Here is a 55,413-nt window from a genome sequence, read left to right on the forward strand (position 1 = left end):
AATAATAAGTTTAGTCATTCTAAGCGCTTATTTTTAACGATGAAGCGGCAAAAAAGAGTCCTGTCCCTGCGGGCTGATGCTAAAATTGCCCCATACTGCGTTGCAAATCTCGCTAAGGCATCTGCATTATCGTCGCTTTGTGCCTTGTCTGGAACAATTTTAGCGATCAGCAGTGCCTATTTGCGAATGTCCAACATGCCCTACTTATTTTTCATCATAACAGGAGTGCGGCAGATGCCCAGCACACAACAACGTCTTTGGCAGCGCAGTTTATTGGTGGTGGGTATGAGCGGTCTGTTGCTAACGGGCTGTGATTCCTCTGAGCCGACCAGCGACACGGCAACACCCGTTACAGAGACTAAAGAGAACACCGCGTCTGCGCCAGAAGCCAGCGTAACAATGGATACAAATACAGTGGCTCAAAATACCGAGGCCAATCAAGCATTGCCTGAAAACAACAGCCCGCCAACCGATACCGCGCCTACAAATACGGCTGACAATGCCACTACAGACGCGCCTGCCGAAACCCTCGCGGGCACACAAATCACTGACATGCGCTATCAAAATGCGGCAGGCGAAGTCATCAGTGTGGTCTTTACTACCTCGCCATCTGGTATTTTAAGCGCGCGCCTTACTATGCCTAATCAAGCGCCGATGACCTTAGATGCGCCTGAGGGTCAAGGTAACAATCCTACCTACCGCAGTAGCGATGGCAAAACCCAACTCGTCAGTCATGGCGGCGGCAATAGCATTGATGTGATTATCAATGACACCGTGACCAGTTTTGATGCGACCAGTGCCGATGCGCGTGTGGTGACCACGTCATAAATCAATAAATCTAAATCAATAAATCATAGACGCAAACACCAAGCCCATAAAAAAGCGCTGCCTGATGTTAAGCAGCGCTTTTCTTATTTAGGATTGAGCGCTTATTTTATAAACCGAGCTTTTGCCGTAGTTTGGATAAAAATCCTGATTTGGCAGGCTGCGGCGCACGTGCTGGCTCAGGTTCAGAAGCTACTGACTGGCTACTGCCTGTCAGATTGACATCCACACTGCTGCTCGTCGGCGCGCTGGTTTGCTCACCACGAGCGCGACGCGCCAAGAGTTCATCCATCGTCATTTGCACAGGCGCGGCTGGACGCTCTACGGGACTCGGCATGTCATTATTGGCGCTTGGCGCTGTAGGGTCGACGCTACGTTGGATACGGGTATCAATATCAATATAATTGTCCGCCTGCAAACTGCCTGCAAACAGCAAACTTGCAATAATTTTTTTGCTGCTACCGACTGAGATTTCCGCACGCTGCGCCATTTGACTGACATTACGCGGGGCATGCTCTATTGCAGTCATCACGCGCATCATCTCGCGGCGCTCTTTGGCGTTCATAACACGTCCTTGATTGTCGAGTGCAGGCTTGACCCAATAGCGCAAACGGTAAGTAGCATCATCATTAATCAGTGGCGTAAGTAGCGTGCTTTGTCGCCACGCTGCCTGCCACAGCCACTGTGTTAAGTCTGTTGCGTCTTTATCATCGGGGCGCTCATCGATATAGTCTTCTACCGCCCACGACAGATCCAAAGGTACAGGCATTGTCGTATCTTGCCACAATCTGCCTGTGCTTGGCTCCAAGATAGCGACACGGCGGCGTGCTCCATTGTGCTCAGCTGTGACTTGATTTAACCCTATTGGTCGACTTTGTAAGGTTTTAATACAGCGTACCAGTCCGTAATAGTTCTGACTGCTGTGTTCTACAGCTCTAGATTCGGCAGGGTTGACTTGTGGCTGGGCTTGAGCCGATGTGCTTGGCGCAGGCGGTGTGTCAGGCTCTTGCGGACGCGCCTCAGACTGACCTGTCGTCACTGTCTCATGGATATTATTTTCTGCCTGACGCGCGGCTTCTAGCGTAACAGGTGTTTCGCCCTCGTCTTCAGGCGCATAGGCTTGCTGTTTCATAATATTGGTAACGCTGCCCGAGCCTTTTTGCAAGACCGCAACATAGCGCATCAGCCAATCGCTTAGATTATCGAGTTTTTTTAGCGGCAATACGACATGATTATCTGCCATATAACCTGTCTCATCATCGTTACGACTGACGTATAACACAGGCTTACCAACTTGCGTAGATAACAGTTTTAAAACGCTCGCGGCATCACGAAACTCATGGCTGATAAGATATAAATCCACTTGGCTATGACTGGCAGAAACCCATTCAAGATCAGCCTCTAGACGCAACAGGATACGTAGATAGCCCTTTAGCAGTACCTGATCAGCAGGACGGATACCCACTAAAGCAGTGCGCAACACCTTTTTTAGGTTCTGCTGATGATTGTCTGCCAAATAGGTCATGTAATCCCTCCAAGTTGTACGTCAAGATACCGCTCAAATAATGGTTCATCGTAAACTGCTTTATGGTACAGGCTTTATTTTTTAGTCACACAACATATTACGCTGTTTTTCATTGTAAAACATTGTTCAATCAAGTACGAGACCTGCCAAGCCATTTATTACGCCACCTGTGCCATGGGTTGATATGGTCATTATGGTTTGGCGCGTCAAGATCAATCTAAGCAAAAAGCGTACCGATTCATAAAGTATGAAACAAACCATAGGGGTCGCTTACGATGGCAGGATGTTTTCATGCTGTAACCGCATTATTTATTTTTTTAATGGCGGCTTTATATCATATTCGCTCGATTGCCATGTATAACCAAAAAATAAGCGCCAAATGCTTAAATATTGACATGAAAATGGTAAAAAGTAGAAAAATTATTGCGTCTGCGGTCAAGTTTACCTAACATAGCTTGATTGTACCGAGAATGTTTTATTGCCTCTGCACAACTCGCGTAACGCGTTTGGTATGTCAGATGCCTCTATTGGTTCGGAGAAGGTGTCTTTATCCTGCTGGTCGATACGATTGCGCCCAGCCTAGCGGTCATTTTTACCCTGTCCGACCTCTTATTTATTTTACCCAAGATAAGGTGACGCTTTATTTATGAAAGCCAGTCAATGTTTATTTGCCACGCTAAAAGAAACCCCAAACGACGCTGATATTGCTTCTAGCCAGTTGATGGTACGTGCAGGCTTGATTCGTAAAATCGCATCAGGGCTGTATATTTGGCTACCAATGGGGCTAAAGATTTTAAAGCAAGTTGAGCGCGTTGTACGTGAAGAGATGGAGAGTATCGGCGCACAAGAGCTTTTGATGCCGATGACGCAGCCTGCTGAGCTGTGGCAAACCAGTGGCCGCTATACAGATTATGGCCCTGAATTGTTACGTTTCGTTGACCGCCACGAGCGCGGGTTTGTGCTTGGCCCAACGCACGAAGAAGTCATTACCAATCTTGCTAAAGGCGAGCTGCGCAGCTACAAGCAGCTGCCCATAACGTTTTTCCAAATCCAAGGCAAGTTCCGCGACGAGATTCGTCCACGCTTTGGCGTGATGCGTGCGCGTGAATTTACAATGAAAGACGCCTATTCGTTCCATATCGACCAAGCCTCACTTGCCAATACATATCAAGACATGTACGACGCTTATACGCGTATCTTTACCCGTTTGGGCTTAGATTTCCGCGCAGTACAGGCCGATTCAGGCTCGATTGGTGGCTTCGCGTCACATGAGTTTCACGTCCTTGCGGACAGCGGCGAAGACGACATCGTGTTCTCTGATGTGTCGGATTACGCAGCCAATATTGAGCTGGCTGAAGCCATCAGTATCGGCGAGCGTCAAGCGCCAACCATGACCCGTCAAGATATCGACACCGTCGAGATGCCGACCTGCGAAGCAGTCGCGGACTATCTGAACTTGCCACTGGCTAAAACGGTCAAAACTTTGATTGTTAATGGGCAAACCGCTGAGGGTGAGCCGCAGCTGGTCGCGCTGGTCTTACGTGGTGACCACACGTTAAACGACATCAAAGCTGAAAAATTGGACGAAGTGGCAACGCCATTGACTCTTGCTAGCGATGCTGACTTAAAAGCAGCAGGCTTGTATAAAGGCTATATCGGTGTGGACTTGGACATGCCTGTACTGGTCGACCGTGCCGCCGCTGAATTGTCCGATTTTGTGGCAGGCGCAAACGTCGTCAACAAACACAGCATCGGTGTCAACTGGGAGCGCGACGCACACATCACACGCACGGTCGATATCCGCAATGTGCAAGAAGGCGATGCCTCTCCAGATGGTCAAGGCACGCTACAAATCAAACGCGGTATCGAAGTCGGTCACATCTTCCAATTGGGTGACAAATACTCGCAAGCGCTCGGCTGCACCGTTTCAGGTGAAGAAGGCAAGCCTGTCACGCTCATGATGGGCTGCTACGGTATCGGGGTCAGTCGTATCATCGCAGCGGCTATCGAACAAAATAACGATGCCAATGGTATCTTATGGCCGACCACCCCTGACGTTAAGGATTCACTCGCACCGTTTGAAGTCGCTATCGTGCCGATGAAATCAAAAGAAGATACGGTCATTGAGACAGCCACTGCATTGTATGAAACCCTAAAAGCGCGTGGCGTGAATGTGCTACTAGATGACCGCAACGAGCGTCCTGGCGTCAAATTTGCTGACCTTGAGCTGATTGGCGTACCGCATCGCATCATCGTCTCTGACCGCAATCTTGCTGAAGACAAATACGAGCATGTTAACCGCCGCACAGGTGAAAAGCAGCTCTTAAGCCATGACGAATTGCTTGCCGCGCTTGGCTGTGAATAATCGCTGCTCGCAATCGTTAATAAAAAAGCGCCCATCGTGGCGCTTTTTTTTGTGCATATCATTAAGGCCAAACGGCGTGCTTTACTGACGAATCAAACGGCTGGGCGCAGGCAATAGGCGGCTATCACTGACGCGGCATGGGTTGATATCAATACCACCGCGGCGCGTGTACCATGCGCGCACCATCAGCTCCGTCGGCGCGTAAAAGGCGCTTAAATCAGCAAAGATTTGCTCCACGCACTGCTCATGAAAGCCATTGTGCTGACGAAAGCTCAAAACATAACGCAATAGCGCGGCGGTATCGACCTTTTTTGCACTGACAATATGCACTTGTAGCGTGCCCCAATCGGGCTGATTGGTCACAGGACAGTTACTGCGCAGCAAATTGCAATACAGCAGCTGCGCCTCATTGGCGTCCGTCATCTCGCCTGCTGCCTGTAGCAAGCTGGCATCAGGATGCGCGCATAGCGCCACCTTATCAGTGCTCTCTGCCAGTGCTTCATCAATACAGCTGCCTGCTGGCTGACTGATTTGTAGGCTCTCAGGCATCTCACCTAAAGCAAACAAACTGACCTCAACCGCCGCTTGCAAACACGCAGATAAGTCCTCGGTGATTTGCGCGCTGACCGCGTCCCAGCTTTCAAATACCGTGAAGTTCAGGCTGTTAAAATATAACTTTAAAGACTTAGACTCGATGATAGATGGGCTGTCCGCAGGAATAGCAAGGCGTGCCATCGCCACTTGTGAGATACCGCGTGCATCAAGCCACGACAGCTCAAATGCGTGCCACCAGTCTACCCCTTGTGCCAAGCGCGTGGCATCACCGCCGATCACATCACGCCCGAGCGAGCGCGCAATCGGATACAGCAGACTTGGGTCATACTGCGTTGGATAGTCGGTGGTGTGCTCGCCCAAAATGCCGTGAATACTCATAAACTGCCCTAACTGCTAAATACATGATAATAAGTGGCCGTATTTTACCGCAATCAACCCTTGCTGTGCGCCTTTTGTGTGGTTGCATCTGTCACGTTAGCGAATCGGTACAACCTGCCATTCATCACTGCCTTCAGGCTTAACGTAATTAAAGCGCACGCGGTAAGCGGCATTGTCATCATAGTTGATGGTGTAGTAATAATCGACCAGCAGACTGCTGTCCGTCACCCACTCTAGCTTGACACTTGAGGGATTTTTATACGCATCCTCGCCGTTATAGTAGGCGATATGCGCCTCAATGACGTCTGTGCTGTTTTCGTCTTCACTTTCAAGGTCGTAATAGCCACTGGTTTGTTTGTTTGCAATATTTATATAAGTATCACCGGGATAAGCAGAAACGGTTGCCACATAATCACGACTGGGCGAAAAAGCAGGCTGTACCCCTATAAGTTCTTGATTGAGACCTGTCTTTAAATCAACGAGAATAGCATTGGCACTTTCTGACAAATCCTCTCTGATGACAAGCTCCTGAGTCTCGGCATCATAAGTTTGTAGCCGAAGCTCTGTACTAATGTCTTCGTAGCGTGAGTGATGCTCACGAAACGTCAGTGGCAAACGGCGATTGGGTACTTTAATGAAAATAGTGTCTTTTTCACGCGCTAGTGTTTCAGACAGTCCCCATTCCTTGCTCAGTCCATTGTCCCGTGCTTCGGCAATGTCATACATACAAAGATCATAGGCAGATTCGCCCGCCGCATTGTAGTCGGTGTCCAGCTCATAGCACTCGGTAAATGCCTCATAAGGATACGCCTCTTGCGGCAGTACTTCCCACACATAGTCACTCATCGCGGCACGCGGCGCACTCTCTGCCTGCGCTGCCCCTGCACATAGTGTCAGCAGCAAACCACTTATTTTTACCAGCTTAGTCATTTTTCGCATAAAAAAAGCCCAACAAATTTTTGGGCTATATAGTAAGCAAATGGGTGCCAGAACTCAAGCACCGCTTTTCCGCTATTGTTAATTCACTATACAATCGATGCAAAGTGATTAGACGGTATTTTTCGTAGCCTCTGGAGACGCAGTCACAGCAAGCAAGAAAAATACCGTCTAATCGCAGAAAGTTGTTATGCTATATCAGTTTTATTGAAATTTAACTGCATTAACTACAAACGAATCCGTGAACCATTGCTTAGCAGGCGATAAGCGATCACATAAAATATCACGCAAAAGGCAAAAATCGCGCCCATCGAGTACCAGACATTCACGTCAGAGTAGCCCAAGATACCGTAGCGGAACGAGTTCACCATATAGACAATAGGATTTAATAGCGAGATGTTTTGCCAAAATGGCGACAGATTTTCCATAGAATAAAACACACCGCCCAAATAGGTCAGCGGCGTCAAGACAAAGCTTGGGACGATAGAGATATCATCAAATGAGCGTGCAAACACGGCATTAATAAAACCGCCAAGTGAAAACAAAATCGACGTGCCCAATACCGTGAACATGGTCACAAATAAATGCTCAATACCCAAATGCGTAAAAAACAGCGCCACAATAGAGACGATTAAGGCAATCGCCAGCCCGCGAAAGATACCGCCGCTGACATAGCCCATTAATATCGCGTGCTTTGAGACGGGCGATACCAAAAGCTCCTCGATACTGGCGGTAAATTTGGCACTAAAAAAGCTCGACACCACGTTGGAATAGCTGTTGGTGATAATCGACATCATGATAAGACCGGGTACGATAAACTGCATGTACGGCACGCCGCCCATCTCGCCCACACGTGAGCCAATCATCTTACCGAAGATGACAAAATATAAGCTCATGGTAATCACAGGCGGCAATAGCGTCTGGGGCCAAATGCGTAAAATACGGCGCACTTCTTTGAGCAAAATGGTCCAAAATGAAATCCACTTTTTGTTCCATGACATGGATTTTTTGGTGTCTAGTGCTGGCGTTTGGCTCATAATCCTGCCTCCTTCATGCTGTCTTTACTGTCGATATTTTTGTCCACTAGGCGCATAAACAGCTCCTCTAAGCGGTTGGCTTTGTTACGCATACTGGCGACTACCAGCCCTTGCGCTGACAGCTGCTCAAAGACGTTATTAAGCGACTCACCTTCTGTCAAAGTCACCTCGACCGTCTGACTGTCGGGCTGTGTCACTTCGGTCACGCCATCAAGCTGCACCGTATGATTGGCGGGAACTTCCAAATCAAAGACAAACGTCTCAACCGACAACTGCGCAAGTAAATTTTTCATCTCGGTGTTAATACGAATCTCGCCATGATCCAAAATGGCAATGCGTTTGCACAGCTGCTCCGCTTCTTCAAGATAATGGGTGGTTAAGATAATGGTGGTGTTTTCTTCGATATTAATCTGCTGCATAAAATCCCACATCGAGCGGCGCAGCTCGATATCTACCCCTGCGGTAGGCTCATCAAGGATCAGCAGTTTGGGCTTATGGATGAGCGCACGCGCAATCATTAAGCGGCGCTTCATACCGCCTGACAGCTCACGCGCTTTGTTACCGCGTTTATCCCACAGACCAAGCGCCGTCAGCAAACGCTTTGCCCGTGGCCGCGCTTCTTTTGCCGAAATACCAAAATAACCCGCTTGGGTGATTAAAATATCTTCAACTTTTTCAAACATATTAAAGTTAAATTCTTGCGGCACCACGCCAAGATATTGTTTGGCTAGCGACGGATTGGCCAATAGGTCTGTGCCAAATATCTCAACACTGCCTGTGGTCGGCTGAAACAACGAGCTGATGATACCAATCATCGTGGACTTGCCCGCGCCGTTCGGCCCCAATAATGCAAAAAAACCGCCTTGCGGTACGGTTAAAGAGACACCTTTGAGTGCCGAAAAGCCATTTTTGTAGGTTTTGGACAGATTGTTTATCGATAACGCAGGTACGTCAGACATAAAGACCTCTACAGTTTGAGATACGAGTGTTGCGCCTCGCTATCTTGTCAAATGAAAAAAAATACGATAGTTATTATAAAAAATGCTAAAGCTCTAATCTGAGGCTACCCATGCTAAATTTCAACCGACAATCACGGACGATAACCAATTTACCTAATAAGTAAAAATCATCATAAAGCCTTGCTCTATAGGCTCTTTATCCATACTAATGATTATAATGAAATGGCGGATGTAAAACGCCACCCCATAAAAAAACACCCATCTTTTGCAAGATGAGTGTCTTTGTAGACTTGGAAACAAGGTCTTCGTCATGCCAGTTAGCTGACAGCGGCAACCATGTAATCCACAGCGTTTTGAACTTCTTCGTCTGGAATGTCTGCACCGCCTTTGGCTGGCATGCTGTTAAAGCCTTCGATAGCGTGCTTATATAGAGTGTCTTTACCCTTACCAATACGAGCGCCCCATGCGCCAGCGTCACCAAAGGTCGGCGAGCCGAGCAAACCTGTGGCGTGACAAGTATGACATACCGCATCGTAGACCGCTTTGCCGTCACGTGGCTCGCCATCGGCCGAAGCGCCTGAGCTACGCGCTGTGACGTCACAATCTTCACCTTCAAAACAAACCGTGCCGACAGGCTGAATACGCGCAATCAATGTCGGATATAGGCTGATTAACTTTTGAACTTGCGGTGTGTCTGTCGGAATTGGCTCTTCGTCTTCGGCAGGTGCAGCAGCGGCAGTTTCTTCGCCTTCAGCAGCGGCATCGCCTTCTGCCGTCATTTCACCTTCAGCAGGTGCAGCATCTGTTGTATCTGCCGCAGCTTGTGGCGCATCGCCCAATACCTCAGGTGCAGCTTCTTGTACGTCTTGCCCTTCTGCAACATCGCTGACGCTTACGGGGGTGTCTACGACTTCCTCAGCTTGGCTCACCGCGATACTAGCGATTCCTAGAATGGCAGCCGCCGATAACATAACTACTTTTCTCATTCGTCACGTTCTCTTATTACATATACAAGTGGTGATAGATGATGTCTGCTACGGTCATTGGCATTCATATCGCCTACGTTGCAATGTTACCCAACCCTATCAACTTGTAATCGGTGATTATCAGTGTAAATACTCCACAGCATTATAAGGGAAAAGGCGGGTAAATTGCCATGTTTGTTTACAAGCAATCGGCGTTTTTTCACAAAAAGCTTTGATTGCCCGCTTTGTCGATTGGCAATTTCCCTTTTATTTGCTAGACTAAGCGGTCTTTAACCGTGCCGCTGAGCGCGGTTAATTCTAGCAGTATCTTGGCAATACCCTGCATTTGCGCCCGTAGCTCAGTTGGATAGAGTATCGGTTTCCGAAGCCGAGGGTCGTGGGTTCGACTCCCGCCGGGCGCACCATTTGTGCTGTAGCGTCAACTCTTTTGTATTTACACTATAGCCATCACACGCCACTGCTCACCCCTTTTTACTTATCAAATCACCCAAACTGCCACGCCGATATCTGGGTTTTTAGCACTTGCTCGGAGTAGATTTTGTGCGCAGTGTCCTCCCCTGCCGCACCTACAGCGACCATAAGCGGTAGCAAATGCTCTGCTTCGCCCGCAGGATGGACGATGTGCGCATCGGGCGCGCGTTCCCAGTTATTCAGGGCGGCAAAGCGTGCATCTCTCGGCTGCTGCATCGTCTCACTCAGCCATGCATCAAAGCGTTCAGATGGCGCAGTAAAGTTTTCGTTGCCATAGCCGCGCATGTTGTGAAAGCTCATGCCACTGGCAATAATCAATACCCCTTCTTGACGCAAATCGGCAAGCGCCTGACCTGCCAGCAAATGCGCCTCAGGGTCAAGATCGTGACGTAGTGACAACTGGACGATAGGAATATCGGCATTTGGAAACATTACCTTGAGCGGTATAAATACGCCATGATCCAATCCGCGTGTGGGGTTTAGCGTATTGTCCAAACCTGCCCGGCTCAATCTATCACTGATGCGTGCAGCCAAGTTTGGCGCGCCTTTGACAGGATACGTCAGCGCATAGGTATGCTGCGGAAAGCCATAATAATCATAAATCAGCTCGGGCTGAGCACTCGTTGTCACGCTAAAGTTTGTATCTTGCCAATGCGCGCTAATAACGACGATTGCTTTCGGCGGTGCGGGCAAGCGACTGTCAATACTGCGTAAAAAGTCGGCCATCCCCTGCCATGTGTCGGCAGGTTGCCAGTCCATAAAAAAGCACGGCCCACCACCATGCGGAATAAAAAAGACAGGTTGCGTCATGGTATGACTGACAGACTTCATAAGTCTACTCCTTGTGTTATGGATAATGGGTGCGGCGATTTACATTAGGCTGATCGGGTACTGAGCAGTTTGTCCACGCTCAAATGACCGCCGCCTTGTATCATCAGTGCAAGCGTCGCCACCATTAAGGTCAATGCATATTCGTAGCCATTGTTTGACATAAATAAGCCATTACTGATGTGGACTGAGAATATCGCTATCAGCATCGTAAACGCGGTCGCCAGTGCCGCAGGACGTGTCAGCAGACCGATGATGAGTGCCAACCCACCAAAAAACTCCGAGCCACCTGCCAATATCGCCATCAAATAGCCAGGCTCGATACCGATACTGGCAAGCCATCCTGCCGTACCTGCCAAGCCATTACCACCAAACCAGCCGAACAGCTTTTGTGCGCCGTGCGCCATCAAAATCAAACCGACAGGCACACGAAGTACGAGGGCGGCATAGCCTGCATGCGTTGCCAATAACTTATTAAAAAATGAATGTTGCATAGCCAATACCTTAGTATGAATGTTAAAAATGAGATTCTTGTTTAGATGGTCTCATTTTACTATCAACACTTTTAAAGAATAAGGCGCACATTATTGAATAATTAACAACACATCATTGATAATGACTATAAAATAAGCACCTGATATATGACGGTTATAAAAGGAAGGGAGTATGGACAGTATTGATGCAATGCGCGCCTTTGTCGCGGTCGTGAATGAAGGCAGCTTTAGCAAAGCAGCAAACACGCTTAATTTGTCACCGCAGCTGGTCAGTAAATATGTCTCTAAGTTAGAAGAAAAGCTCGGCACAAGGCTATTACAGCGCACCACACGCCAAGTCAGTGTCACCGAAGCGGGCAGTCAATACTTTGTCCACGCGCAGCAGATTTTGCTCAGTATCGATGATATGACGGCACAGCTGCACGGCCTACAACAAAAGCCAAAAGGTACGTTGCGTATCAGTGCCCCTGTGTCCTTTGCACTCAAGCACATGGCCAAGCTGACCACCGACTTTCAAAAGCGCTACCCTGATGTGACGATTGACTTACAGTTAAATGACAGAAAGGTAGACATTGTCGAAGAAGGCTTTGATATTGCGCTACGTATTGGCGAGCTTAAAAGCTCTTCGCTGGTGGCAAAACAGATTGCGCCGATTCGTGTCGTACTGTGCGCGTCGCCTGAGTATTTACAAAAGCATGGCACGCCAAGTACCTTAGCAGAGCTGGACAACCATCGCTATCTGCATTACAGCTACATTAATATGGAAGCGACTGGAGAGATTTACGAGTACCTAAGGACACGCTATTTTAAACAAAGCAGCACCTTTTATAGTAATAATGGCGACGTGCTCGTGGCGTCCGCCGTCGCGGGTGCAGGCTTTGTGTTGCAGCCTACCTTTATTGCCAGTGAGGCGCTGAGCACAGGCAAACTCGTTCCGATATTGCCGCAATACGAGCCAAAGCCCATTCATCTATACGCCGTCTACGCGCACAAAAAATTGCTGCCGCATAAGGTGCGCTGCTTTATTGATTTTCTTAGCAGCTATTATGGCTCGCCGCCATATTGGGATGCGCGCATCGCGGCGAATCAGTATTGACCAAAGCAAACGCTTGATGGTCTGTTACGAGGCTGATGACAAAGCCTCTTTTAGTATTGCCACATTTGGCACACGGTGATAATTGAGCACCCGTACATCACCCAAAAGACGCTCACCAACGGGGATTTTTTTATCCATCGTTATCATAGCGATTTTGAGGGCGTGCTTGGTGACCAGCAGGTGATTGCTACGCCGCGTCACACGGTAATGGCTAAAGGTCTTTTCAATCAGCGCGGCTGTCTTTTGTAGCGCGTCATTATTTGGCTTTTTAGCTTTACTGTTTGCTACTGACGTGTCCCCGCGCTTAGACGCAATCAACCACAATACGGCAATTACCGCGATAATAATCAGTAGCCACCACATTCCATGCATCATGATGAGTTCTCTGTTTTATGTGAATAAAAGGCCATAAAAAAAGGCACGATATAGTATCGCACCTCTTTTTATATAAACCAAAAGTTTATGCCGCTGCCGCATCAACTTGCGCCAGATACTGCGCTTTTGCCGCATCGTCAATAAACGCAGAGCGAAAGCCATTTTTCACCAGCGTAATCACTTCTTCTTCGGTCATCGGTAAATGCTCGCAAAGGTTAAAGAAGTTTTGATTCATATAGCCTTTGAAATACGCAGGGTCGTCCGAATGGACGCTGACATTGAGACCATAGCTTAGCAACTCTTTGATATTGTGCTCGCTATAATGGTCAAACACGCACAGCTCGATATTTGAGTTTGGGCACACGGTCAGCGGCATTTGGTTATCTTTGAGGCGCAGCATCAGCGCATCGCTATGAATTGACTGAACGCCGTGGTCGATACGGTGGATGTTAAGTAAATCCAGCGCTTCATTAATATAAGAAAAGTCCGCCTCTTCACCCGCATGCGCGACCAGCTTAAAACCATGCGCCGCTGCTGCTTTAAACACACCTGCAAACTTCGATGGCGGATTGCCCACTTCTGAAGAGTCAAGACCCACACCGATAATGTCGTCTTTATACGGCAGCGCTTCTTCAAGGGTGGCAAAAGCATCGGCTTCGGACAAGTGACGCAAAAAGCACATGATAATGCACGAGGTAATACCGTGCTGGCTGCGCGCATCGTCTAATGCGGCTTTGATACCACCAATCACCGCCGAAAATGGCACGCCGCGCTCAGTATGCGTCTGCGGGTCAAAGAATATCTCAGTGTGGACGATGTTGTTTTCGCGGCACTTTTCGATATATGCCCACGTTAGGTCATAAAAGTCATCTTGGGTTTGCAGGACATTTGCGCCTGCATAATAGATGTCCAAAAAGCTTTGTAAATTATTAAAATTATAAGCACGGCGCACGTCTTCGATGGTGTCATAAGGAATCGCCACGTTGTTCTTTTTGGCCAAGCGAAACATCAATTCAGGCTCCAGCGAGCCTTCAATATGCAGATGCAATTCGGCTTTGGGTAAGGCTTGAATCAGTTGACGCATAGAAGGAGTGATAGACATAAATAAGCACCGCGATACAAATAAAGCCGCGTATTATGCCACACTTTGTCTGTTTATGCTGCGTGTAAGAAAGTACTTATCAGTCTTTATTCATCAGCATTATTGCTTATAAAAACAACAGGTTACTTTTAATTTAGCTACTACTTTAAATGCACCACGGTGTTGGACAGCTCATTACCCATTGGATTGTCTTCTAATTGATAGTATTGGCGCAAGAGGTGACCGATTTCGGTAAGTAGCTCACCAAGACTTTCTTCGATTTTTTGATTACTGATACCTGATAGCGCTTTGTCACACATCGCCTGCCAAACGGTGGGACTGACGTGCGCATTGATACCACGGTCAGCGACAATGTTCAGGCTTTTTTCGCAAATATTGACGTATACCAAAATACCTGTGTTTTCTTCGGTATCCCACACGCGATACTCACTGAATAGATCAATGGCACGCTCATAGGTGTCAATATGGTATGCCTGCTCAATCGGTAAATGGTTTTCGATAATCAAAAACACTTCACCGCGATGCCCTTTTTCAGCAGCCGCTACTTTTTCGCTCAAATGCGCTTTGACAGTTGGGGTCAGCCAGCGACTGTGCAACATGGGTACAAACAGCACTTGCCGCCACCAGCGAGACAAGCTGTCTTTAGCGGTAGATGCCTTTGGTTGTGTCATGGTTGTGTCCTTCAAATATCAATAAGCAAAGCGCCGTTGCATGCTAAAAATAGCCATTTGGTTGGTTATTATCGTTATATCATTCATTACCACGAGCCGCCAGCACCGCCGCCACCGAAACCGCCGCCACCGCCACCAAAACCACCACCGCCGAAGCCGCCGCCCCCGCTACCACCACCAAAGCCGCCGCCAAAACCTGGTACGATGACCATACCGCCACCGCGTCCCCCTTTGCCACCCTTACCGCCTTTACCACCGCCGCCTGAGCGTCTTGAAATAAGAAATACCCATAAGAATATGGCCAGTATCAAGGTCATAATAAAGCCGCCCCCGATCGCCAGCGAGCCTGCAAAAAAGCTGCCTGTCGTCACTAATGAGCCGACAACCCGACCTAACAGCTGCGTTAAAAACGTGCCAAAGATAAAAGCAATAATAAACAAAGCAATGGTTGAGGGTTGGTCGCTCTCATTTGCCGCTTCAGCAGCCGCGGCTTCATCTGCACGCGCCAGCGCCTCAGGGTCAGCAGTCAGGCGCGACTCGACACGGTTTAGCGCTGCGCTTAAACCGCCTGCATAGTCGTTTTGTTTAAAATAAGGGGTCATATCCTCGCGGATAATGCGATTGGCAACGGCATCAGGTATCACGCCTTCTAATCCATAGCCTGTCAGCATATAGACTTCGCGGTCATTGACTGCCACAACAATCAATAAGCCATCATCGACATCTTCGCGTCCCAACTGCCATTTTTCTGCTATTTGCAGGGCATAATCAAAAATCGGCTGACCATTGGTCGTCGGCACAATCACAACTGCTGCTTGAGCCAAACCTTGTTGATAGATGTTTTTTAGCTGCGCTGTCAGTTGTAGCTTTTCGTTGGGATTAAGGATATTGGCTTGATCGACGACTGGCTCATTTAAAATCAGCTTATCCGCGTCCACATTTTGAGCATTTGAAGTACGCGGTGCGGGTGCAGCCTCTGTACTGTCGGTATTGTCAGCACTGGCAACAGCAATATCATCACCACCCTCAGCGCGCGGATTGATGGCCTCATTATTTAAAATACCATCATTAATCGCCTCGTTACCGAGTACCGCATCATTGATGGCTTCATTGTCTTGAGCGGCTCTGCTGATAGCGACAATATCATCTGCAGTTTGGTCAGACGCGCTCGTATCATTCGGTGCAGCATGTAATAAGGACGCGGTACTGGTGACAGAGACCAGCACACTGATTGTCGCAATTTTTTTAAACACGTCCATAGACCTTATTCCACCTTACCCACATACGAAAATCATTGACTGCAAGGGCAACAACGGTATGTAAAATCTACTATTGCTACCGCTTGCGTCTGTTTTTATTTTTATTATCGATTTAGCTTTATTGTCTGCTCATTTTAAGCCTCGCCATCTAAATGATGACACGCCCTAGTCAATAACTGGCTTGGTATGCCTTCTACCTTATTGCGCGCTGGCCTCGTCGCCGTCGTTACCAAAGTCCACACTCGGCGCAGTGGATATTTCTGCTTCATTAGCCACCGTAAAGTTTGGCTTTGCTTGCATACCAAACACTTTGGCCGTGATATTGGTCGGGAACTGACGCACCGTCGTATTATAGCCTTGGACTTCTTGAATATAGCGGTTGCGAGCGACTGCAATACGGTTCTCTGTCCCTTCTAACTGCGCTTGCAGATCTTGGAACAGGGCGTCAGATTTTAGCTCAGGATACCGCTCTGATACGGCCATCAAACGTGATAGTGCGCTGCCCATTTGCGCTTGCGCTTGTGAATACTGCTCAATCGCTTGCGGATCGTTTAGTACCTCTGGCGTCACTGTAATACTGCCTGCACGCGAGCGCGCTTCAGCGACTTGCGTGAAGACTTCTTGCTCTTGGTCAGCGTATTGCTTAACGACTTTGACCAAGTTTGGCACAAGGTCACTACGGCGCTGGTATTGGTTGACCACCTCTGACCATGCCGCGGTGACTTGCTCGTCTTGCGCTTGCAAGTTGTTATAGCCACAACCTGTCAAACCAACGCTAGAGGTCGCTAATACGGCAGATAACAACAGCGGTTTAAAGATTGACCGTCGAGTCATATATGTGTCTCCTAAAAATGTTTTGTATTTTTCTATTGTCTGCTCGGCATATTCTGCCTGTTATGTTGTCAATGATGACGCTATCACTTTGGTTTTACAATCAGTCGTTACCAAAAACCAACCGCCAAAGTACCAAGGATTAACTGTCAAAAATCCTATAAATAATCAATATTATCAATATTTAAGCATCAATATTTTATAAAAATAAAACAGCTGTCTTGCTTGTTTTTTTAACGCTTTACATACTCGTTTTGTTATTTACTATGGCAATCTTCAAATGGATAAAAATATTTAGTTATACCCGATTTTGGTAACAATTTAGTAACATTAATGTATATATCTATTTTGGCTGTTTTAAGCCAGTAAACAGAAATATACGCGATGGTACTGTAAAAATCGCTAGCAATTACTGCTAATTTGTGGCAAATTGCAGTTACTTGGTAACACTGTTTACGTTCATTTGGTATTAGATTTGTAATGTATTATTAGTATATGATACAGGTTTCTAACAATCTAGCACCAAGCGCATACACTCATGCAGCCAGTTACCTATAGAAGATGCGGTAAACAGGCTAACGGCTTGATACCCATCATGTGATATCTGTTTTATCCGTAGGACCTAGGTTGGGTCACCACTTCGATGACAGACACAAAAAAGCAAATGGAATTGTGACCGCTACTTAGTGGATAAGACAGATGAATTGTCCTTGTTATCAGTAAGACAGCAGCCTTTGGCTACTGAACACATTATTAATATTACTGTTGATATCTGGGGTTCATGTAAGGAACACATCTATGGAAAGTTTAGTCAATGCTTTAAACGGAATTATTTGGAGCAATGCGCTCATCTATCTGTGTCTAGGCGCAGGTTTGTTCTACTCTATCATGACGCGCTTCGTTCAAGTGCGTTTGTTCAAAGAAATGATTCGCCTACTATTCCAAGGCAAGTCCAGTGAAGACGGTATTTCATCCTTTCAGGCACTTGCGGTATCGCTCGCAGGTCGTGTGGGTATGGGTAACATCGCTGGTGTCGCAGCAGCTATCGGTTTCGGTGGTCCTGGTGCGGTATTTTGGATGTGGATTGTCGCATTCTTGGGCGCATCAACGGCTTACGCCGAATCAACCCTCGCGCAGATTTATAAAGAAAAAGACACAGTAACAGGTCAATATCGTGGTGGCCCTGCGTATTACTTTGAGCGCGCATTGGGTCAGCGCTGGTATGGTGTGGTCTTTGCTATTGCGTCTATCCTAGCGTGTGGTATCTTCCTGCCAGGCGTGCAAGCAAATGGTGTTATCAATGCATTCACTCAGGTCATGGGTGAAGGCAGCGCTGTTAGTTTTATGGGCAGTGACATTGGCTCTATGCGTTTTGTAGCGCTAGGCATCATCCTTGTGGTGTTGGGTATTATCATCTTTGGTGGTATCAAACGTATCGCTACCTTTACTGAATTCGCTGTCCCTTTTATGGCGATTGGCTATATCGTATTAGCACTTATCATTATGGTTGCCAACTTCGATATGATTCCTACTGTTTTCGGTAGTATTATCGGCGACGCATTCACTGCACAAGCTGGCTTTGGTGCAGCGATTGGTTGGGGTGTAAAACGCGGTATCTACTCAAACGAAGCAGGTCAAGGTACTGGCCCTCACGCGGCAGGTGCTGCAGAAGTTGACCATCCAGCACAACAAGGTTTGGTACAAGCATTCTCTGTGTACGTTGATACCCTACTCGTCTGTTCTGCAACTGCGTTTATGATTTTGACCATGGGCACGTACAACATCCAAGGTACGCTACCAGAAGGTCAGTTCATCGTACAAAACATCGCAGCGACTACTGAAATCAACTCACCTGCGTTTACACAGATGGCTATGGAGTCAGTCTACGGCGGCTTTGGTGATACCTTTATCGCTGTTGCTGTATTCTTCTTCGCCTTCACTACTATCTTAGCGTACTACTACATTGCTGAAGTTAACGTGGCCTATTTAACCCGTTTTGTCAGTCAAAAAGCCAATAAAATTGGTTTGTTATTGGTCAAAATCCTTATCATGGCGATGGTTGCTTATGGTGGTCTAAACTCAGCAGGCTATATCTGGGGCATCGGTGATATCGGTGTGGGCTTGATGGCTTGGCTTAACATCTTGGGTATTTTGGTTATCTTCTTTGTGGCACGTCCAACCATGGACATTCTCAAAGACTACGAAGCACAGCGTAAAGCAGGCGTAAGCAGATATACCTTTGACCCAGCGAAGTTCGGTATCAAAAACGCGCCTTACTGGGAAGCACGTCGTGAAGCGCGTGACGCTAGCGATTGGGATAAGAAATAAGTCTTTAATTAAATACCATTTATTCTCCTGACTCAATAACCAATAGCCCAAGCATGACTTGGGCTGTTTTTTTATAAAAAAACCCAACCAAAATTTTGGTTGGGTTTGTCATTTGCTATGAGCTGTTGTTAGCCATATGTCATGGATAAGACAATGGCGTTATCTACAGATTACTTAGGCATCAATACCGTATCGATAGTATGTACCACACCATTGGTTGCCATCATATCTGTACCAACGATTTTGGCTTTGTTACCACTAGCATCAGTGATGGTATTGTCTTCACCGATAGTAAACGTGCCACCATTTTCAGTTTCAATAGGCTGACCGTATGGGATGTCTGCTGCTTTTACTACCTTACCTACCACGTGATATGGCAGTACTTTTTTAAGGGTTTCAGTATCTGCTAGCAGTTCTTCTTTGGTTTTACCCATATCGGTCAATAGCTTGTTAAAGGCTTCGTCTGTTGGTGCAAATACGGTGTACTCACCATTTTCCATCAGCATACTGTCTAGATCTGCTGCTTTTAGTGCCGCAGTCAGTACGGTTAGGTTTTCATTGGCAGCGGCCATTTCACCGATGCTTTGGGTTGCCATACCATCTGCTTCGGCGGTCGCCATATCGTCAGCTGACATCGTTGCATCTGTCTCTGCCATTGGCTCTGTGGTCGCCATATCTGTATCAGCAGCCATGTCTTGATCTTCTGTCATTGGTGCTTCAACTTCAGCAGTGTCTGTCTCTGCGGTTTCGTTGTTGCTACAAGCTGCTAATGGCAAAGTCATCGCAACGGCTAGCGGCAATAATGTCGTTTTTAAATTTAGCATGATATATCCTTATTGTGTCGTTATCGATAAAATGCACAAAACAAAAAATCACAATCTAAAATGGTTTTCAGGGTATCTTTAAACCTAAAGAAAGTGGCGAAACCTTAGACTAAAACACGGATTTGGTAGTGCGCTTTTATTGTTGGTTTTATAGCGGGGCAAATCTACCGCTTAAAATTAGATTGCCAATCACTAATTATTGGCAATCCAAAAACAATGTAACATCAGTGATTAATCTATTATGTGGTCAATTCTTTTACTTGCGTTTATTTTGGTAGCAATACTTTATCAATTACGTGTACAACGCCGTTATTTGCTTTGATATCAGTCTTCACAATGTTAGCAGTACGACCATTTTCATCTTTTAGCTTACCATCAGCAGTGATAACAAGGGTGTCTTTGCTTGCGGTCATGACACTACCTGGCTTCACATCTTTAGCATAGACTGGCATGGTGCCGTTTAGCACATGGTAGCCCAGTACTTTGGTTAGTAGTGGTTTGTTTGCGAACAGTTGTTCTTTGGTCATGCCTGTTTCTTTTAGCACACCCGTAAACGCTTCATTGGTTGGTGCAAATACAGTGAAATGCGCGTCTGGGTTTGATAGGGCATTGCCTAAACCTGCTGCTTGTACGGCTTCGACCAACAATGAGAAGTCCTCGTTGCCCTGTGCCACTTGTACGATATTCATATTATCTGTGGCTTTGTCATGCATCGGCGTGTCATTTGACATATCGTCATGCGTCATCATGCTGTTACAAGCGCTCAGACCTGCGACTGAGACAGCGAGTGCACCGATAGTAGCCAATTTAGTAAGTTTCATAGTCGTGTCCTTAATTGTCAAAATTATTAAATAATTTTAAATGTGTTATAAAATAGGTAATCGTAAAACTACCCAGTATTGCAGCGAATTTGCTAAAGATAAACTAACATAATTGATTTATCACGCCGCTTTCTGTCACCTGTATTTTTGTAATACTGATGTAACGTTAGCTTGTTTACTTAACACAGTTGTTCGTATCTGTTTATCAATTTTTGTTCCTTTTTTAATATTCCTTGTAAGACTTTCATTTATCTGTGTGCGTTTTTTAATCCAAAAAACACTCAGTGTGCTCTAATGATTCGCCCTAAAAACAGCCATTTTCATGCTAAGATAAAGACCGTTTGCGCCTTTTTTATGCTTAATTCTTCCTCTATCTATTCATTTATACAGTTGCCTTTATGACTTCGATGACCGCTTCACACACCGATACCAAGCCTGCTCCGCTGACCCAAATGTCTGCTGATGATTTTGTTTTGACCCCACCTGATGTGTTCCCCTTTAAAGCGGCGCAGCTAACGGCGCGTGCGCGTATGGAGGCGGCGCTTAGCGCGCGCATTTTGATGCTTGATGGCGCGATGGGCACACAGATTCAGACCTATAAGCTAGAAGAAGCGGACTATCGCGGTGCGCGCTTTGCAGACATTACCCAAGAGGTGAAAGGCAATAATGATTTGCTGGTGCTGAGCAAGCCTGAGCTGATTCAAAATATCCACGGCGACCATCTGGCAGCGGGTGCGGACATCATCGAAACCAACAGCTTTAACGGTACGCGGCTGTCGATGGCAGATTATGATATGGAGTATCTGGTGCCTGAGATTAACCGCGTAGCGGCGCAACTCGCGCGCGCGGCAGCGGATGAGTACAGCGCCAAAACGCCTGACAAGCCGCGCTTTGTGGCAGGGGTGCTGGGGCCAACCTCGCGCACTTGCTCGATATCACCTGATGTCAATGACCCCGCCTACCGCAACGTGACCTTTGACCAGCTGGTACTCAATTACCGCGAGGCAACGCTGGCCTTGATTGAAGGTGGCGTGGACATCATTTTGATTGAGACCATCTTTGATACGCTAAATGCCAAGGCAGCGATTTTTGCGGTGCTTGAGGTGTTTGACGATATTGGCTTTGAGTTGCCGATTATGATTTCAGGCACGATTACCGATGCCTCAGGACGCACGCTGTCAGGACAGACAGCGGAGGCGTTTTATAACTCAATTCGCCATGCCAAGCCCATCTCGGTCGGCTTTAACTGTGCGCTCGGTGCAGACGCGCTAAAGCCGCACATTCAGACACTCTCTGACATTGCCGATTGCTACGTGTCTGCGCACCCGAACGCAGGCTTGCCCAATGAGTTTGGCGAGTATGACGAGACCGCCGAAGAAACTGCAGCACTGCTCGAGAGCTTTGCCAAATCGGGTATTTTAAACATCGTCGGCGGCTGCTGTGGTACGACGCCTGCGCACATTCGCAGCATCGCCGATATGGTGGCAAACTACCCACCGCGCAGCATTCCTACCATTGCGCCCGCCTGCCGATTGTCGGGGCTAGAGCCATTTAACATCACCAAAGACAGCCTGTTTGTGAACGTCGGTGAGCGTACCAACGTCACAGGCTCCAAAAAGTTTTTGCGCTTGATTAAAACCGAAGCCTATACCGAGGCGCTGGATGTGGCGCGCGACCAAGTCGAGGGCGGCGCGCAAATCGTCGATATCAATATGGACGAAGGGATGCTCGACTCCAAGCAGGCGATGATTCACTTTGTCAATCTCGTCTCAGGCGAGCCTGATATCAGCCGCGTGCCCTTGATGATTGACTCGTCAAAGTGGGACATTATTGAGGAAGGTCTGAAGCGCACGCAAGGCAAAGCGGTGGTCAACTCCATCTCCTTAAAAGAAGGCTATGAGGAGTTTGTGGACAAGGCGCGTCTGTGTATGCGCTACGGCGCGGCGGTCATCGTCATGGCGTTCGATGAAGACGGGCAAGCGGACACCGAGCAGCGCAAGATTGATATCTGTAAGCGCAGCTATGACATTTTGGTCGATGAAGTGGGCTTTCCGAGCGAAGACATTATCTTTGACCCCAATATCTTTGCGGTCGCCACAGGCATCACCGAGCACAACAACTACGGCGCGGACTTTATCAACGCCACCAAATGGATCACTGACAATCTGCCCAATGCCATGGTGTCAGGCGGTGTGTCAAACGTGTCGTTCAGCTTCCGTGGTAACCCCATTCGTGAAGCGATTAACGCGGTATTCCTGTATCACGCCATCAAAAATGGGCTGACCATGGGTATCGTCAACCCATCGATGCTCGAGGTGTATGACGAAATTCCGCTGGACGCGCGCAACGCCATCGAAGATGTGATGCTCAACCAAAACCAAGGCGACAGCGGTCAAGACGCTACCGAGCGCCTGATGACCATTGCCGAGCATTATCAATCGGGCGGCAAGAAAAAAGACAGCGGCGCAGACCTCGCTTGGCGCGAAGAAACGGTCGAAAAACGCATCGCGCACGCACTGATCAAAGGCATCACCACCTATATCGACGTCGATACCGAAGAGGCACGCCTTAAATACGACCGCCCGCTGGAAGTCATCGAAGGACCCTTGATGGATGGCATGAACATCGTCGGTGACCTGTTTGGCGCGGGCAAAATGTTTTTACCTCAGGTGGTTAAGTCCGCGCGCGTCATGAAGCAATCGGTCGCGTGGCTAAACCCCTATATCGAAGCCGAAAAAGTCGAGGGCGAAACCAAAGGTAAAATCCTGATGGCGACCGTCAAAGGCGACGTGCACGATATTGGCAAAAATATCGTCGGCGTGGTACTCGGCTGTAATGGCTACGAAATCATTGACCTCGGCGTCATGGTGCCGTGTGAAAAAATTCTCGATACTGCCATCAAAGAGAACGTCGATGTTATCGGGCTCTCAGGGCTCATCACCCCAAGCCTCGATGAAATGGTCTATGTCGCCAAGCAAATGCAAGAGCGCGGTATGCATCTGCCGTTGATGATTGGCGGCGCGACCACCTCAAAAGCGCATACCGCCGTCAAAATCGAGCCGCAATACCAAAACGATGCCGTCATCTATGTCGCCGATGCCTCGCGCTCGGTCGGTGTGGTGACCAAGCTACTATCTAAAGAAAATCGCGTCGCCCTCATCGAAGACACACGCGCAGAATATGTCGCGGTGCGTGAGCGCCTTGCTAAGCGCCAACCCAAAGCCGCCAAGCTGTCCTATGCCGAATCGGTGGAGATGGGCTTTGGATTTGATTGGGACAATTACGCGCCTCCTGTGCCGAATAAACTTGGACAAACGGTGCTGGATGACTATCCGCTAGACAATCTGCTCCCCTACATCGACTGGACACCGTTCTTTATCTCGTGGGGACTGGCGGGCAAATATCCCAAAATCCTAAACGACGACGTAGTTGGCGAAGAAGCGACCGACCTCTATAACAACGCACAAACCTTGTTACGACAACTGATTGATGAGCGCCTCATCAGCGCAAAAGGCGTGTTCAGCCTGATGCCTGCTCGCCGCACAGGCGCGGACACCGTGACTGTCTATGACGCCGATCCTAGCCAAGGCGGACAGCCCACGCATCAGTTTGAGCACCTGCGCCAGCAAAGCGACAAAGCATCTGGCAAGCCCAACTTTAGCCTTGCCGACTTTATCTCGCCATCAGACACGCACACCGACTACTTGGGCGGCTTTACCGTCTCCATCATCGGTGCCGAAGCGCTGGCTGAGGACTACAAAGCACGCGGCGATGACTATAACGCCATCATGGTACAAGCGCTGTGTGACCGCCTCGCCGAAGCCTTTGCCGAGCATCTGCACGAGCTGATCCGTAAAGATTACTGGGGCTATCAGCCCAGCGAAGCGCTGAGCAATGACGAGCTGATTAAAGAAAAATACGTCGGCATCCGCCCCGCCCCTGGCTACCCCGCCTGCCCTGAGCATACCGAAAAAGGCAAGCTCTTTGACTGGCTGGGCACGGTCGATGCCATCGGCACGACGCTCACCGAAAGCTACGCCATGTGGCCTGCCTCCTCGGTCAGTGGTTTTTATTATTCGCACCCTGACAGCGAATACTTTAACGTCGGTAAAATCAGCCGCGACCAGCTCGAGAGCTACGCCGAGCGTAAAGGCTGGGATATCAAGACGGCAGAAAAATGGCTCAACCCAAACCTATAACCCCTTAACCACATAAAAACACAGGCTTATTCATGGACGCATGGATAAGCTTTTTTTGTGTCTGACTTATTATTCTAAACTTACTGCTTACCCAACCCAGTCGCCGCGCTACCGAGTGCGATATTTAGTGTGTGGCATAACTTTAGCGGCGCGCTGGTGGCGAATATTTTTGCGAAGCGGGATGAAGTAGGTAGGGGTTTATTGCTTCTCTCTTAGTATGAGTGCTTTAATGTTGGTAAAATAAGCCGTGATCGGTTAAAGAGTTATACTGAGTCTAAAGGCTGGGATATAAAAACAGCTAAGAAGTGGTTAAGTTCGAATTTATAGGAGTTACGTGAAGCGAGATTAGTTTTTATAGCTAATCCCGCTCTTGCTTCTATCTGACAAAATATTCTTGATAATCGGGACTAGCTGTAATATTAGATTCTTCTTAACATCTATAGTATTTATTTTTATTCATCAAAAAATTAGTAAATTTCTCAGACAAAAACTTCAATTTAAGTAATTGTCTTTTAATAGTTCTCGAGAAATATTCGGAGCACCCTGTCTTGCAAAATACCTTGAATACCTCTCTATCAAATCTTTTAAAAAAGGTTGTGATATGGTTGCAATCCTTTTAGCCTTTTTACTTTTAATTACACTTATGCTTTCTTCCTCGGAAGTTTTACTAACTTTTTCCTCATCTAATTCTTCAAATACATCTTCAGTTAACTCTTTATAAGTAAACGATATTTGATTCTGAAAATCAATAATACCAGGATTGTATAGGTTATTATTAAAATATAAAGATGGTATAAAATGAAACCTTGTCTTATTGTTAGTTAGATACTTTTCTAGTTCTTTTTTACCAGCTTTACTCATACCTTCAGGTTTAAATCTATCATCAATTTCATGAAATTCGTTGATTTTTACACATAGCACTCTATCAACTTTGCTATTACTAAAATCGCAAGCCGGGGTTAAAGCAACATAACGACAATCTCTATAAATGAAAATATCTCCAGTAAACATCTTATTTTTAATTGGACCTGTGATAAAAAATTCAGCTGGGAAATAATCTGAAAGGTCATCTCTATCACTATGACTAGATATATCCAAATACTCTTGTAGATGAAACATTACATACCTAATCAATGACTGTTTCTTTTCTCGATTAAAATTTGTAACATCTACACCTTCTTTCGGTTGTAAATCCATCCAAGGTCTGAGTGATGTAGAAAGATGCTCCCAGTATATTTTATTCATATACTCTTCAATCTTTCCTGTTCTATTTAATATATCTGTAATACCTGTGGCATGTATCTTGATAAACTCATCAATAAAGCTAAAACTACCATCATTTCTGTCTACAACTCTATACAAATCATTTTCTTCTTTTTCTTCTTCACTTAAATCACCTATAGTTCCAGAAATAACGAATACTGGAAATCGTAACTTTTCTTTTATTACTCTTATTACTTCTCTCCCAGAAGAGCTATCATAACCTTTAGTATCATTAAGGTCCAAATCTATAATAGCACCATCAAAAATCTTATCAATTCGAGTAAGCTTATCAATAGCATCAACTTTAGTATCAGTCGTTTCCATTTCGAACAAGTAGTCTGGGTTAGTTCTATTATGAGTTTTTATAGCTCTTTCATATATAGCTATGGTTTCTTCATTATCCTCAACTACTAATATATTAAGAGTTTGCGTCATTTTCTATAGCCTTAAATTTGAATTCAAAACACACTCCTTTACTACTCTCAACAGCTGAAAGAGTCCCGCCTAGCCTATCAATAGCTTCTCCTGCAATTGATAAACCTAATCCTGTAGCATCTTTTGTATCTTTAGTGGTGTACCCAGGTTCAAAAATATCTCCTGTTTCAATATCGTCACTTTTGATACCTGGCCCATTATCTGTATAGATTATGGAGTATGAACCATCAGCGTGACTTTCATCTTTAATTATTATCTTTTTAAGTTCAGTATCGGTTTTATCTAACCAGTATATACTATTTTCTATTAAATTCGCGAAAGCAATAGAAAGGTCTTCTCTCCATCCATGAATCTGTCTTTTATCACTTATATTTATATCATACATAATATTTGAAATTTCTAACTGAGCCTCGAATACTTTAAAACTATCAAGAATACTCTCCTCTACTAAGAAATCTTTACGGTTTGATCTTCTTTGGTTCGCAAGAGGTGTTATTCTTTTGAACAGATCTGATAGTGAATTAGCATTTTTCTTGAAACCATCAAGTATTTCCTCAAAATCCTCTAAAAAATCTTGATTCTTTGTTTGATCAAATAACTCATAACTCTTAACCAAGTTTCTAGCTTCCATTTGAAAAAACTGAAGCGGTTTTCTACCTTCATGTAAAACTACATTAACTATGCGACCAAGAGTTGCTTGTCCTTGATAAACAGCTATTTGCCTTCTTATTTCTTCTAAAATTTTCGTTTTCGATTCTTCTTTCTTAGATATAAAACCCAGAATTTCGCTTATTTTTTCTTCGTTCATTTCCTTAGAAGCACTATCCTGAATGATTCTTTTTATATCTGCAAAATCGAATAGGTCATTAATTTTAAAGTCAATAGTTTTTTCTTTATCTCGACCTCTCTTTGACTTTTTTCTAAAAGAGAATCTTCTAAGCTCTAGTTCCTTGATAACCTCATCAATTATATGCTTTAGACCTTCGAACTGTCGATTTTCTTTGAGGCCATCTCTAGCACTTTTTTCTTCTAATCCTGATAATTCTTCAGATTGTATAACTATAAAACCAACTATTTGATTATTACCGATTCTGAGAGATGGATTTTGAATCCTTTTATTATCAAGTTTTAGCCAGTCAACTCCAGTGTTACCATATGGACTAATACGAAATTTGTTCTTGTATATATTTACTCCATATACACTGTTTAATTCCCTGCGAGCTTCTTGTTTTCCTATTTTCTCTTTAGATATTGGGTCAACCAACCCTTTATCTATCAAGTTACTAAATGCTTCAAGTTCTCTGTCAAAAACCCTTAAATCAAGCTCAACCTTCCCACAAAAACTTTCGTTTTCGTTAAGAGTTATATTTTTATTAAACGAATGTACTTGTTTCGCATCAATCTCTACTGCGTTTTCGTAGGTTAAACTAGCTTCTCCATTCTCATTAACTGTTCCAAATATTCTATAATCATAGAAATCAATAATCGGATACCTTTCGACATCTATTTTTCCACTATTAAATTCATAAGGAGCATTAATTACTTCTAAACTAATGCCAAATTTATCCTTCTCAAAAGAATCAAATGGGTTAAGTAATTTTCTTAGCTCATTTATGAGCTTATTGAAACGTTCAGGATTCCAATAGGACTTTTTTAACTCTTCTTCTCTATTAAAGGCTAATATTTCGATAATAGTTCCACTACTATACTTCCCAGAATTGACTTCTATTAGAAGCTCAATATCTGACAAGTATTTTTCTGCACTAAACCTATCCCAGTCTATGAATATTACCGTTTTTTCATCTTTTACTGTTGAAGATAGTGTCAATTCTTGACCTAGAATAGCAGAAGCGAATCTACCAATACCTTTACGTCCTTGAAGTATTCTTTTAGTACTCCGACTTATTTTTTGTTTCAGTTTGTCATCAGTAGCGGGAACAAGCCACTTGTTGATAACAGTATCCGAATCCATGCCATGACCGTCATCAATAACTTTAATTGATAGTACATCTTCATTGCTTATTTCTTTATACTCAAAGATAATTTCAACTTTAGAAGCATCTGAATCATAAGAGTTTTTAACTAACTCTATCAGAGCGGAGTTAGGATCTCCGATTAAGTCCTCTCCAATAGTTTTTATCAATCTTGCTGAGGGTCGTATATTGTAAGTAAGTTCAGTCATTGAAAGCCTCTTTAATCTCTTCAGCTATTTTCAAAGCCATTAATGGTGGCACAGCATTACCGATTTGCTTAAAAGCAGCACTTCTGCCACCTTCAAAGTAGTAATCATCAGGAAAAGACTGTATACGAGCAGCCTCTCTTACTGACAATGATCGCACTTGTTCTGCACTAGGATAAATATAGTAATGACCATCTTTGGCAATATGCGCAAGTACGGTATGACTGTAGCTGTGTATGTCGACCACCTTAAATCGGTCTATAAACGAATTTTGATTTTTATGTGTTTTTAGCCTTTCTGGTAAGTCACCGTATTTAAGTCTTTCCCTATTACTTAACCACTTATCAATAGCTATTCTATAAATTTCTAGATCTCTCTCGTTATGGGGTCTCGCCACATGCTGAGTGACAAATTCTGAGTCACCTCGAACACCTGATTCATGTAGATAATTATTACAGATACCAGTATAGTTAGTGACTTTATTTTGATCTCCTGGATTTAAATACGCTAAATCCTTTAAAACATCAGAGACATTATAATAGTTTACCTCTGCTTCAAGCTTTGGATATGTAAAGCCGCTACCTTTTTTCCATCCAATAATAATGACACGTTTTCGATTCTGTAATACCTTATAATCTGAAGCATTCAATACCTTCGACTCAAGCTCGTAACCTAATGTCCTAAAATACACTTTAATATTATTAAAATACTTCCCATCTTCTGCACTTAATATGCCTAAAACATTCTCGAAAACAAATACTTTGGGGTTGTATTTTTTAAGAAAACGAGCGTACTGCCGATACAGTAGGTTTCTTGGATCATCTTCTTCAAGCTTATTGATACGATGGCGACCTACTACAGAGTATGCCTGACAAGGTGGTCCACCTATAATTAAGTCAACTTCTCTACCTTGGCATAACTCATCAATACGATTGAATATTTTTGTATTATCATCACCTATAGATGCATTAATGACATTGTTTGGCTGGTTCGGAATGCTACTTGATAACATTTCATGTGAAATTTTTCCCAACAAATAGTCGTAGTACGCTTCTAACTTACCCTTACTCCTTAGTGCATGGTAGTAGTTTCGAGTTTCTAGTGTTTTACAAGCATGAGCATCCATTTCAACATGGGCTAATGGCTCAAACCCAGCTTTCACGAATCCTTCTGACAAACCACCTGCACCAGCAAAGAGGTCGATAAAAGTTATTTTTTTCATTAAGAACATACCTGAAATCACTTAGCTGTAAATAATATCATGTTCTCTAACGAAATTTATGATTTAGCGCCGCTATCATCATTCTTTTTATCCCTACTCCGCCGACACCGCTCAGAACAATACACCACCTGCTCCCAGTCCTTTTCCCACTTTTTGCGCCATGTAAACGGGCGCTGGCAGACTGGGCAGATTTTTTGCGGTAGATTGACTTTTTTATGTGCCATGTGTCGGTGTCCTTATCAGTGTGCATCGTGAATACGCATTTGTGCCGCGCCACATAAAGTAGCACGGTGCGCTGTCATCATTAGGTGATTAATCTTCCTCAAATATTTTATTAAGGCGGGTCAGGCAATTCACAATCAGCTTGCCCGACTGCTCTACACTACTATCGAGTATCAGCTTTTCGTCCATGCGGTTGGTCAGTGGCGTGAGCGCTTGTTGTAGGGCGCTGGCGATGACGCTGGCTTGCTGCTTGGCATCAGGGACGCTCGCCGTGTCGCCTTGTGGCACAGCACTTACAACCTGCTGCGCTTGCTGGGTTGCCAGCTGTTCGATGGCTTTGACCAGCTGCTCTACAAAGGATTTTTGCATATTGTAGGTATGCGCAATCTGCGTATGGTCGTGCTGCTGCTCTTTGTCATAGAGGGCGCTTAGGGTGTTGATGCTCTGCACAAAGCCGTTATCAATACTTTGGCTGACCACTTTGGCATTGTCCATCATGCTTTCAGCGAGGCGCTGTTGGGCGCTGGTTTGTGCTTCGGTATAGGCGGCGAAACTCGTCATTAGCGCGGCTTGGGTGTCGTCCTGTTGCGGCTGCGCGGGCGCTTGCTGTTCACGGTGCGCGATTTGCTGCACATAGCGCTCGAACTGCTGCCCGAGACTGCCAAGACCTGTTGCCATGTCTGCGAGCTGGGCGATGATGCGTGCGCCTGTGTCGCCATCATCGCCGCCCATGGCTTTGTTGCGCAAAAAGTCGGCTTTGATTTGCGCCCAGCGCGCCGCCTCATCACTATCGAGCGTGCCGCGCATCTCACCGAGCTTGAGTAGGTTGCTCTCCGCGCCTGTGGTGAGCAGCTGCGACTCACCCAAATAATGGTCGTCAATCAGCTGGTTCAGCTCGTCTGTATTCATGACCGCCGACAGCTTTTCGGTCATCTTGTTCATATTACGGTAGCTGCCTTGGAGCTTAAAGGTTGGCTCGACGCGGTATTTGTCATCTTGCGCGGCGGAGGCGATGTAGGCTTGGTTGACGTCCAAGACCACTTGCTGGATGCTAAACATATGGCGCAACACGGCGAGGATTTCGTTAATCTCTGACGTGCTATACGGGTGTGACAGCTCACTGCTTTGCGCCTGCACGAGGGTGGCGCTGTTGCCGTCGCTCGCGTCAATAGCTTTTGCCATTTTGATAAAGCGGTGTACGTCGGCGAGGTCGCGGTTGGCAAGTGGCGCGAGCACAGCATTAGAGGTCAGGGCATTTTCGATATAACTTAAGGCAAAGATATCTTCCATACCGCCCATGATGTCGCCGAGGTTGTAGATGTCGGCGCGGTTGGCGAGCATGTCGGGGACTTTAAAGGCTTCGCCGCTTTCGGTATAGGGGTTACCCGCCATGACCACGCAGAACTTTTTGCCGCGCATGTCGTAGGTTTTGGTTTTCCCTTGCCACACCCCGTCGATACGCCGCGTGCCATCACCGAGGGAGATGAATTTTTGTAAAAACTCGGCGTGCGTGTGCTGGATGTCGTCCAGATACAGCATGACATTGCTGCCCATCTCAAAGGCGAGGTTGATTTTATTCAGCTCTTCGCGGGCGGTGGCGTTCGGCGCTTTGGCAGGGTCTAAGGAGGCGACGTCATGCCCGAGCGAAGGACAGTTGATTTTCATAAAAATCAGCCCAAGACGGTTTGCCACATATTCCATGAGGGTAGTTTTACCATAACCTGGGGGCGATATCATCATAAGGATGCCCATCAAGTCGGTGCGCTTGTCCTCGCCGACTGTGCCCATCTGCTTGGCGAGGTTGTCACCAATCAGCGGCAGATAACTTTCGTTGATCAGGCGGTTACGCACGAAAGACGACAGCGGACGCGGCATAAACTCAATAAGCCTGAGCGAGTCGCGCGCGTCATGCAGCACCTCGGAGCGCATTGCCAGATAGCGCTTGTAAGCGGGGATAATATGCGTCTGATGCTGATGCAAACGGCTTAAAAAGTCATCTACCGCAAAGCTTAAACGCTGCCCCTGAATGCGAGGATGTTCGCCCAACAGATTGGGCACGTCTATCTGTAGCGACACGCTGGCGGTCTCACGGGTAAAGCTGTTAATGGCGGGCAGTTTATTGCTGTCTGCGCTGCCAAAACGGCTGGGCGCTAGTGTGCTGCGTTCGTTGTTATTGTTGGCGGGCTGTGCTTGCATGCGCGTATATAGCGCCTCACGCTGGGTGTCGCTCAGTTGGGTGAGCATAATGGCAATCGCTTCGGGCACATAATGCTGCCCGACTGCGAATTGTTCAGCGCGCTCGGCTTGCTTAGCAGCCGCGGCAGTGCGCGCTTCTTCGCTTAATGTGTCGTCTTCGCCCAAGCTGCCTTGTGCGTCAATATGGCTGCCGTATTTTTGTTCCAGCAAGGCAAAAAACCATGTGGACAGCAGCGCGTAGGCGGACTTTGGCTCAAAGCTTAGTTTACCAATGGCATTTTGCAGCTGCTGTAGGCTGGCTTTGTGCTGTCCGTTATCCAGCGTCTCGGTCAACAGGGTACACAGCTTTTGTGCTTGTTGGCTGGTTTGCCATACAGGCTGGCTGTCGCTATCGGCGCTATTATTCACATTGCCAAAGCTGTTGCTTAAGGCGCTGCCCGCATTGTCATGCGGCTTTCCCATGACGGTCACTAAATATTCACAAGCAAGGGTGACGTGCTCAAGGTTAAAAATATCCTGTGCATCGCGCTCTGCGTCGAGGGCTGGGCGCTCGTCACTGGGCTGCGCCTCCTCGCTATAAGTCTGCACAAAGTCCTGCATCACCCCTTTCATATCTTCGACCAGCAAGGCTTTAGCAGTATCGCTGCCGAGCGTACGGCGTAATTGTTCGGCGGTAATCGCTCTGTCGCGCCAGTTACGCATGGCGGTCAAGGTCTTGGCGTCCAGCCAGCGGTCATAATCAAACGCCGATAGCACTTGCAAGCCCAGCGCTTGTACCATCATCAGCTGCCAATAAAACAGCTGCGCCAGCGCACGCACAGGCGGCGTATAAATAAGCAAGCCTGCGGCGCTTAAGGTGGGCAAAATGTGCAGCAATAACAGCGTGGCATCATGGTCATGAATACCCTTTTCAAAGCCCAGCTGATAGCGCGGCGCGGCGTAGGCTTTGACAATAGCGGCAAGCGGACTGTTGCTCGCAAGCGCGGACAGCTCGAAATTGGCATTAGGGCGGCTGGCGATGGTGTCGTCATAGGCTTGGTACAGGCGCGCTTCGGTGAGGCCGTCTTGGCTGTTTTTGGCACTCTCGATGATGCTATAGGCTAAGTATTCGGCGCGATAGACCGTCTCTGACTCAGAAGCAATATTCATATCCCAATACGGACGTAAGGCATTTAACGCAGGGTCGTTCAGTGTTTCATAGTACTCGGTGCCTGTTAGATGCAAATTGAGCATGCGCTTGCCGTCCGACTGCTGGCGGCTGAGCAAGGTCAAGTCAAGCGGCTGGGTATTGACCGAAAAGCGGTGCTTGCCCAGCTTAATAACCTGCCCGCCCGCTTCAAAGAGGTCGGACTTGTCTTTGAGGCTCTTATAGCTTTCGACCTGAATGGCTTTGAGGCGCGCCTCAACATCGTCGGCTTTGACGCTAAAGCCCATCTCTTGCAAGTCTTTAACGACGCGGCGCACCTTTTGTACCAACCCATCCGAGGCAAAATAGGTGTTTAAACCCTCGGCATCGCTAAAGCCTGTGACGCCCGTACTTTGTGTGCGTTTTTTAATGCTCTCAAGCATGCGTGATGCCGCGTCATCAAGATTTTGTGCCTTGCGGTTGCGCGCGTCTAGCAGCTGCTGCTTGTGGTTTTCAAAGGTGTCGTAAATCTCTTCACGCTTGCTGATGATGTCGCCTAAGAACTGATCGCCGCTTGCGCTTTCAGGGTCGGTAAACTGGCTTTCTAGCTCCTCTAACTGCACCAGCAGCTTTGCCATTTGTTCATCGGACTTTTCAGGTGTCGTAGCGATGGACAAGGCATTGGCAATCGACTGCCCGAACAGGCGAAACTGTGCGCCAAACTGCGCCACCGCTTCTGCCGAACCAAAACTTTTGCGCTTGTGCCCAAGTTTGGCTTTACTTTGATTCAGACGGGCATAAATCGCTGAGATATCATCGATGATTTGCGTGCGCACGGTGGCATCCGCCACGTCAAGCGTACCCAGCATTTCGGTCAGTAAGTCCAGCCCTTCTGCGGTTTTGTCGATATTGTCCAGCACAGGCTGTAGCTCGGCGCTGGTCTCGGCGGTCTCGATACGCTCGCTGATGTCTGCCAAGATATCCTCGTACCCTGCCAGCGCATCCTCGCCGCTCAGATACTGTACTGTCTGCTCAGCAAGCGTCTGCTCAGCGTCCTCTAGCTCCTGTTGCATCGCGGTAAGCGCGGTGGTGTCGAGGTAACGCAAATCCTCAAGGCTGACCAAATGTCCTTTTTGACGGCGTAGCGCGGCGAGCTGCTCGACATAGTCACTGGCATTGTCAAAGCTGGTGATTTTAATTTGTCGTAAAACTTCTGTTTGCTTGGCTTCGGCATCCTTGATGGCCGCTTGGGTTTGTTTTTGAATGCTTTGCACTTTGGCAAACTCATCAATGACCAGCTCGGCAGTCGCCGTCACCGCCTTGATGCGCTCTGCCATCTCGCCAAGCTCAGGCTCAGACAGCCAGTAATAGCTATCAAACAAGCGCTTGCTGGTGTCCGACAACTCTTCATACAGCTTTTGCGAGACGCTTTGATTGCCAATCAGGCGAGTGACGCTGTAGAGATCCGAGATGCCGCGCACCAGCTCTTTGTTGCCGATTTTGCCATAAAAGCTGGTACTCTCAGGCAGCTCGCTGACGTATTCAGGTGAAGCGTATGGCGTATGCCAGATTTGCATCGGGTGGATGCGTGACGGCTCACTTTGCGCGCTAAACAACACCAAGCGCCCACTGTCGGCAAGCGCCATACCATTACAATAAATGGGGTTCGCCAGTTGTTTTTTGATAATGTTGTAAGGGAACAGCCCCGTCACGCCGAGCGCGACATCGTAGAATAAAAACAGCACATCCTCGCCATTGGGCGAGATGATTTTTCGCTTAAAGCGCAAATCCATCGCTTGCTGCTCACCACCAAACAGCTTGTGCTCGCCTGTCTGCAAGTAGTAGCCACCTGGGAAAATGATGCCGTGGTCTTCAGGCAGCTGCACGCACGATTGCCCGATGGCATCAAGGCGCAGCACGGATTCGGTCAAAGTGTTGTATACAAAATAGCGGTACTGCTCTTCGCGGTACGGCAGGATTTTTAATAAAATCAGGCTGCCCACTTTGGCATAAAAAATCTGCGCGTCGGTCAACGATTGGGTGCGGTCATTGACAGGCTCATTATAAATGCCCAGCCCCGATTGGGTATTATTTTCAATTTTGATGGTCAGGCTGCCGCCCACCGTTTCCACGAATATCGTATCCAAGATATTCATGTGCGGGTACTTGCCATTAATCATCTGCTCGCGGGCGGTCTGTATCCAATCAAAATCATAAGCAGGCGGCAGCTCGATGTCGCGCTCGCCACGATTGTCCACATAGGTGACCTGCGCGTCTTCAGGCGTGCCATCGCTAAAATCTAGGGCAAAGCGAAACACACGAATATCGGTGATGCGCTCGCCAATTTGGAACGCCATGAGCAGCTTGCTGTCTTTGACCGTCAGCTGAATCAGGCGCGTCTGTTTGTAGTAGCGGTACAGCTCATTAAAATCCTGCACAAAGGCGAGCTGCGCCAAAAATGTCCCTTGCAAATCGACTTCTTGCAAGGTGTATTCAGCCTCGCTATTGCCGTCACTGCCCTCGCCGTCTTCGCTACCCATCGGCGCATTCAGACGATATAAGGACAGCACGTCTTTGACACTGCTTGCGCGTTTTAGCCCCATAAAGACGTTGTAACCGAATAGCAGATACTCGCCCACCTGCACCATATCCTGCGCCACGCAGTTGTGCTCGGTACGGATGCGCGTGCGCGCCACCACCTGCATTTGGGTACTGCCAAACTCAGTCAAGCGCGCTTGGTTCAGCGCGGCGGTTTGTCGCTCCAGTTGCTCGCCTTGCTCAGTCAGGCGCTTTTTAATCAGCTCATAGGCATTGCCTGCGGCAACCGCTTGGTCGGCTTGGGCATTGCTGTCTTGGCTGTCGGGATTGGCTGCTGGGTTTGGATGCTCGGTATCTGCCATCGTCGTTCGTCCACTTATATTTTTAGGCATGAATAGGCTAATTTTTTATTAGATCAGATATAAATTCTGCGGTAGCTACGCTTCTAAACTGCGCGATGGCACTTTATACATTAGCGTGTGTAGCATTTCGATAAATAGCGATTTATCCACAAAATTCATGTCTGATATAACGACTTTTTCCCTCGTCGTATGAATAATAATCTGATGCAGTTTGCCGACGGTAGTCACCTCAAATTTATGGATATCTTGATACCTCACTGTCATCAATTTATTGCTCATTGGGCACCAAACAAAAAATTCCGTACCATTTAGCAGGTCGATATTCATACTGTTTGATGATCTTTTCTTCGCTATACGCTGCTTGTTCAGGCACTTTGTTGAGCAATTCCGTATCCACAACCGTCCTTTACTTTTTAAGATTTATGAGTAAAAACATATTAAAAATGAAAACCCATGAGCAAAGCCGTTTTATCAGCAGATGCTTCGCCCATGTGTCCTATAACAGCGCGCCTAGAAAAGCCTAGACGCGCCGTGTCCTTCATTATTCGCCGTCTTTTTCAGGTTTGTCTTGATTGATGGCGTTATTGTCCGCGCCTTGCGCTTTTATCACTTGGTTTGCCATCACGGTGTTCATAATGCCGCTTAATGTGTTGGACTTGCCTGCCAGACCATCGATGGCTTTACCGATAGACAGTGACTTGGCAAAGTTGTCAAAGAAGTGCGCTTCGCCGCCGACGATGTCGATTTTGGCTTTTTGTAGCGCGACCGATAGGACTTCGGCATTTTCTTTGGCAATCTCTTTGCCTGCATCAATAGACGCCAATGACTCTTGCAATGCGGTTTCGAGCTTCATGCGGAACTCTTCGTGCTCGCGTGCCTCTTTGCTCATGCTGCCCATAGCATTGAATTTCTCGACCAGACCATCGGCTTCGGCTTTGAAGTGCTCACGGGTGACTTCAGCTTTTGCCAAGCCCACTTCACGCTCGGCTTGCGCGTTTGAGCGACCGCGTGCGGCGATGATTTCGGCATCCGCAAGACCGACATCACGCTCGGCTTTGGCTTTCGATTCGCCACGTGCGGCGATAACTTCGGCGTCCGCCATACCGATATCACGGTCAGACTGTGCGCGCGCCTGCCCTGTGGCTTTGATGACGTTCGCTTGTGCAATGCCTTCTTTTTCAGATGAGGCGGCTTTGGCTTCTTGAATCGCGGCTTCAGCAAAGCCGTGTGCCGACTCTTCTGCTTTAATACCTTCTGCCAGCTTGATTTTGGCTTCGGCGTCTTTGGCACTGGCTTCAAGCTTGGCATTGGCAAGCGTGGTGATTTCGACTGCTTTGTGCTTGGCGGACAGCTCTTCAGCTTCTGCCTTTTTAACTTGACGTACTTTTTCTTCTTCGGCGTCAGCTTCAGCAGCGAGGACGCGGGTTTGCTTGGCGCGCTCGGCTTCACTGACTTCGCGCACTTCTTTGATGCGCTCTTCTTCTTGCGCCACGGTTTTATCGACCGCGATACGCTCGCGAATCACGTTGGCAATTTCTTTTTTCTCAAGCTCAATAGCACGCTCAGCTTCGATACGCTGCAAGTCCACTTCACGCTCACGCGAGACCACTTCTAAATCGCGAGCGCGGGTGACTTTCTCTTCTTCGATGATGACGGCGCGCAGACGGTTTTGCTCCGCCACTTCGATTTCGCGCTGTTGGTTTTCGCGCTGAATGGCAAGGTCTTGCTCAACGATGATAATCGCAGTTTCAGACTTTTTACGTTCTTCTTCTTCAATTTTGCGCGTTTCTGCCGTTTCGCGGGCGATGACGGTGGCGATTTCGCGTTTTTGCTTGGCTTGGGCATCGGCTTCTTGACGCTCCAGCTCCAGCATGGCCTCGACGGTCTCGACGTTTTTCTTTTTCACCGCCAGTTCTTCATCACGCTCCAGCTCATTGGTGATGACGTTTTGCGTTGCGGTCAGCTGGGTAATCTTTTTGATACCTTCAGCGTCCAAGATATTGCTTGGGTCGAGAGAGACTTTTGGCGTTTGTTCTAGGTAGTCAATCGCCACATCTTCGAGCACATAACCGTTTAGGTCGTTGCCGATTTCTTGGACGATGCTGTCACGGAACTGGCTGCGGTTTTCGAACAGTTTGACAAAATCAATCTGCTTACCGACCGTTTTTAGCGCTTCTGAGAATTTGGCATTAAACAGCTCATTGACCGCCACTTTGTCCGAGGCGCGGTCAACACCGACCGATTTTGCCACCTTGAGCACGTCTTCTTCGGTTTCGTTGACGCGCAGATAAAAGGCGACGGTGATATCGGCACGCATGTTGTCGGCACAAATCAAGCCTTCTTTACCTCGTCTGTCCACCTCTAGGGTAATCAGTGAGATTTTCATCAGCTCTTTTTTGTTAATGACAGGCCAGACAAAGCCGCCGTCAAAACGCACGCCAATCTTGTTCACGCCGTTGATAATCAGCGCCGTGCCCTGCTCAACCTTGATATAAAATGCCTTGAGCATCATCAATGCTGCCATGACAAAAACAAACGCCAGTATCACGACGACACCGACGATGATGAGTATATCCATGTTCACTCCTGTAGTTTAAATCCTCTGCCGCTGGTGGCAACGGGATTTAACGCATATAAAATCTATGACCCCAGATTAGGGCGTATCCCTATTTTAAAAATGAGATAAATGGCAAAACCAAACCGCCAAACGCGTCTATCGTCGTTTGGCGGTGGGTTATTACTAAGGTTTGTTTAAGTTTAAATCGCTGCTGTCCTTTGCCTCTGACACGCTTGCTGTATGAATGGGACGCACTTGATAGGCGTTGATGTCCTCTAGATAGGCGACCAACTGTACGGTGTCGCCTTTGGTAAGGGTCGGCATCGTCGTGATGTCATGGGGGCGAATTTTTAAAATCAGTCCCGCGCCGCCATCATGTAGCTCGGCTTCGCCATGCGTCTCGGTGACGCTAAGCGTACGCACGGTGGCGGTTTTTCCGATGTTACTTACTGCATTGCGCTTGGGGATGTTGGCGATATTTCTGCGAATGGGCGCAATGATTAATCCTGTGAGCCACATCGACACCACGAGCACGAGTAGCAGCGCGCCTGTGCCAAAGAGATAATACAAGATGCCTGAGACCATCGACTTATCCAAAAGGCTGGTGTACACATAGCTGAGCACCCAGCCAAATAGGCCAATCAAGGTTAAGATGACAATCAGCGGCACACCATACAGCCCAAACCGCAGCATAATGCCTGTAAAAAATCCTGCTGAGCTTATATCCGCTGTGTCACCACCTGTATCACCGACATCGACGTTATCCATATCGGTCATGCCGAGCAAAGACACAAGCCAGTACAAGGTGACAAACATCACCAGCCCCGTAAATATTACGGTCGGGTACATACTGATTTTGGTAATAAATGTCGCAAACGCGTCTTGCATCGGTCACTGTCTCCTATTGTCGCCGTCTTATAAACCGTCACGACTGTCAACGCCTATAAGGTAAACTTATGTTCCTTTTTATTCATTATATACACGGCAGACGGCAGAATACAGTATTAGTGCCCAATTTTTGTATTTTTATGAGCCATTTGACATTGCTGGTTATTGTTAATAAAAACCTTAGCTAAACAATAAGATAAGACGTGTTAGCTCAGGTAATCGTCGATAATAGAGATATTCTAAAACGCGTCTTATATCAAAACTTTAAATATGCACCACACACGATTAAAGGCTATTTTTTTTGCTTGCTGTGACTTCGTCTTTGATGCTACGAAAAATAGCCTTTAATCTCACCATACCAAGTTTGTAAAAATTTAGTTTGTTTATTCTACTTCACTTACGGATTGTTCTTGGTGATGACCTTTATCGCAGGTTTATTTTTTGCCGCAACACTTGGCATCACGCCCCACACGGGGTCACGCAAGACGCCTTGACTGCTCACTAAACTAAAGGGCGCACCTTCACCGACTAGCGGACGGATAAACAGCTGGCTCGCGATAGGCGCATCATTGGCTGCGCTGCTGGGCGCATCATTTGGCGTTCGCATCGGATAAATCACATAATCGGTACTTGGCGACAGCTTTGCTGTTTCCTCCAGTCCCGTACTTCCAAAATCGGCAATTTCTTTGCCTGTGTTAAGATCCATAATTGCCGCATTATGTCCCGCCAGATAGCTCATTAGTTGCCCGTCATGGCTGATACTCGGGCTGGTCGCATAGCCGCTGGTTGTGATTTGCGCGACTGTGCGTGCATCGCGGTCATAACGATAAAGGCGCGGTCGGTTATTAACCCCTTTATCACTGACAAAGACAATGTCACCATTGGGCAGATATTTGGGCTGTAGGCTGTTCGACCACTCTGTATTGATAGCAGGGCGACGTGTGCCTGTCGCCATATCGTACTCATAGACACACGTTTCTCCCTCATCGCTTGAGGTGTACATCAGCGTTGTATTGTCCGCAGACAGCTGCCCAGACAGATTCATGCCTTTATTGTTAATAATCGGTGTCGTGCGCTCGGTCACCGTGTCATACAGATAAATGACAGGATAGCTGCGCCCCCGCTGGATGCTGTAGGTCAGATAGCGCCCATCATCTGACCACGCAAGGCTATAGATACCGCCGTCTACCTCGGCATATTTATGCTTATCACTACCATCAGGATGGGTGATATATATCGCACTGCGGATGCCTTCCTTATCCTGTGTCACCTCGATATAGGCAATACGTCCTGTACGGTCGATAGCCGTCATGTCTTTAAGCGCTGGGCTTGGCGATGTAACCGATGGCGCGGCAGTCGCACTCATAGAAGGATGAGCATGGGAAGTGGTCGCAAGGCTTTGGCAACCGCTCAGCGACAACATCATAAGCGCGCCAATCGCACCGCCAATATGGACAAAATAAGGGTTCATAAACGCTCATTATTAGACTAAAAATAAAAATATACTTATGTTGATATTAACGTCATCATGATAGCGCAGTTTACGTACAAGCAAAACGCTTGTAGCGTAGCTGTGTTATAATGTGCGTACATTTTTGATATAACGACAGTACAAAGCAATGATGACAAAAAAATCCCTAATCCAATCGCCCGAAGCCATCGAAAAGATGCGTATTGCGGGCAAACTTGCCAGCGATGTGTTGGTGCTGCTAGATAAGCACGTCAAGGTCGGTGTCAGTACCGAAGCGCTGAACCAAATCGCGCATGACTATATTGTCAATGAGCAAGGGGCAATTCCTGCGCCGCTTAATTACCACGGCTTTCCAAAGTCAATTTGCACCTCAGTCAACCATGTGGTGTGCCACGGCATTCCGTCTGAAAGCAAAATCCTAAAAGATGGCGACATCATCAACATTGATGTGACAGTCATCAAAGACGGTTACTACGGCGATACCTCAAAAATGTGGATCGTGGGCAATGGCTCCATCATGGCAGAGCGCATCTGTAAAGTGGCACAAGACGCGCTATATGCAGGCATGAAAGTGGTGAAAGACGGCGCGCGCCTTGGCGATATTGGCGCGGCGATTCAAGAAGTCGTGGAGCCTGAGCGCTTTAGCATCGTGCGCGAGTTTTGCGGACACGGCATCAGTGATGAGTTTCATCACGAGCCACAAGTCATGCACTATGGCAAAAAAGGTACGGGCTTTGAGCTAAAGACGGGCATGACCTTTACCATCGAGCCGATGATTAACCAAGGCGTGTGGCAAACCAAAATCCTAGGCGATGGCTGGACAGCCGTGACCAAAGACCGCAAATTGTCAGCGCAGTGGGAACACACTTTAGTCGTGACGGACAATGGCTGTGAAGTGTTTACCACACGCCCTGAAGAAGACTTAAGTTTTTTGACGCAGTAGTTTAGGGCGTGGCGCTTTTTATAAAAAGACTGCATGTGCGGTCTTTTTTTATGCGTGCCTTTTTTATCTATGAACGCTTTATAAATTAAGTGTCTTTATGACGCCTTATCCTGTTTAATCTATAGTCAAGTCAATTTAAAAATGATACAGCAAGATTAAAGGCTATTTTTCGCAGCATCTGGAGACGAAGTCACAGCAAGCAAGGAAAATAGCCTTTAATCGAGCGTATTTTTGATGCTATACCCGTTTTATTTGGGCTTTGCTATAAGTTTACTGATGCGGCGTTAAAATAAGGATACACCCTCCTCTTTGACGATTGCGCGTTATGCTGTCATTATCTTATTGCGGCGCTTGTCGTTCCCTATTTCTTTATTGATTGGATACTGTGCATGTTTACTTGCGATGTTGCTTCGATTTATATCACGCCACTGCCCTTGCCACTTGGCAAACCCGTTCCTGAGCAAGCAGACGCAGAGGACACAGCGCTGCTCGGCATTCCTGAGTGGTTGGCGCATATTAATGAGGACATCAGTAGCGCCCTTGCCCGCGGGGTCAGTATCCGTCAGTTGGTGGCAGCACGTGCTTGTGCGATTGATGATTTATTGACCGCGCTGTTTAATTGGTTTGGGCTCAATCATACTGATTTGGCGCTGTTTGCTACAGGCGGTTATGGACGCGGCGAGCTCTCTTTGTATTCTGATATTGATATTTTGCTGCTCTCCCCTGAGGCGATTGATCGCGATGTGGGAGCGCGCATTGATAAGCTGGTGGCGATACTGTGGGATGTGGGTTTAGAGCCTGCGTTGTCCGTACGCAGCGTCAATGATTGTCTTGAGGCGGCGCACGACCACACCATCGCCAGTGCATTATTAGAGGCGCGCTTGATTACAGGCAATGAAGATTTGCAAGACGTGCCTGTTGAGCTGGTTAACGAGCTGTGGTCGCAGCGTACGTTTTATGAGGTCAAAATCGAAGAAGCAAGGGTGCGCTATTTGCAGCACCACGCGACTGAATACAATCTTGAACCCAATATTAAGACTGCACCTGGTGGTCTGCGTGATATTCATATCATCGGCTGGGTGACCAAGCGCTATTTTCGTGTCGGCAAGCTGTACGACTTGGTGCAACAAGACTTTTTGACTGAAAAAGAATTTGATGAACTGAGCTTCGCTGAAGGCTTTCTATGGCAAATTCGCCATCATTTGCACGAATTTACAGGGCGCAATGAAAACCGTCTACTCTTTGATTATCAGCGCGAGATTGCTCAGCGTATGGGCTACGAGCCACAAGCGGACGATGAACCGAACGCTGCTGTCGAGCGCTTTATGCGTGATTATTATCGCTGCGCGATGCAAATATCGACGCTCTCTGAGATGCTGATTAATCATTATTATGAAACCATCATTGAACCGCAGTTGCCTGAAGCGGAGCGACCAAAGACACGCAGTCTGACCGCGCATTTTAATCAAATCGGCAATCAGATTTCGATGGCGCATCACCGCGTCTTTGCCCAGCATCCTGATGCGATACTTGAGATGTTTTTATTAATGGGGCAGCACGGGATTAAAAACATCCGCACCCATACGCTACGGGCGCTCAAGATTGCCGCACGCGGCATTGACCAAACCTATCGTGACAACCCGCAGCATCAAGCGCTGTTCTTGGCCAATTTAAAAGAACAAAACTATCTGTTTCACCGTCTGCGTGCGATGAACCGTTATGGCGTATTGGGCAACTATATCCCTGCCTTTGCCCAAGTCACAGGCTTGATGCAGTACGATTTGTTTCACCGCTATACGGTCGATGCGCACACGCTGTTTTTGATTCGTATTTTGCACCGCTTTACCGATGACACTTACCGTCAAAATTTCCCTTTGGTCAGCGCTATTTTTCAGCGTATTGAACGTAAAGAAATTTTGGTTCTGGCCGCGATGTTCCATGATATCGCCAAAGGACGTGGCGGCAATCATAGCGAGCTTGGCGAAACAGAAGCCATTGAGTTTTGCTTGGCGCACGGTATGAGTGCCGCTGACGCTAATCTGGTCGGCTGGCTGACTCGCTATCATCTGCTCATGTCCATGACCGCGCAGAAAAAAGACATCTCTGACCCTGAGGTGGTGACCTATTTTGCCGATATGGTCGGGAATGTCACGCATCTTAATCATCTGTATGTGTTAACGGTGGCGGATATGAACGCCACCAACGCCCAGCTCTGGAACAGCTGGCGCGCGACTTTAATGAAACAGCTGTACTCACAAACGCGCCGCATCTTGCGCGCAGACATTGATGCGCCGACCAACCGTCAAGACATGATTAGTGCCACACGCAAACAGGCGCTTGAAATGCTGGACAGTGTGGACAATCAGCACATGAACCGTGATGAAGTGCTGGTGCTGTGGGACGACTTGGGGGATGAGTACTTTTTACGTGAGATTACCGAAGACATACTATGGCACACCGAAGTGATTTTGAATCATCCGCCGATTGGACGGGCATCAAATGCCGACAGCCCGCCGCTTGTGGTACTGCGTGAACATCGAGAGCTGGCGCTGGATGCGGTACAGGTCTTTGTTTACACTCAAGACCAAGCCAACTTATTCGCCGTGACGATGGCTGTCTTTGACCAAATGAACCTTGATGTTTTGGATGCGCGCATCATTACTGCGACACGTGATTTTGCGCTGGACTCCTACGTACTTCTTGACCGTAGCGGCACGCTACTCGCCGATACTGAGCGTCAAGAAGAGCTAAAGGCGCGCTTGATTGAAGCCTTTAAAAACCCCGCTTCGCCTAAAGTGACCACCAAGCGCATTCCGCGTCAGCTGCGTCATTTTGACGTGCCGACCAAGATTAGTTTTGAGTTTAATGAAGCAGCGAGTCAGCACATTATGACGCTGCAAACCCTTGACCAACCAGGGCTGCTCGCGCGCGTGGGACAGGTATTTTTAAAGCAAAATATTGAAGTTCACGCCGCTCGCATTACCACACTCGGCGAGCGTGCAGAAGATATGTTTTATATCAGTGACCAAGAGGACAGACCGCTGTCTGAAGAAAAACTGACCCTGCTCAAATCAGCGCTAGAAGACAGCTTATCTGTGTCAAAAGCAGCGAGCTGACAGGATTTGTCCTGCCCATACGCTGTCATCCATAGCGCGTGGGCAATACTTATTGCTTATGATAGATAGGATAATCAAATAAGATAAGAAAAAAGCAAGCAATAAAGTGCGTGTTAAAACATTAAGACATCATGCTTTTATAGACAATCTTGCTGGCACTGGCAGCAAGGTCGTCATTTGCCAGCTCAAGTGGCAGCGCGTAAATATCGGCTTGTTTTTGCGCCAGTAACAAGCGTCCTGAATCGACTTCTTTTTGTAGCAGCTTTTGTAAGGTAATCAGATGCAGCTCGCCATGATAACGCTCATAGATGCCTTGTAAGGACAGTGGCGCGTTGGCATGAATGTCAGGAAATAAGCAATCAGCAGCTAAAATATACATCTCTTGCATTGCCTCTTCACTCACAATAACCGCATTGTCGATGCGCTCCTGCACAACGGTTGCCAAGCGTGATTTGTAAAGCAGCAACCAGCAAAACAGCAGTGTTTGCAGCACAAAGATAACCACATAATCCCAAATATCAATCATACCTCTAAACCAGCGATTGACCAGCATGAGCACAATAGCAACCAAGACATAACCAACCACGTGCCACAACAGCCACGTCATCACACTGTTGTTGCCAAACCAAAACAAATGGCGTTCTTTGAGTTTGATTAAGCGCTGACGCGAGCGCCACCAATAACGCTCGCGGCGTTTTAGCTGCTCATAAAACTCTGCGCGCTTATGGTCAAAAAACATAAAATAGTCTATCCATCATTGTGTCGCTGATACACAATGATGCGTATCATTCGTAGCAAGGCAGTATTTTGGTGGTCTTAATAAAACTGTGAATGGCTTTTTATCATATTGTGAGCGCTTGAGCGACCAACTTTGTGAGGTAGTTTGGTATCTGCGCCCAAGCGACCGTGTGATAACGTATGATTGATGAGCAATAAGCTCAGGTATGAGAAGAAAAAGACAAAAAATAAGAGAAGTGCTACACTGCCTAATGCTTGCGCTTTTTGACCCTTTATCATTATCCATCCATTATAGTTACCCTACTTATGAATCACAACTTAACCCATCTGCACCCTTATCCGTTTGCCAAAATGAATACGCTCTTGGCAGACAGCACGCCAGCCGCCGCCTACAGCGAAATCAAACTGGGTATTGGCGAACCAAAACACGCGCCACCTGCCTTTGTCATGGACGAATTACGCGAAAACTTGGACAAATTATCCCATTATCCGACCACTTCAGGCACGTTTGCGCTGCGCCAAGCCATCGCACATTGGCTAGAGAAACGCTTTTTTTTGCAGCACGTCAATGCTGAGACCGAAGTGCTGCCTGTGATGGGCACGCGTGAGGCGATTTTTAGCTTTGTACAAGCGGCGGTGGATGCCAAGACAGACAGCGATGCGGCGCGACCTGTGGTGGTGATGCCCAATCCGTTTTATCAGATTTATGAAGGCGCAGCGATACTGGCGAATGCCGATTGTCATTTTGTGCCTTGCACAGCAGACAATGGCTATAAGGGCGACTACCGCGCGGTACCTGAGTCAGTATGGCAAGCGGCGCAAATGGTGTTTGTGTGTAGCCCAAACAATCCGACAGGCTCGGTGATGAGCATGGACGATTGGGAAGATTTACTGCGCTTGTCGGACAAATACGACTTTATCATCGCCAGTGATGAGTGCTACAGCGAGCTGTATTTTGACCAAGCACCCATTGGTCTATTGCAAGCATGCAGCGCCTTTGGTCGTGATGACTTTAAAAACTGCGTGGTCTTTCATTCCCTATCAAAGCGCTCAAACCTACCAGGGCTACGCTCAGGCTTTATCGCAGGCGATGCCACTCTATTAAAAGCCTATTTGCAGTACCGCACCTATCAAGGCTGCGCGATGCCAATTCCGCATCAGCTGGCGTCCATTAAGGCATGGCAAGATGAAACCCATGTGGCGGACAACCGCAGCTTATACCGCCAAAAGTTTGCGCTGTGGATGCAGGAACTGGGTGAGCTGCTCGATTTGCGTATGCCTGAAGCGGGCTTTTATCTGTGGGTCAAAGCGCCCGCGCAGTTTAATCATGACGACGAAACCTTTGTCAAAGCCTTGTACGAGCAGGTGAATATCCATGCCTTGGCGGGTCGCTACCTGTCACGCGACGTCGATGGACACAATCCTGGTGCAGGCTATGTGCGTCTGGCACTGGTCGCAAGCGTTGAAGAAAACCTAGAAGCCATCGCGCGTATTCGTGCTCTACTGACTGACGCCGCATAGCGCCAGCACCACTTATACGAGCATGGCATTTTTTAGCGTGTCTTTGGCAGAGTAAACACGGTCAAAGGCACTGTTGGAGTGTGCCATGCCCTATTTAGACTTTCGCCAGCCGCCCTTTGATGTGCTTAGCCGCATTGAGCGCCAAAGCATCCGCAAACATGCCCAAGTTCGCTATCTAGCGGCAGATACCTGTCTGCCTGTAGACGACTACGGACACTTTTTTTTGGTATTAAAAGGGCGCATCGAGCAGCAGCGCGAGCAAGAATGCCTTGCCACCTATCTAGGCGCAAACCACTCCACTGAGGGCAATACTTACGATTGGTTTGACGCGCGGCGTGGTACTGAGGACGATGCCTACTGCGCGAGCGAAGACACCTTATTATTACAAATCAAAGGCAGCGCCATCGACCGCTTAATGGCACAAAACCATCTGGTGCGTGCCATCTTGTCCGACAATCTCTCCGAGCGTTTGGGCGCACTAGCGCAGCGGCGCAGCTATCGCAAACCGCTATCCACAGGCGATAATGAACGCGCCCATGAGCTTGAGCTGCAACACATCATGCTCCAGCCCATCGCCAGCATTGAGTTATTGCCTGTCCAAGAGTTGCCCGCTACTGCCAGCCTTAAAGATGGCGCAACAGCCATGACCCGCGCAGGCTTTAAGCACGTGCTCATCCAGCCGCCGACTGCCGATATATCGCACGTCACACCACTACGCGCGCAAGGCTTGGGCATTTTGACCGACACCGATATTTGCCGTGCGGTCAGTGAGGGGCAAAGCATGACGCAAACCCCGTGCTGGCAGTATGCGACCTTTGATTTGCGTACCATCAGCAGCACGCATGATTTGGGTGATGCGCTGCTGGCGATGACCCGCTACCGCGTACACCGTCTGCCTGTGACAGGTGATGATGGCAACGTCATCGGTATCTTAGGACAAAGCCAACTGCTGGCGCACATCAACCATCACTCGCAGCTGATTAGCATCGAGATTGAGCAGGCGCGTGACCTGCCCACGCTACATAAGGCGGTCGATGCCATCGGGCGCTATATCCGTATGCAGCAGCAACAAGGCGTCAAAGTCGCCATCATCAGCCGCATGGTGCAGACGCTGAACGCGCACGTGTTTACCAAGCTGTGGCAGCTGATTGTACCGAGCGAGGTCTTTACGCGCAGCTGCGTGATTGTCATGGGGTCTGAGGGGCGCGGCGAACAGATTATGCGTACCGACCAAGACAACGCGCTGATTATCGAAGACAGCTACACCCATCCTGAGCTTGCCCATTATTGCGAGCGCTTTAACCAGTCGCTCAGCACGCTCGGCTACCCGCTGTGCGATGGCAATATCATGATGCAAAACCCCTTATGGCGGCAGTCTATCAGCGATTTTAAACAGCAAATCAGCACGTGGTTTTCAGGACGCGATGCGATGAGTGGCATCTATCTGTCCGCGCTATTAGACGCTGAATACGTGTGTGGCAACGAGGCATTATTAACCGAGCTACGAGGGCATCTGATACACGCGCACCGCCAAGCCGACCCGATGTTCGTACGCCAGTTTGCGCGGGCGGCATTACAGTTCGGCGAGATTCATGAATGGTGGCAAAAGTTTGCGCCGCTGCTTGGCAAAAGCAGCACCTCCGATATTGACCTAAAAAAAGCAGGCATCTTCCCGCTGGTGCATGGCATTCGCACGCTGGCGCTAGAGCATGACATTGTAGCGACGCCCAGCACCAAAGATCGCCTCAAAGCCTTGGTACAACAGGGCGTACTAACCACTGAGCGCGCCGATACCTTGGGCGAAGTGCTTGAATTTTTTATGGGGCAGCGCCTTGCGGTCGCCCTATCCACCCAAGACCGTCACGCACGCGAGGTCAACCCAAACACGCTATCGGCATTGGAGCGCGACGTGTTAAAAGAATGCCTGTCTGTGGTCAAAAGCTTTAAAGCCCAGCTGCGCCAGCGCTATCAGCTCGATATATGAATCAAACCAGCAGACACGATAAGGAGCAGCCATGTCTATGATGCAGCGGCTCAAGCGGCAATGGCAACGGCGACAGCTGACGCGTGATGGGCTGGAATATCTGTTTGCGCCGCCGAGTGCTGGCGAATGGGTAGCGATTGACTGCGAGATGAGCGGACTCAATCCCAAGCGCCACCACCTCTTATCCATCGCCGCCATCCATATCAACCACAACCATATCGATACAGGCAACGGGCTGCATCTGATATGTAAGCCGCCCGTACCGCCCACCTCAGACAGCATCGTCATTCATGGACTACGCGGCGTCGATGTCGCGCTTGGCATGGATTACGCTGCCATGCTGGCGCTGTTGCTGCCCTTTATTGGCAATCGCCCTATCGTCGGTTTTTGTCCCCTGCTCGACATGGCGTTTTTAAATCCTTTGGTAAAAGAGTATATGGGTACGCCACTGCCTAACGAGGTGATAGACATCCGCGCGCTGTACAGTCGGCGTACGGGCAATCGCACCGAGGGGATTTTAAGCCCCGACCAGCACCTATCGGCTATCTTGGCGCATTTTGACATTCCCTATGTCGAGACGCACAATGCCTTTGACGATGCGCTGATGACGGCGATGGCGTTTTTACATTTAAAGCGAGTGCGCGGGTAAGGATTTTTAGGATAAGTGTTGGAGATGGGGTCTTTGTATGTTTTTTGCTTTTTATCTGCCCACATCACTAAAAACATCTCAGCCATTTAGACTTTATATACGCATCTCCTCTTTTCTTATCCCGCCAATGTGCTACTCTGCTTCGCGACTTATGCAGTGAATCTAGTGAGTATGTTATGCGGTTGTTGTACAAGTGGGGTGTTGCCATCCCTTTGGGTGTCAGTTTGTGCGTGTGTCAGACAGCGGCGGCAGCGCCTTTGCCCGCGCCGTTATCTGAGTTGTCGCAGGCGTTAGAGGCGGCCCATCTGAGTCCTGACGATATCAGCATTGTGGTGATGCCTGTAGGCAACAACAGCGCATCAAGGCTGCCTGAAGTGGTGACGGTGACCGATAAGCCACTAGCAGAGAGTGACCATACAGACACGACTCAACAGGCAAGCAAAGACACGCCCGCAACCAACAAAAGCGCCACCAAAGCAGACAACCAAGCCAGCGCGGAGCCTATCACGCTGCCTGATGGCGTGAGCATCAATACCACCCGCACCGTGCGCAAAGCCGACATCCGCGAGCACGAACGACGCATCCACCGTCAGACCGATGACCCCTACACCTATCAGAGCCTTGAGAGTATCGCGCCGCCATTACCGCAGCCTGATATTGGGCGCACTTCCTTGCCTACCGAGACGCCTCTTGATTTGAGCACGCCATCAGCATTGGTACTGCACAATGCCGACATACCGCGCACACCTGCCAGCACGATGAAGCTGGTGCCCACTTTTGTTGCTCTTGACAGCTTGGGCAGTGATTTTGTGTGGCAGACGCGCGTCTATCATACAGGCGTGCAGGTTGGTGATACCTTGATTGGTGATTTAATCATTCAAGGCAGCGGCGACCCAAAGATGACGCATGAGCGCGTCGCCCAACTGTTACGCGGGGTGCAGCAGCGCGGCATTCGTCATATCCATGGCAATATCGTGTTGGACAGCAGTGTGTTTGAGGCGGTGAGTAAAGACGCTGCGGATTTTGATAACTCGCCTTTGCGCCCTTATAACGCCAGTCCTGATGGACTGCTCGTTAACTTTAACAGCATGGCGATTCACAGCTGGCCAAAAGAAGATAAGACGGCGGAGTTAACTTACGAGCCGCGCCTTGCTGATTACCATTTACCCAGCAGCATTCCCATGCGTGATGCCGTATGTAGCTCGGTGCGCTACAGCTTAGAGCCTGAATGGCAAGTAAATAAATTAACGCTGCATACTGCCTTGCCCGACGGTTGCGGCGAGCATATTTTTTATGTGGCGTACCCTGATGCTAAGGATTTTGCGGCGCGTGTGGTCGCGGAGAAGTGGCAAGCGCTGGGCAATGATTTGACAGGTAAAGTGCTTGCCCAAGAGCAGCCGTATCAACGTCCAAAAGGCAGCCACACGCTAGCCGACATTGCGCCCTCGGTATTGCCCATCGTCAGTTATCCGTCTTTACCACTGGCGACGCAGATTTTTGATATCAATCATTTTTCTAACAATGTGATGGCAGAGCAAGTAGCGCTGTCTATTGGCGCGTACAGTCTGCCTGATACTACGCGGCATCAGGGTACAAGCCTTTACCAGAAGGATGACCCAACCAGCACGTATCCCATTGCGCTGGGCGACATCCAGGGCTGGTGGCGCACGCATTTGAGCACGCCGCCGCCTTATCTGACCAATGGCTCAGGGCTGTGCCGCGAGTGTACAATTAGTGCGGCGAATTTAAGTGAGCTGCTCGGCTATGCCTATCACCATCCTCAATTTGCTACCTATGTGGACTCGCTAGGCATCGCAGGCGTCAGTGGTACGATTGTGGCGCATAGTGAGCGCTTGCCTAATTCTGCGGCGATTGGGCGCGCGTGGATAAAAACAGGCACGCTGAACAATGTGACCTCGATGGCAGGCTATGTGCAAGGACAATCGGGACAAGCCTACACCGTAGTTGGCATCATCAATACCGAGCACGCGCTAAACACGTACGGCGCGCGCGTGGTGCTTGATAAGCTGCTAGACTGGACAGCCCAGCAGTAGTTTTTAGTCGTTATCTTTAGCAATCATTTTTAGTCGTTATCTCCAGAAATAATTTCTAGCCACCAGTTTTAGTCACAAGGTTTTGTTATGCCTCATATACCGCCCACCGCTGCGCCAACTTTGCCCGCGCCCAATTTGCGCTATTACGTTGGCATTTTTAGTATCGGCTATATTCTTGTCAGCACCTTGTGTATGCTGCTCCAGCGCTATTTGCCCATCAGCACTTATATGGTGACGCTACTGACCATCGGTATTGCCGCCTATATCACGGTGCGCAAGTTTGTCCGTCACCAGCAGCGGGCGCTGATGCGTATCGAGGTTTTACGTTTGACTTTGGGGGCGGTTGTCGCGGTGTGGATACTGAGTGCGCTGTATTTTTTGAGCTTGTGGTTTTTGGTGTTCGATGCGATCAGCCGCGAGGTGTTGCAAGAAGCCTTTGCCGCACGTCCATGGGCGCTATTGCAAGGGCTGCTGCTTATGATTGGTATGTGTACGTTGATGACGTGGCTGGGGTTGGTCAGTTTTAGCCGTCTGCTTGCGCCCGCAGGCCACAAAAAGCTTTAGTTTGCGCCCCTTTACGTAGCGATTGTTAATAACTTGGTTATCAATGTGCAATCTGTCTTGTGCTTTATGGCTCATGGCTTTTATAGTAATTACCAAAGACTAATAAAAACCATAATCGCGACAATAGGATAAAGGGAAACACACTATGGACATGCTGATATTTGATGATTTAGAAAAGCTGGGGCGCATCGTTTTAACTACAGTCATGGTCTATGTGATGATTGTCTTGGCGACCAAAGTTGCAGGCAAGCGCTCGACCTCGCAGTTGAATAACTTTGACTGGATTATGACGGTCATGATTGGCTCGCTCGGCGCCAGTACCATTTTGCTAAAAAATATTCCTTTGATTGAGGGCAGCTCAGCCATCTTAACCTTATATGTATTGCAGTTTTTAGTGACGAAATATGCGTCTATCTCGCCGCAATTTAGCGATGCTATTTTGTCCGACCCACGTATCGTGTTTTATCAAGGGCAGTTCTTACCTGATGCCATGCGCGAGGAGCGCCTGACCCGTCAGGAGCTTGAGTCTGCAATGCGGGCAGCTGAGGTGAATGACGCCGCTGATGTTGAAGCCATTATTTTTGAATCCAATGCCCAGCTTACAGTCATTAAAAAACCGCCAAAAAACTATGATAATGTCCGTGATGATGGCATTTCGCAAACCATCGTCGCTGCGATGCGTGACAATACTTAATATCGACAATGGGCGCGAATCTGCATAAAATGGGCGCGCATTAGGCCAGCTTTACGCGCCGTTTTATCCCTTTGTTAGCAATAGTAGGAAACCCTTTATGAAAGCACGGCTACTGACCGTCGGTACCAAAATGCCCAGCTGGGTACAGACAGGATTTAATGAGTATTATAAGCGCATTCAGCCGATGCTCAGTACCGAGCTGGTCGAATTGCCTGCGGCAAAACGCGCTAAAAATCCGTCTGATGCCAATCTGGCGCAGTACCGTGAACAAGAAGGACAGGCGATTTTAGGTGCGCACCAAAGCGCCGCCCGTGAGCAGTTGTGGGTACTCGATGTCAAAGGCAAGATGCTCTCAACCGAGCGTCTGGCGGATAAGCTGTCAGACGCGATGCAACAAGGTGATGATATTGCTCTCGTCATCGGTGGCGCAGATGGCGTATCGCCTGACGTGCTCGCAAAAGCCGATATGAAATGGTCATTGTCTGAGCTGACCTTGCCGCATCCGCTGGTACGTGTGGTACTGATGGAGCAGCTGTACCGCGCCATGAGCATCAACCACAACCACCCCTACCACCGTGGTAATTGATACCTGCCGTCACTGAATAGTGGCTATAAACAGCAATGCATAAACCTTCAAAAAGCGGTCATATCATTGGCCGCTTTTTTATGAAAACCTTTTATCAAGACAAGACAAAACTGTACGTACGACACCGCAGCCCTTGGTTGAAAAACCCTGCCACGCCCTAATAAAAAGGGCATGATTGATTCTTATGGTATACTCGCCGCTATGTCCGAAACCCAGCCACGCACGACCGATAATATCCGCCGCGCTGCCGACTTATTTGATGCGCCAAGCACCGCGCCGAGCGTCTTGCCTGCGCTGTTTATATCGCATGGCGCGCCCACACTTGCGCTCGAGCAGTCCGCGACCACCCATGCCCTCGCGCGCATCGGGCAAAACCTACCCAAGCCGCGTGCTATCGTCATTATGTCCGCACATTGGCTGTCGACCAAACTTGAGATTAGCAGCAACCCAAAGCCTAAGACATGGCACGACTTTGCAGGTTTTCCGCCCGAACTGCACAAGATTGAGTATCCTATCAGCGGTCATCCTGAGCTGGCCGAACACATTGCGGCCGCATTAGAGACGCGCGGTATCCGTTGCCGCGTTAACCCACTACGCGCCACCGACCATGGCGTTTGGGCGCCGCTACTACACATGTACCCTAACGCTGATGTGCCCATCGTTCAGCTGTCATTGCCCAAGCATTATGACAGTGTCGCGTGCTACCAGCTCGGCGCAAGTTTGGCTGCCTTACGTGACGAGCAGATTTTAATTGTCGGTTCAGGCAGTATCACGCACAACCTGCGCGCCCTACGCTGGGACGCTGAGAGTGTGGACGCGCACGCCAAAGACTTTAAGCATTGGCTACTCGCGCAAATGAAGTCAGATATTCCTGCCGCGCTAGACTGGCAGCAATACCCCAAATACCGCGACATTCACCCCAGTGATGAGCATCTGTTGCCGCTGTTTTTTGCGCTGGGTGCAGGTCAACGCGTCTCTGTGGTACACGAGGCGATGAGCCATCATAGCCTCGGCATGGACATTTATCGCTTTGACTAAGGCCTTGAGTGGTCGCAGATGAACACATAAAACCATTTGACAGCCTGAACATAGCCAAACGTATTAGGGCGTGTTGACCATTCGACCATGGCACTGACAGCGACTATTTTTTAGGCGATTCGAGGTTAAAAATAATAAGTTTAGTCATTCTAAGCGCTTATTTTTAACGATGAAGCGGCAAAAAAGAGTCCTGTCCCTGCGG

General features: G+C 48.0%; 40 protein-coding genes and 1 tRNA gene. 16 read left to right on the forward strand and 25 right to left on the reverse strand.

All coding sequences use genetic code 11. The annotated features are described in order from the left end of the window. The first annotated feature begins 234 nt into the window (after positions 1-234). On the forward strand, positions 235-828 hold the full coding sequence (locus JIE71_RS04480) for a hypothetical protein (protein WP_199507536.1): 594 nt from the start codon (positions 235-237) through the stop codon (positions 826-828). Between the two features lie 106 nt (positions 829-934). On the opposite strand, the gene JIE71_RS04485 is transcribed toward JIE71_RS04480, so the two are convergent. Beyond that, complete coding sequence (locus JIE71_RS04485) at positions 935-2,350, reverse strand: hypothetical protein (protein ID WP_199507537.1); 1,416 nt, start codon at positions 2,348-2,350, stop codon at positions 935-937. Positions 2,351-2,996: 646 nt separating this feature from the next. On the opposite strand from JIE71_RS04485, the gene JIE71_RS04490 reads away from it, so the two are divergent. Next, complete coding sequence (locus tag JIE71_RS04490; protein ID WP_199507538.1) at positions 2,997-4,715, forward strand: proline--tRNA ligase; 1,719 nt, start codon at positions 2,997-2,999, stop codon at positions 4,713-4,715. 81 nt (positions 4,716-4,796) lie between these two features. Here JIE71_RS04490 and queF read toward each other — a convergent pair whose 3' ends face one another. From queF to JIE71_RS04515, 5 genes are all read right to left on the reverse strand, one after another. Further along, the gene (gene queF, locus JIE71_RS04495; protein ID WP_199507539.1) at positions 4,797-5,648 is read right to left on the reverse strand and encodes an NADPH-dependent 7-cyano-7-deazaguanine reductase QueF; all 852 of its coding nucleotides are present in this window, start codon (positions 5,646-5,648) and stop codon (positions 4,797-4,799) included. A 96-nt stretch (positions 5,649-5,744) separates the two neighbouring features. Continuing rightward, complete coding sequence (locus tag JIE71_RS04500) at positions 5,745-6,587, reverse strand: hypothetical protein (protein ID WP_199507540.1); 843 nt, start codon at positions 6,585-6,587, stop codon at positions 5,745-5,747. A 224-nt stretch (positions 6,588-6,811) separates the two neighbouring features. Next, a complete protein-coding gene (locus JIE71_RS04505) occupies positions 6,812-7,585 on the reverse strand; it encodes an ABC transporter permease (RefSeq protein ID WP_199507571.1) in 774 nt (257 codons plus the stop codon). 32 nt (positions 7,586-7,617) lie between these two features. Then, entirely contained in the window at positions 7,618-8,580 is a 963-nt protein-coding gene (locus tag JIE71_RS04510) for an ABC transporter ATP-binding protein (RefSeq protein WP_199507541.1), read from the reverse strand. Between the two features lie 317 nt (positions 8,581-8,897). Next, a complete protein-coding gene (locus JIE71_RS04515; RefSeq protein ID WP_199507542.1) occupies positions 8,898-9,566 on the reverse strand; it encodes a c-type cytochrome in 669 nt (222 codons plus the stop codon). Positions 9,567-9,893: 327 nt separating this feature from the next. On the opposite strand from JIE71_RS04515, the gene JIE71_RS04520 reads away from it, so the two are divergent. Beyond that, a tRNA-Arg gene (locus tag JIE71_RS04520) sits at positions 9,894-9,970 on the forward strand. A 79-nt stretch (positions 9,971-10,049) separates the two neighbouring features. Here the strand turns inward: JIE71_RS04520 and JIE71_RS04525 are convergent. Together JIE71_RS04525 and JIE71_RS04530 are read right to left on the reverse strand one after the other, a co-directional pair. After that, positions 10,050-10,868 carry a DODA-type extradiol aromatic ring-opening family dioxygenase gene (locus tag JIE71_RS04525; protein ID WP_199507543.1) on the reverse strand — a complete coding sequence of 273 codons (819 nt, stop codon included), beginning with the start codon at positions 10,866-10,868 and terminating at the stop codon, positions 10,050-10,052. Positions 10,869-10,912: 44 nt separating this feature from the next. Then, a complete protein-coding gene (locus JIE71_RS04530; protein WP_199507544.1) occupies positions 10,913-11,359 on the reverse strand; it encodes a DoxX family protein in 447 nt (148 codons plus the stop codon). Between the two features lie 172 nt (positions 11,360-11,531). Between JIE71_RS04530 and JIE71_RS04535 the strand changes: the two genes are divergently transcribed. Beyond that, positions 11,532-12,455 (forward strand): LysR family transcriptional regulator, encoded by a 924-nt coding sequence (locus JIE71_RS04535; protein ID WP_199507545.1) that lies wholly within the window; start codon positions 11,532-11,534, stop codon positions 12,453-12,455. 24 nt (positions 12,456-12,479) lie between these two features. Here JIE71_RS04535 and JIE71_RS04540 read toward each other — a convergent pair whose 3' ends face one another. The 5 genes from JIE71_RS04540 to JIE71_RS04560 all read right to left on the reverse strand — a co-directional run bounded on the left by JIE71_RS04540 (position 12,480) and on the right by JIE71_RS04560 (position 16,696). Further along, positions 12,480-12,830 carry a hypothetical protein gene (locus JIE71_RS04540; RefSeq protein ID WP_199507546.1) on the reverse strand — a complete coding sequence of 117 codons (351 nt, stop codon included), beginning with the start codon at positions 12,828-12,830 and terminating at the stop codon, positions 12,480-12,482. 85 nt (positions 12,831-12,915) lie between these two features. After that, the gene (locus JIE71_RS04545) at positions 12,916-13,914 is read right to left on the reverse strand and encodes an adenosine deaminase (RefSeq protein WP_199507572.1); all 999 of its coding nucleotides are present in this window, start codon (positions 13,912-13,914) and stop codon (positions 12,916-12,918) included. 158 nt (positions 13,915-14,072) lie between these two features. Next, positions 14,073-14,603, reverse strand: a complete 531-nt coding sequence (locus tag JIE71_RS04550; protein ID WP_199507547.1) for a TPM domain-containing protein — start codon at positions 14,601-14,603, stop codon at positions 14,073-14,075. 86 nt (positions 14,604-14,689) lie between these two features. Next, positions 14,690-15,862, reverse strand: coding sequence for a TPM domain-containing protein (locus JIE71_RS04555; RefSeq protein ID WP_199507548.1), 1,173 nt, complete (start codon positions 15,860-15,862; stop codon positions 14,690-14,692). A 198-nt stretch (positions 15,863-16,060) separates the two neighbouring features. Beyond that, the gene (locus tag JIE71_RS04560) at positions 16,061-16,696 is read right to left on the reverse strand and encodes a LemA family protein (protein WP_199507549.1); all 636 of its coding nucleotides are present in this window, start codon (positions 16,694-16,696) and stop codon (positions 16,061-16,063) included. Positions 16,697-17,491: 795 nt separating this feature from the next. Between JIE71_RS04560 and JIE71_RS04565 the strand changes: the two genes are divergently transcribed. After that, the gene (locus JIE71_RS04565; RefSeq protein WP_199507550.1) at positions 17,492-19,021 is read left to right on the forward strand and encodes an alanine/glycine:cation symporter family protein; all 1,530 of its coding nucleotides are present in this window, start codon (positions 17,492-17,494) and stop codon (positions 19,019-19,021) included. A 170-nt stretch (positions 19,022-19,191) separates the two neighbouring features. On the opposite strand, the gene JIE71_RS04570 is transcribed toward JIE71_RS04565, so the two are convergent. Together JIE71_RS04570 and JIE71_RS04575 are read right to left on the reverse strand one after the other, a co-directional pair. After that, positions 19,192-19,845 (reverse strand): fasciclin domain-containing protein, encoded by a 654-nt coding sequence (locus JIE71_RS04570; RefSeq protein WP_199507551.1) that lies wholly within the window; start codon positions 19,843-19,845, stop codon positions 19,192-19,194. A gap of 266 nt (positions 19,846-20,111) precedes the next feature. Beyond that, positions 20,112-20,666, reverse strand: a complete 555-nt coding sequence (locus tag JIE71_RS04575; RefSeq protein WP_199507552.1) for a fasciclin domain-containing protein — start codon at positions 20,664-20,666, stop codon at positions 20,112-20,114. 398 nt (positions 20,667-21,064) lie between these two features. Here JIE71_RS04575 and metH point away from each other — a divergent pair, with 398 nt between their 5' ends. Beyond that, the gene (gene metH, locus JIE71_RS04580; RefSeq protein ID WP_416232007.1) at positions 21,065-24,865 is read left to right on the forward strand and encodes a methionine synthase; all 3,801 of its coding nucleotides are present in this window, start codon (positions 21,065-21,067) and stop codon (positions 24,863-24,865) included. Between the two features lie 492 nt (positions 24,866-25,357). On the opposite strand, the gene JIE71_RS04585 is transcribed toward metH, so the two are convergent. From JIE71_RS04585 to JIE71_RS04620, 9 genes are all read right to left on the reverse strand, one after another. After that, positions 25,358-26,563 (reverse strand): hypothetical protein, encoded by a 1,206-nt coding sequence (locus tag JIE71_RS04585; protein WP_199507553.1) that lies wholly within the window; start codon positions 26,561-26,563, stop codon positions 25,358-25,360. Next, a complete protein-coding gene (locus JIE71_RS04590; RefSeq protein WP_199507554.1) occupies positions 26,547-28,745 on the reverse strand; it encodes a sensor histidine kinase in 2,199 nt (732 codons plus the stop codon). Before JIE71_RS04590 ends, JIE71_RS04585 begins: the two co-directional genes overlap by 17 nt. Next, positions 28,738-29,964 (reverse strand): DNA cytosine methyltransferase, encoded by a 1,227-nt coding sequence (locus JIE71_RS04595; RefSeq protein ID WP_228284546.1) that lies wholly within the window; start codon positions 29,962-29,964, stop codon positions 28,738-28,740. Before JIE71_RS04595 ends, JIE71_RS04590 begins: the two co-directional genes overlap by 8 nt. Before the next feature lie 56 nt (positions 29,965-30,020). Next, on the reverse strand, positions 30,021-30,188 hold the full coding sequence (locus tag JIE71_RS04600; RefSeq protein WP_199507556.1) for a DUF2256 domain-containing protein: 168 nt from the start codon (positions 30,186-30,188) through the stop codon (positions 30,021-30,023). Positions 30,189-30,276: 88 nt separating this feature from the next. Next, complete coding sequence (locus JIE71_RS04605; protein WP_199507557.1) at positions 30,277-36,408, reverse strand: DNA repair ATPase; 6,132 nt, start codon at positions 36,406-36,408, stop codon at positions 30,277-30,279. Positions 36,409-36,676: 268 nt separating this feature from the next. Further along, positions 36,677-36,805: a hypothetical protein gene (locus JIE71_RS12485; RefSeq protein ID WP_266095946.1), complete on the reverse strand. Its 129-nt coding sequence runs from the start codon at positions 36,803-36,805 to the stop codon at positions 36,677-36,679. A 144-nt stretch (positions 36,806-36,949) separates the two neighbouring features. After that, the gene (locus JIE71_RS04610) at positions 36,950-38,986 is read right to left on the reverse strand and encodes a flotillin family protein (RefSeq protein WP_199507558.1); all 2,037 of its coding nucleotides are present in this window, start codon (positions 38,984-38,986) and stop codon (positions 36,950-36,952) included. A gap of 162 nt (positions 38,987-39,148) precedes the next feature. Continuing rightward, positions 39,149-39,853: a hypothetical protein gene (locus JIE71_RS04615; RefSeq protein WP_199507559.1), complete on the reverse strand. Its 705-nt coding sequence runs from the start codon at positions 39,851-39,853 to the stop codon at positions 39,149-39,151. A 397-nt stretch (positions 39,854-40,250) separates the two neighbouring features. Continuing rightward, positions 40,251-41,324 carry a TolB family protein gene (locus JIE71_RS04620; protein WP_199507560.1) on the reverse strand — a complete coding sequence of 358 codons (1,074 nt, stop codon included), beginning with the start codon at positions 41,322-41,324 and terminating at the stop codon, positions 40,251-40,253. Positions 41,325-41,475: 151 nt separating this feature from the next. Here JIE71_RS04620 and map point away from each other — a divergent pair, with 151 nt between their 5' ends. Then, the gene (gene map / locus JIE71_RS04625; protein WP_416232008.1) at positions 41,476-42,267 is read left to right on the forward strand and encodes a type I methionyl aminopeptidase; all 792 of its coding nucleotides are present in this window, start codon (positions 41,476-41,478) and stop codon (positions 42,265-42,267) included. Positions 42,268-42,656: 389 nt separating this feature from the next. Next, the gene (gene glnD, locus JIE71_RS04630) at positions 42,657-45,383 is read left to right on the forward strand and encodes a [protein-PII] uridylyltransferase (protein ID WP_199507562.1); all 2,727 of its coding nucleotides are present in this window, start codon (positions 42,657-42,659) and stop codon (positions 45,381-45,383) included. A 121-nt stretch (positions 45,384-45,504) separates the two neighbouring features. On the opposite strand, the gene JIE71_RS04635 is transcribed toward glnD, so the two are convergent. Then, on the reverse strand, positions 45,505-46,122 hold the full coding sequence (locus JIE71_RS04635; RefSeq protein ID WP_199507563.1) for a hypothetical protein: 618 nt from the start codon (positions 46,120-46,122) through the stop codon (positions 45,505-45,507). Between the two features lie 305 nt (positions 46,123-46,427). Here JIE71_RS04635 and dapC point away from each other — a divergent pair, with 305 nt between their 5' ends. The 8 genes from dapC (at position 46,428) to JIE71_RS04675 (ending at position 55,211) form a co-directional block, all read left to right on the forward strand. Further along, the gene (gene dapC, locus JIE71_RS04640; RefSeq protein ID WP_199507564.1) at positions 46,428-47,642 is read left to right on the forward strand and encodes a succinyldiaminopimelate transaminase; all 1,215 of its coding nucleotides are present in this window, start codon (positions 46,428-46,430) and stop codon (positions 47,640-47,642) included. A gap of 85 nt (positions 47,643-47,727) precedes the next feature. Continuing rightward, a complete protein-coding gene (locus JIE71_RS04645; protein WP_199507565.1) occupies positions 47,728-49,626 on the forward strand; it encodes a DUF294 nucleotidyltransferase-like domain-containing protein in 1,899 nt (632 codons plus the stop codon). Between the two features lie 31 nt (positions 49,627-49,657). Next, positions 49,658-50,275: a 3'-5' exonuclease gene (locus JIE71_RS04650; protein ID WP_199507566.1), complete on the forward strand. Its 618-nt coding sequence runs from the start codon at positions 49,658-49,660 to the stop codon at positions 50,273-50,275. A gap of 176 nt (positions 50,276-50,451) precedes the next feature. Next, the gene (gene dacB / locus JIE71_RS04655; protein ID WP_199507567.1) at positions 50,452-52,329 is read left to right on the forward strand and encodes a D-alanyl-D-alanine carboxypeptidase/D-alanyl-D-alanine-endopeptidase; all 1,878 of its coding nucleotides are present in this window, start codon (positions 50,452-50,454) and stop codon (positions 52,327-52,329) included. Positions 52,330-52,416: 87 nt separating this feature from the next. Continuing rightward, positions 52,417-52,893, forward strand: a complete 477-nt coding sequence (locus JIE71_RS04660) for an ABZJ_00895 family protein (RefSeq protein ID WP_199507568.1) — start codon at positions 52,417-52,419, stop codon at positions 52,891-52,893. Positions 52,894-53,038: 145 nt separating this feature from the next. After that, positions 53,039-53,587 carry a DUF421 domain-containing protein gene (locus JIE71_RS04665; protein ID WP_199507569.1) on the forward strand — a complete coding sequence of 183 codons (549 nt, stop codon included), beginning with the start codon at positions 53,039-53,041 and terminating at the stop codon, positions 53,585-53,587. A 97-nt stretch (positions 53,588-53,684) separates the two neighbouring features. Continuing rightward, complete coding sequence (gene rlmH, locus JIE71_RS04670; protein ID WP_199507570.1) at positions 53,685-54,173, forward strand: 23S rRNA (pseudouridine(1915)-N(3))-methyltransferase RlmH; 489 nt, start codon at positions 53,685-53,687, stop codon at positions 54,171-54,173. A gap of 171 nt (positions 54,174-54,344) precedes the next feature. Continuing rightward, positions 54,345-55,211: a DODA-type extradiol aromatic ring-opening family dioxygenase gene (locus JIE71_RS04675; protein ID WP_228284547.1), complete on the forward strand. Its 867-nt coding sequence runs from the start codon at positions 54,345-54,347 to the stop codon at positions 55,209-55,211. The last annotated feature ends 202 nt before the right edge of the window (positions 55,212-55,413 follow it).

It is taken from the genome of Psychrobacter sp. bablab_jr014 (genome assembly GCF_016464015.1).
Classification (GTDB): Bacteria; Pseudomonadota; Gammaproteobacteria; order Pseudomonadales; family Moraxellaceae; genus Psychrobacter.

What these genes read in the sequence shown, in the direction of transcription:
- JIE71_RS04480 (WP_199507536.1), top strand. Translation starts at nt 235, where the DNA reads ATGCCCAGCACACAACAACGTCTTTGGCAGCGCAGTTTATTGGTGGTG.
- JIE71_RS04485 (WP_199507537.1), bottom strand. Translation starts at nt 2,350, where the DNA reads ATGACCTATTTGGCAGACAATCATCAGCAGAACCTAAAAAAGGTGTTG.
- JIE71_RS04490 (WP_199507538.1), top strand. Translation starts at nt 2,997, where the DNA reads ATGAAAGCCAGTCAATGTTTATTTGCCACGCTAAAAGAAACCCCAAAC.
- queF (WP_199507539.1), bottom strand. Translation starts at nt 5,648, where the DNA reads ATGAGTATTCACGGCATTTTGGGCGAGCACACCACCGACTATCCAACG.
- JIE71_RS04500 (WP_199507540.1), bottom strand. Translation starts at nt 6,587, where the DNA reads ATGCGAAAAATGACTAAGCTGGTAAAAATAAGTGGTTTGCTGCTGACA.
- JIE71_RS04505 (WP_199507571.1), bottom strand. Translation starts at nt 7,585, where the DNA reads ATGTCATGGAACAAAAAGTGGATTTCATTTTGGACCATTTTGCTCAAA.
- JIE71_RS04510 (WP_199507541.1), bottom strand. Translation starts at nt 8,580, where the DNA reads ATGTCTGACGTACCTGCGTTATCGATAAACAATCTGTCCAAAACCTAC.
- JIE71_RS04515 (WP_199507542.1), bottom strand. Translation starts at nt 9,566, where the DNA reads ATGAGAAAAGTAGTTATGTTATCGGCGGCTGCCATTCTAGGAATCGCT.
- JIE71_RS04525 (WP_199507543.1), bottom strand. Translation starts at nt 10,868, where the DNA reads ATGAAGTCTGTCAGTCATACCATGACGCAACCTGTCTTTTTTATTCCG.
- JIE71_RS04530 (WP_199507544.1), bottom strand. Translation starts at nt 11,359, where the DNA reads ATGCAACATTCATTTTTTAATAAGTTATTGGCAACGCATGCAGGCTAT.
- JIE71_RS04535 (WP_199507545.1), top strand. Translation starts at nt 11,532, where the DNA reads ATGGACAGTATTGATGCAATGCGCGCCTTTGTCGCGGTCGTGAATGAA.
- JIE71_RS04540 (WP_199507546.1), bottom strand. Translation starts at nt 12,830, where the DNA reads ATGATGCATGGAATGTGGTGGCTACTGATTATTATCGCGGTAATTGCC.
- JIE71_RS04545 (WP_199507572.1), bottom strand. Translation starts at nt 13,914, where the DNA reads ATGCGTCAACTGATTCAAGCCTTACCCAAAGCCGAATTGCATCTGCAT.
- JIE71_RS04550 (WP_199507547.1), bottom strand. Translation starts at nt 14,603, where the DNA reads ATGACACAACCAAAGGCATCTACCGCTAAAGACAGCTTGTCTCGCTGG.
- JIE71_RS04555 (WP_199507548.1), bottom strand. Translation starts at nt 15,862, where the DNA reads ATGGACGTGTTTAAAAAAATTGCGACAATCAGTGTGCTGGTCTCTGTC.
- JIE71_RS04560 (WP_199507549.1), bottom strand. Translation starts at nt 16,696, where the DNA reads ATGACTCGACGGTCAATCTTTAAACCGCTGTTGTTATCTGCCGTATTA.
- JIE71_RS04565 (WP_199507550.1), top strand. Translation starts at nt 17,492, where the DNA reads ATGGAAAGTTTAGTCAATGCTTTAAACGGAATTATTTGGAGCAATGCG.
- JIE71_RS04570 (WP_199507551.1), bottom strand. Translation starts at nt 19,845, where the DNA reads ATGCTAAATTTAAAAACGACATTATTGCCGCTAGCCGTTGCGATGACT.
- JIE71_RS04575 (WP_199507552.1), bottom strand. Translation starts at nt 20,666, where the DNA reads ATGAAACTTACTAAATTGGCTACTATCGGTGCACTCGCTGTCTCAGTC.
- metH (WP_416232007.1), top strand. Translation starts at nt 21,065, where the DNA reads ATGACTTCGATGACCGCTTCACACACCGATACCAAGCCTGCTCCGCTG.
- JIE71_RS04585 (WP_199507553.1), bottom strand. Translation starts at nt 26,563, where the DNA reads ATGACGCAAACTCTTAATATATTAGTAGTTGAGGATAATGAAGAAACC.
- JIE71_RS04590 (WP_199507554.1), bottom strand. Translation starts at nt 28,745, where the DNA reads ATGACTGAACTTACTTACAATATACGACCCTCAGCAAGATTGATAAAA.
- JIE71_RS04595 (WP_228284546.1), bottom strand. Translation starts at nt 29,964, where the DNA reads ATGAAAAAAATAACTTTTATCGACCTCTTTGCTGGTGCAGGTGGTTTG.
- JIE71_RS04600 (WP_199507556.1), bottom strand. Translation starts at nt 30,188, where the DNA reads ATGGCACATAAAAAAGTCAATCTACCGCAAAAAATCTGCCCAGTCTGC.
- JIE71_RS04605 (WP_199507557.1), bottom strand. Translation starts at nt 36,408, where the DNA reads ATGGCAGATACCGAGCATCCAAACCCAGCAGCCAATCCCGACAGCCAA.
- JIE71_RS04610 (WP_199507558.1), bottom strand. Translation starts at nt 38,986, where the DNA reads ATGGATATACTCATCATCGTCGGTGTCGTCGTGATACTGGCGTTTGTT.
- JIE71_RS04615 (WP_199507559.1), bottom strand. Translation starts at nt 39,853, where the DNA reads ATGCAAGACGCGTTTGCGACATTTATTACCAAAATCAGTATGTACCCG.
- JIE71_RS04620 (WP_199507560.1), bottom strand. Translation starts at nt 41,324, where the DNA reads ATGAACCCTTATTTTGTCCATATTGGCGGTGCGATTGGCGCGCTTATG.
- map (WP_416232008.1), top strand. Translation starts at nt 41,476, where the DNA reads ATGACAAAAAAATCCCTAATCCAATCGCCCGAAGCCATCGAAAAGATG.
- glnD (WP_199507562.1), top strand. Translation starts at nt 42,657, where the DNA reads ATGTTTACTTGCGATGTTGCTTCGATTTATATCACGCCACTGCCCTTG.
- JIE71_RS04635 (WP_199507563.1), bottom strand. Translation starts at nt 46,122, where the DNA reads ATGTTTTTTGACCATAAGCGCGCAGAGTTTTATGAGCAGCTAAAACGC.
- dapC (WP_199507564.1), top strand. Translation starts at nt 46,428, where the DNA reads ATGAATCACAACTTAACCCATCTGCACCCTTATCCGTTTGCCAAAATG.
- JIE71_RS04645 (WP_199507565.1), top strand. Translation starts at nt 47,728, where the DNA reads ATGCCCTATTTAGACTTTCGCCAGCCGCCCTTTGATGTGCTTAGCCGC.
- JIE71_RS04650 (WP_199507566.1), top strand. Translation starts at nt 49,658, where the DNA reads ATGTCTATGATGCAGCGGCTCAAGCGGCAATGGCAACGGCGACAGCTG.
- dacB (WP_199507567.1), top strand. Translation starts at nt 50,452, where the DNA reads ATGCGGTTGTTGTACAAGTGGGGTGTTGCCATCCCTTTGGGTGTCAGT.
- JIE71_RS04660 (WP_199507568.1), top strand. Translation starts at nt 52,417, where the DNA reads ATGCCTCATATACCGCCCACCGCTGCGCCAACTTTGCCCGCGCCCAAT.
- JIE71_RS04665 (WP_199507569.1), top strand. Translation starts at nt 53,039, where the DNA reads ATGGACATGCTGATATTTGATGATTTAGAAAAGCTGGGGCGCATCGTT.
- rlmH (WP_199507570.1), top strand. Translation starts at nt 53,685, where the DNA reads ATGAAAGCACGGCTACTGACCGTCGGTACCAAAATGCCCAGCTGGGTA.
- JIE71_RS04675 (WP_228284547.1), top strand. Translation starts at nt 54,345, where the DNA reads ATGATTGATTCTTATGGTATACTCGCCGCTATGTCCGAAACCCAGCCA.